This window comes from Roseixanthobacter psychrophilus (assembly GCF_043195195.1).
Lineage (GTDB): Bacteria > Pseudomonadota > Alphaproteobacteria > Rhizobiales > Xanthobacteraceae > NCEH01.
Map to the genome: position 1 here is coordinate 57,412 of NZ_JBAFWT010000005.1, position 57,671 is coordinate 115,082.

47 protein-coding genes (2 of these 47 only partly in view) are annotated in these 57,671 nt (G+C 65.6%); 13 read left to right on the plus strand and 34 right to left on the minus strand.

The window, feature by feature from the left end; all coding sequences use genetic code 11:
* From V5F77_RS07115 to V5F77_RS07225, 23 genes are all read right to left on the minus strand, one after another.
* Nucleotides 1-997, minus strand: the 5' portion of a protein-coding gene (locus V5F77_RS07115; protein ID WP_429004646.1) for a class I SAM-dependent methyltransferase. Its footprint begins 566 nt before the window's first position; only the first 997 of its 1,563 coding nucleotides appear in the window; the start codon lies at nt 995-997; the stop codon falls past the left edge of the window.
* 44 nt (nt 998-1,041) lie between these two features.
* The gene (gene tssG / locus V5F77_RS07120) at nt 1,042-2,136 is read right to left on the minus strand and encodes a type VI secretion system baseplate subunit TssG (RefSeq protein ID WP_429004647.1); all 1,095 of its coding nucleotides are present in this window, start codon (nt 2,134-2,136) and stop codon (nt 1,042-1,044) included.
* Nucleotides 2,100-3,950 carry a type VI secretion system baseplate subunit TssF gene (tssF, locus tag V5F77_RS07125; protein ID WP_429004648.1) on the minus strand — a complete coding sequence of 617 codons (1,851 nt, stop codon included), beginning with the start codon at nt 3,948-3,950 and terminating at the stop codon, nt 2,100-2,102. The genes tssG and tssF overlap by 37 nt, the downstream gene beginning before the upstream one ends.
* Nucleotides 3,943-4,407: a type VI secretion system baseplate subunit TssE gene (gene tssE / locus V5F77_RS07130; RefSeq protein WP_429004649.1), complete on the minus strand. Its 465-nt coding sequence runs from the start codon at nt 4,405-4,407 to the stop codon at nt 3,943-3,945. Before tssE ends, tssF begins: the two co-directional genes overlap by 8 nt.
* Nucleotides 4,404-5,234, minus strand: coding sequence for a type VI secretion system accessory protein TagJ (locus tag V5F77_RS07135; protein ID WP_429004650.1), 831 nt, complete (start codon nt 5,232-5,234; stop codon nt 4,404-4,406). The genes tssE and V5F77_RS07135 overlap by 4 nt, the downstream gene beginning before the upstream one ends.
* Before the next feature lie 22 nt (nt 5,235-5,256).
* The gene (tssC, locus tag V5F77_RS07140) at nt 5,257-6,774 is read right to left on the minus strand and encodes a type VI secretion system contractile sheath large subunit (protein ID WP_429004651.1); all 1,518 of its coding nucleotides are present in this window, start codon (nt 6,772-6,774) and stop codon (nt 5,257-5,259) included.
* A 126-nt stretch (nt 6,775-6,900) separates the two neighbouring features.
* Nucleotides 6,901-8,394 (minus strand): type VI secretion system contractile sheath large subunit, encoded by a 1,494-nt coding sequence (gene tssC / locus V5F77_RS07145; protein ID WP_429004652.1) that lies wholly within the window; start codon nt 8,392-8,394, stop codon nt 6,901-6,903.
* 4 nt (nt 8,395-8,398) lie between these two features.
* A complete protein-coding gene (gene tssB / locus V5F77_RS07150; protein WP_429004653.1) occupies nt 8,399-8,917 on the minus strand; it encodes a type VI secretion system contractile sheath small subunit in 519 nt (172 codons plus the stop codon).
* A 77-nt stretch (nt 8,918-8,994) separates the two neighbouring features.
* A complete protein-coding gene (gene tssA, locus V5F77_RS07155) occupies nt 8,995-10,086 on the minus strand; it encodes a type VI secretion system protein TssA (protein WP_429004654.1) in 1,092 nt (363 codons plus the stop codon).
* 209 nt (nt 10,087-10,295) lie between these two features.
* Complete coding sequence (gene tssM, locus V5F77_RS07160; protein WP_429004655.1) at nt 10,296-13,838, minus strand: type VI secretion system membrane subunit TssM; 3,543 nt, start codon at nt 13,836-13,838, stop codon at nt 10,296-10,298.
* A 33-nt stretch (nt 13,839-13,871) separates the two neighbouring features.
* Nucleotides 13,872-15,383: a type IVB secretion system protein IcmH/DotU gene (icmH, locus tag V5F77_RS07165; RefSeq protein WP_429004656.1), complete on the minus strand. Its 1,512-nt coding sequence runs from the start codon at nt 15,381-15,383 to the stop codon at nt 13,872-13,874.
* Between the two features lie 128 nt (nt 15,384-15,511).
* The gene (gene tssK, locus V5F77_RS07170) at nt 15,512-16,846 is read right to left on the minus strand and encodes a type VI secretion system baseplate subunit TssK (protein ID WP_429004657.1); all 1,335 of its coding nucleotides are present in this window, start codon (nt 16,844-16,846) and stop codon (nt 15,512-15,514) included.
* A complete protein-coding gene (locus tag V5F77_RS07175) occupies nt 16,843-17,898 on the minus strand; it encodes an FHA domain-containing protein (RefSeq protein WP_429004658.1) in 1,056 nt (351 codons plus the stop codon). Before V5F77_RS07175 ends, tssK begins: the two co-directional genes overlap by 4 nt.
* 17 nt (nt 17,899-17,915) lie before the next feature.
* Nucleotides 17,916-18,503, minus strand: a complete 588-nt coding sequence (locus V5F77_RS07180; RefSeq protein WP_429004659.1) for a DUF6931 family protein — start codon at nt 18,501-18,503, stop codon at nt 17,916-17,918.
* A gap of 10 nt (nt 18,504-18,513) precedes the next feature.
* Complete coding sequence (locus V5F77_RS07185; protein ID WP_429004660.1) at nt 18,514-20,580, minus strand: type VI secretion system Vgr family protein; 2,067 nt, start codon at nt 20,578-20,580, stop codon at nt 18,514-18,516.
* Nucleotides 20,581-20,779: 199 nt separating this feature from the next.
* Nucleotides 20,780-21,256, minus strand: a complete 477-nt coding sequence (locus tag V5F77_RS07190) for an Hcp family type VI secretion system effector (RefSeq protein WP_429004661.1) — start codon at nt 21,254-21,256, stop codon at nt 20,780-20,782.
* Nucleotides 21,257-21,337: 81 nt separating this feature from the next.
* Complete coding sequence (locus V5F77_RS07195; protein ID WP_429004662.1) at nt 21,338-23,347, minus strand: hypothetical protein; 2,010 nt, start codon at nt 23,345-23,347, stop codon at nt 21,338-21,340.
* A 92-nt stretch (nt 23,348-23,439) separates the two neighbouring features.
* Nucleotides 23,440-23,916 carry an Hcp family type VI secretion system effector gene (locus tag V5F77_RS07200; protein WP_429004661.1) on the minus strand — a complete coding sequence of 159 codons (477 nt, stop codon included), beginning with the start codon at nt 23,914-23,916 and terminating at the stop codon, nt 23,440-23,442.
* 117 nt (nt 23,917-24,033) lie between these two features.
* Nucleotides 24,034-25,098: a methyltransferase domain-containing protein gene (locus tag V5F77_RS07205; RefSeq protein WP_429004663.1), complete on the minus strand. Its 1,065-nt coding sequence runs from the start codon at nt 25,096-25,098 to the stop codon at nt 24,034-24,036.
* 4 nt (nt 25,099-25,102) lie between these two features.
* Nucleotides 25,103-25,486 (minus strand): PAAR domain-containing protein, encoded by a 384-nt coding sequence (locus V5F77_RS07210; RefSeq protein WP_429004664.1) that lies wholly within the window; start codon nt 25,484-25,486, stop codon nt 25,103-25,105.
* Between the two features lie 36 nt (nt 25,487-25,522).
* On the minus strand, nt 25,523-28,153 hold the full coding sequence (tssH, locus tag V5F77_RS07215; protein WP_429004665.1) for a type VI secretion system ATPase TssH: 2,631 nt from the start codon (nt 28,151-28,153) through the stop codon (nt 25,523-25,525).
* A gap of 313 nt (nt 28,154-28,466) precedes the next feature.
* On the minus strand, nt 28,467-29,093 hold the full coding sequence (locus V5F77_RS07220; RefSeq protein ID WP_429004666.1) for a lysozyme inhibitor LprI family protein: 627 nt from the start codon (nt 29,091-29,093) through the stop codon (nt 28,467-28,469).
* A gap of 24 nt (nt 29,094-29,117) precedes the next feature.
* Complete coding sequence (locus V5F77_RS07225; RefSeq protein WP_429004667.1) at nt 29,118-30,302, minus strand: pyridoxal phosphate-dependent aminotransferase; 1,185 nt, start codon at nt 30,300-30,302, stop codon at nt 29,118-29,120.
* A gap of 143 nt (nt 30,303-30,445) precedes the next feature.
* Here V5F77_RS07225 and V5F77_RS07230 point away from each other — a divergent pair, with 143 nt between their 5' ends.
* Nucleotides 30,446-31,012 (plus strand): type 1 glutamine amidotransferase domain-containing protein, encoded by a 567-nt coding sequence (locus V5F77_RS07230; protein ID WP_429004668.1) that lies wholly within the window; start codon nt 30,446-30,448, stop codon nt 31,010-31,012.
* A 1,098-nt stretch (nt 31,013-32,110) separates the two neighbouring features.
* Here the strand turns inward: V5F77_RS07230 and V5F77_RS07235 are convergent.
* Together V5F77_RS07235 and V5F77_RS07240 are read right to left on the minus strand one after the other, a co-directional pair.
* Nucleotides 32,111-33,130, minus strand: coding sequence for an Ldh family oxidoreductase (locus V5F77_RS07235; protein ID WP_429004669.1), 1,020 nt, complete (start codon nt 33,128-33,130; stop codon nt 32,111-32,113).
* A 2-nt stretch (nt 33,131-33,132) separates the two neighbouring features.
* Entirely contained in the window at nt 33,133-33,942 is an 810-nt protein-coding gene (locus V5F77_RS07240; protein WP_429004670.1) for a creatininase family protein, read from the minus strand.
* A gap of 225 nt (nt 33,943-34,167) precedes the next feature.
* Here V5F77_RS07240 and V5F77_RS07245 point away from each other — a divergent pair, with 225 nt between their 5' ends.
* The 4 genes from V5F77_RS07245 (at nt 34,168) to V5F77_RS07260 (ending at nt 37,539) form a co-directional block, all read left to right on the plus strand.
* Entirely contained in the window at nt 34,168-34,659 is a 492-nt protein-coding gene (locus V5F77_RS07245; protein WP_429004671.1) for a MarR family winged helix-turn-helix transcriptional regulator, read from the plus strand.
* A gap of 208 nt (nt 34,660-34,867) precedes the next feature.
* Nucleotides 34,868-35,620: an SDR family NAD(P)-dependent oxidoreductase gene (locus V5F77_RS07250; RefSeq protein WP_429004672.1), complete on the plus strand. Its 753-nt coding sequence runs from the start codon at nt 34,868-34,870 to the stop codon at nt 35,618-35,620.
* A 35-nt stretch (nt 35,621-35,655) separates the two neighbouring features.
* The gene (locus V5F77_RS07255) at nt 35,656-36,591 is read left to right on the plus strand and encodes a DMT family transporter (protein WP_429004673.1); all 936 of its coding nucleotides are present in this window, start codon (nt 35,656-35,658) and stop codon (nt 36,589-36,591) included.
* Between the two features lie 81 nt (nt 36,592-36,672).
* Complete coding sequence (locus V5F77_RS07260) at nt 36,673-37,539, plus strand: type 1 glutamine amidotransferase (protein WP_429004674.1); 867 nt, start codon at nt 36,673-36,675, stop codon at nt 37,537-37,539.
* Between the two features lie 40 nt (nt 37,540-37,579).
* Here the strand turns inward: V5F77_RS07260 and V5F77_RS07265 are convergent, their stop codons facing one another.
* The 6 genes from V5F77_RS07265 to V5F77_RS07290 form a co-directional block, all read right to left on the minus strand.
* The gene (locus V5F77_RS07265) at nt 37,580-38,482 is read right to left on the minus strand and encodes a hydroxymethylglutaryl-CoA lyase (protein ID WP_429004675.1); all 903 of its coding nucleotides are present in this window, start codon (nt 38,480-38,482) and stop codon (nt 37,580-37,582) included.
* Nucleotides 38,479-40,482, minus strand: coding sequence for an acetyl/propionyl/methylcrotonyl-CoA carboxylase subunit alpha (locus V5F77_RS07270; protein WP_429004676.1), 2,004 nt, complete (start codon nt 40,480-40,482; stop codon nt 38,479-38,481). The genes V5F77_RS07265 and V5F77_RS07270 overlap by 4 nt, the downstream gene beginning before the upstream one ends.
* 2 nt (nt 40,483-40,484) lie before the next feature.
* Nucleotides 40,485-41,255, minus strand: a complete 771-nt coding sequence (locus V5F77_RS07275) for an enoyl-CoA hydratase/isomerase family protein (RefSeq protein ID WP_429004677.1) — start codon at nt 41,253-41,255, stop codon at nt 40,485-40,487.
* A 118-nt stretch (nt 41,256-41,373) separates the two neighbouring features.
* Nucleotides 41,374-42,981 carry a carboxyl transferase domain-containing protein gene (locus tag V5F77_RS07280; RefSeq protein ID WP_429004678.1) on the minus strand — a complete coding sequence of 536 codons (1,608 nt, stop codon included), beginning with the start codon at nt 42,979-42,981 and terminating at the stop codon, nt 41,374-41,376.
* 154 nt (nt 42,982-43,135) lie between these two features.
* The gene (locus V5F77_RS07285) at nt 43,136-43,816 is read right to left on the minus strand and encodes a TetR/AcrR family transcriptional regulator (RefSeq protein ID WP_429004679.1); all 681 of its coding nucleotides are present in this window, start codon (nt 43,814-43,816) and stop codon (nt 43,136-43,138) included.
* Between the two features lie 278 nt (nt 43,817-44,094).
* Nucleotides 44,095-45,720, minus strand: coding sequence for an AMP-binding protein (locus V5F77_RS07290; protein ID WP_429004680.1), 1,626 nt, complete (start codon nt 45,718-45,720; stop codon nt 44,095-44,097).
* Between the two features lie 168 nt (nt 45,721-45,888).
* Here V5F77_RS07290 and V5F77_RS07295 point away from each other — a divergent pair, with 168 nt between their 5' ends.
* The 7 genes from V5F77_RS07295 to V5F77_RS07325 all read left to right on the plus strand — a co-directional run bounded on the left by V5F77_RS07295 (nt 45,889) and on the right by V5F77_RS07325 (nt 54,540).
* A complete protein-coding gene (locus V5F77_RS07295; RefSeq protein WP_429004681.1) occupies nt 45,889-46,737 on the plus strand; it encodes an ABC transporter ATP-binding protein in 849 nt (282 codons plus the stop codon).
* A gap of 13 nt (nt 46,738-46,750) precedes the next feature.
* On the plus strand, nt 46,751-48,703 hold the full coding sequence (locus V5F77_RS07300; protein ID WP_429004827.1) for a long-chain fatty acid--CoA ligase: 1,953 nt from the start codon (nt 46,751-46,753) through the stop codon (nt 48,701-48,703).
* Between the two features lie 43 nt (nt 48,704-48,746).
* Nucleotides 48,747-49,640: a branched-chain amino acid ABC transporter permease gene (locus V5F77_RS07305; RefSeq protein ID WP_429004682.1), complete on the plus strand. Its 894-nt coding sequence runs from the start codon at nt 48,747-48,749 to the stop codon at nt 49,638-49,640.
* Nucleotides 49,641-49,644: 4 nt separating this feature from the next.
* Nucleotides 49,645-50,715, plus strand: coding sequence for a branched-chain amino acid ABC transporter permease (locus tag V5F77_RS07310; RefSeq protein WP_394084453.1), 1,071 nt, complete (start codon nt 49,645-49,647; stop codon nt 50,713-50,715).
* Nucleotides 50,716-50,793: 78 nt separating this feature from the next.
* Nucleotides 50,794-52,074, plus strand: a complete 1,281-nt coding sequence (locus V5F77_RS07315) for an ABC transporter substrate-binding protein (RefSeq protein ID WP_429004683.1) — start codon at nt 50,794-50,796, stop codon at nt 52,072-52,074.
* 140 nt (nt 52,075-52,214) lie between these two features.
* Nucleotides 52,215-53,054: an ABC transporter ATP-binding protein gene (locus V5F77_RS07320; protein WP_429004684.1), complete on the plus strand. Its 840-nt coding sequence runs from the start codon at nt 52,215-52,217 to the stop codon at nt 53,052-53,054.
* A 238-nt stretch (nt 53,055-53,292) separates the two neighbouring features.
* Nucleotides 53,293-54,540 (plus strand): phenylacetate--CoA ligase family protein, encoded by a 1,248-nt coding sequence (locus V5F77_RS07325; RefSeq protein WP_429004685.1) that lies wholly within the window; start codon nt 53,293-53,295, stop codon nt 54,538-54,540.
* Nucleotides 54,541-54,573: 33 nt separating this feature from the next.
* Here V5F77_RS07325 and V5F77_RS07330 read toward each other — a convergent pair whose 3' ends face one another.
* Nucleotides 54,574-55,182 (minus strand): YceI family protein, encoded by a 609-nt coding sequence (locus V5F77_RS07330; RefSeq protein ID WP_429004686.1) that lies wholly within the window; start codon nt 55,180-55,182, stop codon nt 54,574-54,576.
* Nucleotides 55,183-55,486: 304 nt separating this feature from the next.
* On the opposite strand from V5F77_RS07330, the gene V5F77_RS07335 reads away from it, so the two are divergent.
* Nucleotides 55,487-56,569, plus strand: coding sequence for an SbmA/BacA-like family transporter (locus tag V5F77_RS07335; RefSeq protein WP_429004687.1), 1,083 nt, complete (start codon nt 55,487-55,489; stop codon nt 56,567-56,569).
* Here the strand turns inward: V5F77_RS07335 and V5F77_RS07340 are convergent.
* Nucleotides 56,548-56,844 carry a hypothetical protein gene (locus tag V5F77_RS07340; protein ID WP_429004688.1) on the minus strand — a complete coding sequence of 99 codons (297 nt, stop codon included), beginning with the start codon at nt 56,842-56,844 and terminating at the stop codon, nt 56,548-56,550. The genes V5F77_RS07335 and V5F77_RS07340 overlap by 22 nt on opposite strands.
* A gap of 266 nt (nt 56,845-57,110) precedes the next feature.
* A protein-coding gene (gene ispG / locus V5F77_RS07345) for a flavodoxin-dependent (E)-4-hydroxy-3-methylbut-2-enyl-diphosphate synthase (protein ID WP_429004689.1) crosses the window boundary here: on the minus strand, nt 57,111-57,671 show its 3' end. 732 nt of this gene lie beyond the right edge of the window; the window shows 561 of its 1,293 coding nt (coding positions 733-1,293); the start codon falls outside the window, past its right edge — the gene reads right to left on this strand; it ends in the stop codon at nt 57,111-57,113.

A 57,671-nucleotide genomic window follows, 5' to 3' on the forward strand; every position in this document is an offset into this window, starting at 1 on the left:
CCAGCGGCACGCTGAGCGCCAGGCCAAAGTCCCGCAGCCGGGCATCGCGCACCGCATCCGGCATCCGACGGGCGCCGCGCACATAGATGTCGCGGCGGAACGGCCGGTTGACGAGGTAATCCTTCACGCTCTCCCGCAGCGGACCCGCCGGCACGCCCGCCAGAATCTCCCGCTGGGCCGGGTTGAACGCGAGATCGGGGAAATTCTCGGTCAGCGTCGCCGCGCCGACATAGGTCAGCTTGGCTTCTGCGAGCAGCCGCGCGGTGTCCATGTGATAGAGCGGCTGCCAATTGGCATTGAGATATTCATGGGCGAGATAGACCGCTTTCTCATCGCCCGCATGCTTGGCCGAACCGGCGCGCAATTGCTCGATCAGGGTTTGCGAACCCAGCACGCCGGAGCCCGCCTTTTGCAGGCGTTCGGCGAAGTCCAGCGCATGCAGCACCTGGACGTCGCTGCGCTCGGGACTCAGCGCGGCATGTTCCAGCATCAGCCGCTGGAGCGGCAGCAGCGCGGTCCAGCCGGGCATGGCGTTATAGCTGAGCGAGACAATGCCGCCCGGCTTCACCCGCCTTGCGAGGAAGGCCGTAATGGCGGCCCGATGTTCGGCGCTGACCCAGGACCACACGCCGTGCAGCGTCACCATGTCGAACGCCGGCAGATCGGCTTTTTCCGGATCGAGCATTTCCTCGAAGCTCAGTTCGAGGAAATCCACATTCTCAAGCCCCGCCGCCCGCGCGACGCCGCCCGCGCGGGCGATATGGGCGGGGTTGAAGTCCACCGCCACGACCCGTGCCCGAGGATTGGAAGCGGCAATCACATTGGCCGTCACGCCCTGCCCGCATCCCAATTCGCAATAATCGAACGTCTCGCCGAGCAACGGCGGTTCGATGCCATTGATGAGGCAGGCCAGGATCAGATGCCCCGGTGCCTGCTCCACATAGAGGCCGGGAAGATATTCGATGTCGCTGACATAGCCGGAAGCCCAGGAAGTCATGAGAGGTGCGTTTCGCTTCGATCGGGAGGAGATAAACGGCAGGGTCAGGCGAACCCGCCGGCGGGGAAGATGGCGTCCGAGCGGTCGATGGGGCTCGGTGCGGAGAGCACCCAGGCGGTCTGCCCGAGGCGCGCGGCGCCGGGATCGTGCGACCCACCGGCAAGGCGCGCAGGCGGCACCGCCCCGGCCTTGATGATGACGTTGATCTCGAAATCGAATTCCAGCCCGCAATAGAGCCGCACCAGATCGACGATGCGATTGGATTCCGGGCCGCCGGGCAGAAGCTCCTGGAGGCCGGCGCGGTCCACCGGGCCGATCACCACGCGGAAGCAATCCTGCGCCACCCAGGCACGCGACCCCAGCATGGCGCTGGAATCAAGCCGGCAATGCAGGCCCCCGGGTGCGCCGGGGAACGGCAGCCGGGTCTGTTCGGATGGTGCAACGCCAAGCCAGCCGCCCACGAACGACAGGATCGAGACATCATGCGCCAGTTCGTTCACCAGCAGCGCCTCAAGTCCGGACATGGGGCGCGACTGGGCGGCGAACAGGCCCGCATGATGCAAGATCACATCATCGGCCACCGCAAGACAATCGTGCAGCGCCGTCGGGCTGAGGCCCACCAAGGCCCGGAGCGCGGTGGCGAACGGATCGGGCGCCTTGGGGCGGCGCTGTTCGTGGGAGACCGCAAGGCGATATTTGGTCGAGGCGCGATAGAATTGGGTCACCGCCCGGTGCTGGAAAATATCCAGGAAAGCGGCGAAGGCGGGATTCTTCTCGTGCAGGCTCTGAGTGGCAAGATTGGTGTAGCCGTAGGGCATCACGCCGAGCGGCCCGATGAGGCCGAACAAGGCGACCGTGAGCTGCACCGGCCCCTCACCCTCGGGCGCCGTGGCGCGGGTGACGGTGGCGATGGGATATTTGAGGGAGGGTTCCCCGAGGAACCGCACCGCATCGAGCGGCACGTCCCGTTCATCGCCGAAGACCGAGGACCAGGCGCCGCGCTGCTCGTGGCGCGGCTCCTGCCGGACACGCCAGCGCCGCTCCAGCACCCGCACCGCCTGGATCAGATCGAAGCTCTCCGGCTCGGCGAGGAGCTGTTCGATTACAGTAGCGGGCGGTATCCGGCGCGCGCGGGCCATGTGCGAAGGATCCCTGACTGTCCCTTGATCGTGGCGGTCAGCCGCGTGAAGGAATTGATGGAGGCGTAGAGGCCGAAGAATTGATCCAGCACCATGGCGAACAGGAACATGGAGCTGCCGCTGAAATTCGCCGGGTCGAACTCGATGCCGATGTCGATGCCCCGGCAGATGGCGTCGCCCCAGGCGACATCCCCCGGCCGCACCGGCGCGCGCGCCGTGCCGCGCTGCGCGCTCAGCGCCACGATGCCGTCGATCAGGCGATAGCTTTCGGCGGAATCGCGGAAATCATAGAGCCGCAGGATCTCCTTCAGCGCCTCCAGCCCATGCGGCCCGGAGATGGAGAGGTGATTGAGCAGGAGATGGGAGACCAGTTCCCACCGGTGCCTGTTCCCCGCGCCGGCCTGTCTTTGCCCCGCGCCGAGACGCAAGGTGCGGGTCGGCGGGGAGATGCAGGTGATCTCGCCGACGGTGCCGATGCCGTGCACCGGCTTGAGATAGGGATGCCCGCCGCCATAGGGCAGTTTTGAGGGCAGATCGCGGTTGAGGCACAAGGTCTCCAGCGACACCACCCAATCGGTTTCGCCAGCCGTGTCGCGATTGAGATCGACGAAGGAGAGGAACACTTCCGTGCCGGGATCGCGCCCACCGGCCGGCCGGCGGGAGGCGGCCCAATAGGCCGGCGCGTTCACCTCATGCCCGCCCCGGCGGCGGGCATAGAACGGCAGTACCGGCCGCTGCTCGCCCGCGCCATCGGTGCCGACCACGGAGAGAAGCGAATGCACCTCCAGCACATTCTGCCGGCGCGCATCGGGAATGACGCGATGCTCGAACCGGTTCCGCGACACCATCATCGGCTCCGCCCGCTGGGGGAACAGATTGATGATGGGGGTGCACCCGAGCGCGAACAGATCCTTGGAGACCGTGCGCTCCAGCGTCACGTCGGTGCGATCGAAATAGAAGAACACATCCATGGCCGCGCCGGCATCGCGCAGCACCTTGGCCGAGAGGTCGATGTCGAAGAACAGGAACTTCTCGGGGAAGACGAAGAATTCGGTGAGCAGGCGATAGGCGTGCTGCGACTGGGGCGGGTAGGGCAGCATGTTGTCTTCTGCGGCGAACCCCACCGGCGAGACCGCGCTCGGCGGCAGGATCACCGGGTTCGGGTCGCCCGCCCCGTCCGCCAGGGCGATGGACAAGGTATTGTTCAAGATGAATTGCTGCAGGGCGTAGACCTGATGCGGCTGACCGCGCAGATAGACCCGCAGCTTGTCCGGCTGAAGCTGGGTGAAGGTGACCCCCGGCGTGGTGCAGGCGAGCGAGAGGCGTAGCACCGCCGCCGCGCCCTCGGCCGCCGGATTCACCGGCGCCACCAGCGGACGCCCGGTCATGGCGGCATCCGACAGCGCGATCGGCCACAGCGTCACGGGATAGCGGGTGCGGAAGCGGCAGACCTCGCCCTGGACGGCTTCCGATTCCAGCTCGGTGTCGGCCGGGATCAGCTGCGGCCCGGCCATCTCCGCCTTGGGCTGGAACTGCACCGTCGCCATGGAGGGAATGGGCGCGAGATAATGGGGGTAGAGCACCTCCAGCAGCGCATTCACCAGCTCGGGGAATTCGTCATCCAGCTTGCGGCCGATGCGGGCGTTCAGGAAGGCGACGCCCTCCATCAGCCGGGCCACGTGGGGATCGTCGATGGCATCGCCCGACAGGCGCAGATGGCCCGCGATCTTGGGATTGGCGCTGGCGAATTCGCCCGCCATCTGCCGGAGATAGGCCATCTCGCGGTTGTAATAGGACAGCAGATCGTCAGTCACTGCGCGCACTCGTGAGGGACACGGTGTTGCCGAGCGGGTCGATGAGAGTGTCGAACACCATCGGTTCCGGCGAAGGCTCGATCATGATCTCCGCCTCGATGCGCATGCGCAGGGAGCGGTCGCTCGAATCCACATTGGGCACCGCGCTGACCCGCATGTTTTCCAGCCGCGGCTCCCAATGCCGGATGATCTCGCCAATCTCCTCCACCACCTGCGCACGCCGCTGCTCGGTGGAGAGGTTGACCGTGGACAGGCACATGATGCCGAAATTGACCAGAGATGTGTCCAGCTCGGTGAGATCGGCGGCCCAGCCGATCACCCGCCGGTCGGTATTGAGCAATTCCTCAAGATCGCGGCGCAGCCCGTCGCGGAACGCGGCCACGGTGGGCCGCTCCGCGTCGAGGAGACGGTCCACCAGCGACAGGCCGAGCGGGGCAAGGTGCTCGGGGCGCGTCATGCGGCGGGGGCTTCCCGCTGTGCGCTGACCGCCTGGGTGAACTGAAGATCGCGCATGTCGAGCACGGAGACGCTGTCCTCTCCCACCAGGAAGCAGCGCAGCCCCTGGCCGGAGACGAAGCCGCCGGCATCTTCCACCCAATCGGTCTCGCGGCCGAGCCGCAGCGCCTCGCGCAGGGTGCCGGAGAGATGCGGATAGGTGGCGGGGACCACGACCTCACCTTCCGGCCCGCCGCGCACGCTCATCTGCACCGTGCGCCACGCGCTGTCGAGCGGACGGGCGGGCACCGTGAACACCGCCTCCTCCACCTGCTCCAGCGGGATCCAGAAATATTTGCCGGTCACCGTCAGCACTTCGAAAATGCCGGCGGTGAGATCGTCGAGATCGCGGAAATCCTCGAACGCAACGCCGTTATGGGTGCCGCTCACCACTGGTCGGGCCTCCTCGGCGCGGGCAAGGCAGGCGCCCGCCTCGGCGGCGCGGCCGGCGCGCAGATGCATCAGGGCTTCCAGGCGCAAGGTGACATGCTCGGGCGGGGTGCCGGCGAATTCGGGCATGCGGCCCTCGGTCCACACCTGGCGGCGCGCCATGTCGGCACGCACCAGCTGGCGCAGCGCCGCGACGCGCACGGCGGTGGTCGGGTCCTGGGTGGCGATGGCATCGAACTGCCGCTCGGCCCGCTCCAGATCGCCGGAGATGCAGAGGAATTCGGCAAGCTGGCTGCGCCGCTGGATATCCTGCGGGGCGGCCTTCACCTCCTCATTGGCGGCGGCGATGGCATCGGCGAGCCGGCCGGCTTCGAAAATCTTCAGCGCAGAAAGGGTCATGGGGCGTCTCCTGGGCGTCGGTTCAACCGGTGCGCGATGCGGCGAGGGCCACATCGGTGACGAGCTTGAAGGTGGTGAAGATCTGATCGAGCTGGAAATGCGGCCGTAGATGCATAACGCAGGCGAACGTGCCCGGCCGGCTCGGCACCGCGCGCACCTCGACGCGCGCTTCGCGCAGCGGGAAGCGGGCCTTCATGTCGGGGCCGGCATCGTCATTGCCGAGGCAATAGGAATGCAGCCAGGCCTGCAGATCGCGCTCGCAGGCGTCGGCGCTGACATAGGCGCCGATCCGGTCGCGGATCTTCACCTTCACGTAATGGGCAAAGCGCGAGACGCACAAAATGTAGCGCAGCATGGCCGAGAGGCGGGCATTCACATTGGTCGCGGAATATCCGCCCTGGGGCACCTTCTGGATCGACGGGCTGGAATGGAACACCAGATAGGGCGTGTCCTTGCAGACGTTGATGGTCATGAAGCCCATCTGCCAGAGGTCGAACTCGGTCTGGTTGGCAAGGGCAAGCTCGCTGCCGAAACGCTCGACCACCCCCGGCGCGTCGGTTTCCGCGCTTGGCGCCTCGATGCCGGTGACGAGGCCGTGGTCGATCACGTCGCGCTGTGTCCCGCAGATGTCGGCGAACCAGCCGTGCAGGTCGAACGCGCGGATGAGCACCTCGCCGAAGGCATAGACAGCGCTGCCCCAGCACAGGTCATCCTCGGTGAGGCCCCGCAGGTCCTCGCGATAGCGAAAGCTGACACCGCTGACCCCGTCCCGCCCATAGGGCTTGCGCATCAGCACGCGGGGCAGAGCAAGCCCGAGGAAGCGCACATCCTCGGTGGCGCGCAGCCGTTCGAACCGCGCGTATTCGGCCCCGCGATAAAGCCCGCCAAGGCTCGGCAGATGGCTCAGCTCGGAAAAGCTGTCGAGGCCGAGCATGCGTGGGGAAGCGCCAAGGATGGCCGGCGCAAAGGCGGCGGCGGCGACCCCGGCAAGCCCGGCGAGCGCGGCCACATCGTCGGTGGGATGATCGGCCGTGGGGCGGTGCTGCACCTGGTAATCGCACAGCAACACGCCATAGGGCTGGCCGCCGGGCATCCCGAATTCTTCGCTATAGATCTTGCCGAACAATTGGCTCTGGTCGAAATCCGAAGCGCGGTCGAAATCCGCGCAGATCTCGCCCCAGGAGATATTCAGCACCCGCACCACCACCTTCTGGGCCGTCGCGGCGCAGCCGACGAGATAAGCAAGCCCCCGCCAGGAGGCCTCCAGCGCGCGGAACCGATCCTGGTGCAGGACCGCATTGAGCTGGTCGGTGAGCAATTCGTCGAGAAAGGCGATGTCGCGGTCGATCAGGCCCGGAAGCGCGGCTCTGCCGGGCATCTGCGCGAGGTCTTCGCCGAACCAGGCGATGAGGGCGCGCAGCGGATCGGTCTCGGCGAGAAAGGCCGTGAGGCGCGCGTCATCGGTGCGGCCGAGCGCCATATCGATGGCATGGCGCCGCAAGGGCGGCGGCAAGGAAGAGGGTGCGGGCAACGGCGGCATCAAATCGTCATCGGCACGTGGCGGCGCCGACGCACGGCCGGGCCCGGAGGGCGATGCCTCCGGGCCCGGCTGAAGCTGATCCACCAGGGAGTCCAAACGGGTGTCCTCCCGTGGCGCTCAATCGGTTCAGGACGCGGTCGGGATGCGGGCCACCATGCGCAGCGAGGTGGTCAGCTCTTCCATCTGCAGCCACGGACGCAGCCAGGCGACCGCGTTGTAGGAGCCGGGCTTGCCGGGAATCTCGCGCACTTCGACCTTGGCCTCGGCGAGCGGATACTTGGCCTTCATGTCCTGTCCGGCATCGGGATTGCCGTTGACGTAATTGATGATCCAGCGGTTCAGCCACTTCTCGCAATCGCTGGCTTCCATGAAGGAACCCACCTTGTCGCGGCCCATGATCTTGAGATAGTGGGCGAAGCGCGAGGTGGCCATCATGTAGGGCAGGCGCGCCGAGATCGCCGCATTGGCGGTTGCCTCGGGGCGGTCGTACTTCTTGGGCTTCTGCGTGGTCTGCGCGCCGAAGAACACGGCATAATCCGTGCCCTTGTAGTGGCAGAGCGGCAGGAAGCCGAGCTTGGACAATTCGGCCTCGCGGCGATCGGTGATGCCGATCTCGGTGGGGCACTGCTGGTCGCTGTCGCCGTCGTCGGAGACGAACACGTGGCTCGGCAGGTTCTCCACCTTGCCGCCGCCCTCGGCGCCGCGGATGGCGGTGCACCAGCCGTGCTGGGCGAAAGCGTCCGTGAGGCGCACGCCCATCACATAGGCCGAATTCATCCAGGTATAGTCGGAATGGTTCATGGCGCGCGGCACGCCATTGACCACCGGGGCTTCCTCGAAGTCGAACGCTTCCACCGGCTTGGTGTCGGCGCCGTACGGCAGGCGGGCGAGGGTGCGCGGCAGGGTCAGCGTGACGAAGCGGGAATCCTCGCTGTCACGGAACGAGCGCCACTTGGCATATTCGATGGAGTCGAAGATCTTCTCCAGGTCGCGCGGCTTGGACAGCTCGGTGTAATCGTCGAAGCCGAACAGCTTGGGGCTGGCGGCGGCGATGAACGGGGCGAAGGCCGCCGCCGCCACCGACGACATCTGCGTCAGCAGTTCGATGTCTTCGGGATGGTTGGTGAATTCATAGTCGCCGATGAGCGCGCCGTAAGGCTCGCCGCCGGGGCTGCCGAACTCGGTCTCGTAGATCTTCTTGAAGATCGTGCTCTGGTCGAATTCGGAAGACTTGGTGAGGCTCTTGTAGAGCTCTTTCTTGGTGCAGTTCATGACGCGGATCTTCATGCCCGCGCCGGTTTCCGAGTTCATCACCAGATAGTTCAGGCCGCGCCAGGTGCCTTCCAGCTTCTGGAAGTCCGCATGGTGCATGATGGCGTTGAGCTGGGTCGAGATCTTCGCGTCAATGCCCTTGATGGCATTGTTGATGGTCTGCGACAGGTTCTTGGAATAGGTGACCGTGCCGGAGAGCGCTTCGCGGGTGAAGGTGCGCAGCAGTTCGGCGGTGCGGTCGGGATCGGTCTGCTTGGTAGCGGCGATCGCCTGGTCGAGGAAGGACAGGGCACCGGCTTCGGCGACGGCACTTTCCGCTACAGCTTCCTGAGTCTGAGCTTCGGCCATAATCTCAGCCCTCCTTCTTTTCGGTTTCGGTTTCGATCCCGAGCTGGCTGCTCAGCGTCTTCAGGTCGTCTTCCTTGGTCAGGATCTGCTCAAGCAGGCTTTCCAGGTTTTCCGAACGGTCGGCCTTAGAGAGCAGGTCGCGCAGCTGGTCACGCGCTTCCATCAGCTTGCGCAGGGGCTCCACGCGCTGCACCACGGCGGCCGGATCGAAATCGTCCATGGACTTGAAGCCCAGCTCGACGGTCATCTGGCTGCCGTCGTCGGCCAAGGTGTTGTCCACCTTCAGCTTCAGGCCGGGGGTCATGCGCGCCAGGATCTGGTCGAAATTATCCCGGTCGATCTGGATGAACTTGCGATCGTTCAGCGGCTTCAGCGGCTCGGTGGCATCCGCCGAGAAATCGCCGAGCACGCCGACCACGAACGGCAGCTCCTTCTGGACCACCGCACCCTCGGTCTCGACATCATAGGTGATGTGGACGCGCGGCTTGCGCACGCGGTTAAGCTTCTCGTGAATGCTCGGCATCGCGCTTCAACCCCTCGTTTTCGGCTACGCAATCAGGCGGTACGGCTCACGCGTCCGGCCCGTCGGCCGGCGCAGGATCAGTTTTCCGCGTCCGGGGCCTTGAGGCCGGAGGCGATGTAGAAATAGCGGCGGGCATCCGCATCGATGATCAGCTCGTCCAGAAGCTGGCCGAGCGGCATCCGCCCGCGCCGCACGATCTCCTCCAGGGTGTAGGAGATCGGCGAATGGGGTTCGTGCTCGCGGAAATAGGCGGCGATCCGCAGGATCTGGCGCAGCGCGTCTTCCCGGTTGGAGGGGCCGCCGAACGCGGCCGGGGCCGATGATCCAGGAGCCCCGGAGGTCTCCTCGCCCGCCTCGACGTCGGCGCCGGAATCGGCCATCTCGCTGTGCTGCGCCGCCTGCGCGATCTTGTCGGCGGCAAACGTCTTCACCGCATCCAGAATGTTCGTCAGCACGCCGCGAATGGCGCCGGCCGGCGGTGCCTCGCGCCCCACATGGACGGAGAACGCATCGGACAAGGCATTCAGCGCTTCGAGGCTGGCATCCAGCTCGGCGACCAGCTTGCCGTAGAAGGCCGCGGGCGTCGCCTGGACCGCATTGGTGAAGGCTTCCAGCGACAGGCCACCGGCGGCAAGGCGCGCGTCGCGCTTCGCCGTATCGGCGATATGGACGATGTCGGAAGCCTGCTCGAACTGCCAGAAGGCGAAGGGCGTGTCGCCGCCCGTTATGGCCAGCTTGCGCAGCGGCTGGACCAGCGTGCCCTGCCCGTCCACACCGTTGAGGCCGATGAACGGGGCAAGCCGCGCTTCGTTCCCGTCTTCATCGGGCAAGGGATGGACGGTGTCCCAGAAACCGGAGACCAGCCCCTCGGCGACCCTGAGGCCGGTATAAAGACCGGTGAAGCCGTCGATCCGAACCAGTCCCTCGATCATCCAGGCGGCGATTTCGAGATCCTTGCCTTCCTCGGTCAGAATCTCGCCGGACAGTTCGACGACATCGCCCCATTCCTGGTGCGGCGGCGCGCCGTCGCCATCCACATCGTTCGCCCGCTCCACCCGGCGCGCGCTGGCGCGGGCATCCTTGACCCTGAGATAGCGCGAGGAAACCGAAACATCCGCGCGCGGATCGGTGCCGCTCGGCGCCTCCTCCGAGAGGGGCTGGAGCACCATGTCTGGGTCGAAAGTGCCGGTGAGGACCATGGGAGACCGAGCATGCCCTTGCTGCGTTGCGCCCGACCTGCGGAGGGTCCGTCCGAGGCGCCGCAGCGCGGGCCCTCGCACCGTCGGGTGGGTTCGCGCGAAGCTAGGCCGCCGACCAAAACACCTGTGTGACAAGCGTGATCTAGGCCGCGCCAATCGGGCCGCGTGGACCGCGCAAATCAGCCCGGTACCAGAGAGGGAAGGCATTTGAAGGAGGTCAGCGGGTTCTGGCGGAACGGATTGTTCACGCTCGCGGCGTCCAGGGTGAAGCTCGCCGCGCGCGGACCAAGATTGATGTTGAACGCGAACCGGTTCGCCGTGATGCGGGTGAGGCCGCGCGCATTGAGGAAGCGGAACAGCGCCCAAGGTCCGTTGACTGTCAGCGAGGAGGGCTGGCCGCTCTCCTGGGCACCGAATTCCACGCGCATGATGCCGCTTGCACCGGGCCATTTCACCGCCAGCGCCTGCGGCGGGCCGTATTGGTAGATGATCGACTGGCCGTCGATCTCCAGCTTCACCCGCATGGCGCCGGGGTCGAGATTGGTCGGCGTCACGTCGAAGGTGAGCTGCGGGGCGGTGGCTCCGGCGGGAAAGAACATGGTGCGAATGCGGGCCGCCTGCTCGAAATAGGCCAGCGCCGGTGCGGTGATGTCCGGCCGCGCGCCGGCATTGGCCAGCAGCTTCCAGGGCGCCACGCTCGTATCCACGAACGGCTTCAACTGCTTTTCGAAGAATTGGTCGAGCAGCCCGCCGGGGGCGAACATGCGGGTGAAATCGACGAGGGTTGCCTCATTCTGCGAATTTTCGAACGGATAGCGCCCGTTGATCGCCACCTGGCAGAACGGCAGCACCTGCGCCTTCCAGGCCGCATTCATGTCCTCGCGCACCCCGGCATTGGTGATGGCGGAGGTCTGGCGCACCAAGGCGAGGATCGATTCCGCCAGGGCCGGCGGCGCGCTCAGTGTGCTCATGCGCAACTGGCCGAGAATCTGGGAGAACGCCGGGCCGGAGGTCAGCTCGGTGACCTGCGAGGGGCTGGCGTCCCCGGCGCTGGCGGCGGGGCCGATGGCCATGCGCAACTGGGTCAGCGCCTTGACGACGTCGTCGATCGGGCTCGGCGTGCCGGTGACGAACGTATGCAGGCCGGCGAACCGGTCGGTCACCGGCTGGCCGGGCGAGGGACCGCCGCCGAGCAGGCTTGCCAGTTCCGCCTTGGCGGCCGAGGCGTCCGCCACATTGACCGGCTTGGCGGGCGGGGCCAGCGTGGTCTGCTGCGCCACCGCCGTGAGATAGACCTTCAGCGGCGAGGGCGGGCCGATCAGGGCCTGCAGCACCGCCATTTCCTGTTGCAGAGTGGCGAAGGGGGCGATGGTGATATCGCTCAGCAGGGCTTCCCACTGGGCCACATAGTCGCTGGTGTAGAGCGCCAGCATGTCCTTCTTGAGCTGGGACGCGCGCACCGCTGCCGGAGTGTTGGGATTGGCGGGCGTGCGGACCCAATCCTCGCGCACCAGCGCTTCGGCCACCTTGGAGATGGCCGGCAGCACCACGGTGAAGAAGTTCGCCGCCGTATACATGCCGGCGATGCCGTCCGCGAGCGTCTTGCCGGAGCGGCGCACCAGCGCATAGGGCGCGAGCGGCCCTGCGGCATCGGCCACGCTCCAGGGCTGAAGCTCCTTCACCTCGGGCAGATCCTCCAGGATCGAGAGCCCGCGCTCGGCGGCGGGATATTGGTTCAGCACCGCGCGGGCCCGCGCAACCAGACTGGCGTTGAGATCGAGCTTGGGAAAGCGAGCGTCGATCAGGTTCGAAAGCTGGGTCACCAGGGCCGCGCGCAGCGGCGCCTGGGCGGGACCGGGATAAGTCGTGGCCCATTCCCGCCGCATCCAGGCGACCACCAGTTCCTTGTCCATCGGGGCGACGCCGCCGAACATGAGATAGACCATCAGCTCGCCGTACAGCGTGCTGGGCTTGCTCATATTGGCCTCGATCTGGCGTTGCAGGGCGAGGTCGAGCCGGGGCAGGAACAGACTCTGCAGCGCGTCGGTATATTCGGTGCGCGTCGCGGTGGCGAGGCGCGGGGTCTGGCTGAGGCCGGCGGTATGGGCGAGCGGCACGCTTTGGCTGCGGTCGTTCCAGCCGGTGGGCATGGCGGCGAGCGTGGTCAGCGCCGGCACCGCCACGGACAGATCCGCATCGCCGCCCGGCTTCAGCACGGCACTTTCGCCAAGCGGCGCGATCACCTGTCTGGCCCGGTCGGCGGAGCGGTCCACCTGTTCGATCAGGGCGCGGTTGCCAAGGAAGCTCACCGTCCACCACAGGCCGAGCCCCACCGCGATACAGCCGGCGAGCGCGGTGAGGCCCCATTGCAGATGCTTCTGGCGCCGCTTCAGCTCGGAATCGATCCCCACCAGGCCGGCTTCGCCGAAAATCACTTTCTCCAGCGTGTCATGGATGAAGAAGCCGGTGCGCCGACGCTCCACCACCGCCGAGCCGCCCTCCGGGCGCTCCTGCGGGAGCAGGCGATAGGGGCTCTCGTTCCCCACCTCCTCGGCGTCCGCGCTGGTGAGATAGAGCCCGCGCAACAGCAACGGCCGCTCGTATCCGCTCGGTTTGAACATGTCCTCCAGCAGATCGCACACCGCCGGCTTCAGCGCCGCGAGATAGGGCAGGAACATGAAGGTGTCGAAGCGCCGCCCGGCGTCGGCCTCGAGGTTCACCCGATTGAGCACGCGCGGAAGCTGCCATTGCAGCAGGTTGTCATATTCTCGGTTGAGGAAGGCGAACAGGGTTTCGCCCTCCGCGCTCAAGCCGTTTTCGTCGCAGAGCGGAAAGGTGAGGCCGAACACCCGGTTGCGCTCCTCGGCGGTGATCCCGTCGAAGAAGGCGTGGAAGCCGGGCACGCGGTCGGCCTTGGTGAGCACCACATAGACCGGAAACCGCACCTTCAGCCTTGTCTGCAAGCCGACGAGCTGCTGGCGGATGTCGGCGCCATGGGTCAGCCGCTCGGCTTCGCTCCACCCCTCCAAATCCTCCAGATTGATGGCGAGGATGACGCCATTGATCGGCTGGCGCGGCCGGTGCTTCTTCAGCAGGGCGACGAAATTGGTCCAGACCTGACGCTCGCTGCCGGAGGCGATGCCATCGCCGCGAAACGGGCCCTGGGTATCCACCAGCACGGCCGCGTCGCTGAAAAAGAAGGCGCAGGAGGCGCCGGCGGCGATCTGACCACCGGGGCCGTCGCGCCGGTCGGCCACCGGAAAGCGCAGCCCCGAGCGGCGGATCAGCGAGGTCTTCCCCGCCCCGCCCATTCCAGTGACCAGATACCAGGGCAATTGATAGGCGTAGGACCGGCCCCAGCGATGCGACAGGCGCATGCGCCGCAACACCCCCATGGCGCGCTGGAAGCCGTCCGCGAGCGCGGCGGTCTGGGCCTCTACCTGCGCGTCGCGCGCCGGGACCACGCCCGCCGGCAGCAAGGCCTTGTGCTCGGCGGCGGGGCCAGCCGGCTCGGGACGGGTACGCCAGCTCAGCACGATCAGAACGCACAAAAGCAGCAGCACCAGGAGCGCGAGCACGCGCGGCGTCGCGTCCGCCATCGGCGCATCGCCGCCGATGCTCACCAGGGGCGCGAGAAACCAGATGGCGGCGGCCAGGAGGACCGCCACCACGATCAGCACCACCCAGCGCCAGAACGCGCGCGACGTCAGCATTTTCACCATATTTCTCGTCCCCTCGCTGGGCTCTGCGGGGCGCTATTGGGGAGACAGCACGATTTCGACGCGCCGGTTGGCCTGCCGACCCTCGGGCGTCGCATTGGAGGCGATGGGATCGGCGGCGCCGCGCCCGGTGGCGCTGAGGCGCGCCGGGCCGCCCATCTCGGCGGCCAGGAAATCCGCCACCCGCCCGGCGCGCGCCTGGGACAGCGCCTCGTTGTTGGGATAGGTGGCGGTGCGGATCGGCACATTGTCGCTATAGCCGATCACTTCCACAGCCCCGCGGGTCTTCATCAGCGCGGCGGCCACGTGCTTCAACACATCGGTGAAGGGCGCGCGGATGCCCGTGCTCGCGGTGGCGAACACCTCGCCCACGGTGCGGATCACCACCTTGTCCCCTTGCTTCATCACCTGCAGGACGCCGGCCTTCTGCTCGGGCGCCAGGAAGGTGGAGACGATCTGGAACGGATCGGGGGCCGGCGCCACCGGCTTTGGCGGCGCCGCCGGTACGGGGGCGGGCTGGGCCGCCGCAACGGCCGGAGCGGCCGGTTTGGCCGCCGCCGGGGCCACGGCCGGGGGCACAGGCGCCGCGAGCAGCGCCGACACCTTCTCCACCGCCAGCGTGCTCTGCTGGCGCAGCGACGTGGCGAGCGCGATATAGGCGAGGGTCAGCAGAACCGCGAGCACCGCCCCGCCGATCCAGATCGGCAGCACATCGCGCAGCGCATGCTGCTGCACGCTCACGCCGCGCCATTTCGGCGACAGATCGGTTTTCACCGGGCCGTGGGTGCTGCGCAGGAGCTGGAAGATCTCCTCGCACAGATGCGCGAGCTCCCCGGCCCCGTTGGCGGCGAGGCGATATTTGCCCTCGAAGCCGAACTCCAGGCAATAATAGAAGAACTCGATCTCCTTCAGCACCGCCTGCGGCGCCGCCATCATCTGGTTGAGCAGGGCGAAGAAGCGCTCGCCGCCCCACGTCTCGCGGAAGAACATGGAAATCATGCTCTTCGACGACCAGAAGCTGTCCTTCCCCCAACTGGTCTTCAGCACCCCGTCGTCGACCGTGGCGGCGAGCGCGTACAAGGTGATGCGCACCTGCTGGGAGGTGAGGCCGTTGGCCGTCGCCTGGGCCTCGAAATCCTGCAGGCCCTGGACCAGGGTCTGGTGCAGCCATTCGATGTCGGGGGTTTGGGTCGTCGCCTCGATGCTGGCGAGCAGATCGAAGATCGGCGCCGCGAGGCCGAGGCTTGGATTGTCGCGATAGACCTCGAACGCCGCATAGAGCGCATCGGAGCGCTCGATCCCGGCGGATGGCGCCTTGCGCGCGGGAGCCGGCGCTTCTGCCCGCCCGCCCGGGCTTGGCGCGGGCGGGGCTGAAGGCGCGGCGCGCGGGGCCTCGAAGGGCGGCGCGAAAGGGGAAGCTGCGGCAGAGCGGGGGCGGCCCTGAGGCGGCGCGGATTGCGCCCGGACCGGACCCTCGGCGGGGGCCGGGACGACCGAGCCGAGCTGGCGCGCGGCGGCTGCGGGACGAGCGAAAATGGTGTCATCCATATTCCCTTCGCTCGGCCCGTTGCTGTTCATGCGGTCGAAATCCCGTCCGGCGCTGCCGTGTCTGCCCTTCCCTTGTGATGCCTTCCTGTTGCGTGCAGATGACTGTTCGAGACCGGCGTCGCTTAAGGTTAATTGCGGATCGCCCACATCTCCATGTGAACCCCGGGAAAGTCGCCGGCGAGGTGCACGGCGATGCCGCCCGAGACCGCCAATTGCTTCCACAGCGGGCTGGCCGGCTCCAATTCGAAATAGACCGCGCCGGCATTATAGGGAATCTGGCGCGGGGCCAGCGCCAGGGGCCGCACCCGGATGCCGGGAAGCTGCACATTCACGAGTTCGCGGATCTGCTCCACGGGGCCGATCTTGATCAGCGCCGGCAGCGAGCGACGGATGGTTTCGCCGGGCATGTCAGCCTTCACCACCAGCACGAAATTGGCGCCGGAAATCAGGCTGCGATCCTGGATGGTGCCGACGCGGATGCCATATTTGCGATCCAGCAACGGAATCTGCACCGCGCTCTGCTCCAGCACCGCGCTGAGCGAGCGGCGCAATTCCACCATCACCGGCTCGAACGTCTCTTCCAGATTGTCATGGCGATAGACGGCGAAATCACGCGGCCGCTTCTGCACCGCCGTGAACGTGGCCAATTCCCCCGCCAGTTCCAGGAAGGTGGCATAGAGCCGCTCGGGGTGCAGGGCGGAGAGCCGGGCGAGATGGGCAAGGTGCGGCTCGGCGCGGTTGATCACCTGGAGCATGAGGAAATCGGCGATTTCCGCCACCCCGTGGCTGTCGGAGCCGGTAACGCGTGGCGCCAGCGCCTCGCCGCGATGGTGCAGCATCGCGGTCAATTCATTGAGAAAGCCCGACAGCGCGGGCGAGGCCGACGCATCCAGAAACGGCGAGATATAATTGGGATCGAGCCGCACCTTGCGGTCGGCGCCCACTTCCGCAACCCGCGCGAGACCGAGGCAGTGGAAGCCGCTGCGGTCCTGATTGGCTAGCAGCAGCGACAGCCGCAGCTTGGCGGTGCGGATGCGGGCGGTGTTGTTGGAGCCGCTGATCTCGTCCACCACCTCCATCTCTTCCGAGCCGAAGCGGGCGGCGGAATTGCGCATGCCGCCCACTTCCACATCCGCCGCGCCGCGCTGGCGCACCGGAAGGCACAGATAGACCACGCTATCGGTGAGGCTCACCGGCAGGTCGATGGGCTCGGGGTGTTCGTGATCCTCGGGGATGTCGAACGGCGTGCCGTCCTCGAACACGCCCTGGCACCGGTCGAGCGCGAATTTGCCGAGCGCCAGCAGGTCGCGATTGATGGCGAGCGCCCGCAGGCCGAAGGGGAACGGGCACAGCCCCTCCACCCGCTGCCGCACCAGGCGTTCCAGATAGCGGTCCTGCTGCTGAAAGTGCTGGGCGCGCAGGAACATGCCCTCGGACCAGACGACCTTGCCATTGGTGTTCATCGCGTCTCGTCTCCGTCAGGGGGGCGGCGGTACATGGGATCGGGATCGGGCGGCTCCCACGCGTCCGGCGGCACGCTGCCCTGCGCCGGGCCACGCGAGACCTCCCGCTCCGCCCGCAATTGGCCGGCGATCCGCACCGAGAGGCTGACCAGGGAGAGGCCGGCCCATTCCGGATCGAGCGCCGCAAGCCGCGCCAGCGCCTCGTCCGCCGGCCCCGCCAGCAGATCCTCGCCGCCCGGAGCCCCGGCGGCATCGGCCGCCTCGGCGATGCGCGCGAGCGCTTCCACCAGGGCCAGAACGGTGGCGTGCGGCAGAGCCGGCGCGCTTGTCTCAGCGGCCGCCGGCGGCGGTTCGAAAGGGGGAAGGGGGGTGCGCGCGGTCCCGAACGGCGGCATCTGGCGGGGCGCGGGGGCAAAGGCCTCCTCATCCCAGCTCTCGGGGATCTGCTGGTTGACGGGCCGCACCACGCCGAGCGCCTGAAGTTCGGCCGGCACATGGTCGGGCTCGGCTCCAGTCTGCCACGGACTGGTTTCGAACAGCGGCGTCGGCAGCGGGGCGGGCGGATCTTCCGTCCAGGGCAGCAGCGAGGTGGGGGAGTATTGCCGAAAGGCGGTATCACGCCCGACCTGCGGCACATCGGCGAACGGATCGGCGGCCGCCGCCAGCGGCGCGCGCGGGCCGGCCGCGCCGGGCAGGATGGCCAGGAACGGATCGCGCTGGGCGTCGGCATCCTGCAAGCTCGCCTGAAGCGTCACGCTGGCAAGGTGCAGCAGGTCGCCGTCGCTCAAGATCACCGAATTGCCGCGCCCGAGCGGCTGTTGGGCATTGTTGATGAACAGGCCATTGACCGAGGTGTCGATGACCACGAACACCCCGGCCTTCAGATCGATGGTGCAGTGATGTCGCGACATGAGCCGCGCCGGATCCTCGATCACCCAATCATTGTCATCCACCCGGCCGATGCGGAACGGCCCCTGGGTGACGCTGCGCGTGCGCGCATGCAGCGGCAGATTGGCCGGATCGACAATGGTCAGGCGAAGGCTCGGTGCCATGCTCCTCATGCGCTCCTTCAGGCCGCCGTCCGGCCGCTGCCGCCATTGGCGATGTCGGCGCCGATGGTCAGCACCTGCGCATGGCGTTCGCCGATGGTCTTGGCCGGGCCGGGCACGCAGCACAGGAGCAGCGCGGCGCCGATCGCGCTGCCGGTCAAGGCATCGCCCGGCGGCACAACCATCACCGAGTCCGGCGGCGCAAGGCTGCCGCCCGACCAGAAGGTGCCGAGCGCCGCATAGGCGCCGGCGGTCTCGAATTTCAGCGCCTCCGCGGGCGCATAGGCGGCCCGGCGGTTGGCCTCCGTCGGCTCATAGACCCACGCTTCCGCCGCGTTCCAGGCCGCGGTTTCCTTCGCCGGCAATTCAGGCGGCAGCAGGCGCGCACGCACCGCGCACGCCCACCAGACCGCCTCGCGCCGGGGCAGGCCGAGGGCGAGGAACCGCAGCGCCTCGCTATGCAGCTCCGCATCGGCGAGCGCCTGAATGAAGCCGGCGGCCGTGAGGCCCGGGCTCAGCAGCGCCTGCGCCTCCGCGCTCGGTTCGAGCTGCGCGGTGAGGTGCTCCGCGAGGGCGTAGCGCAGCTTGGGGAGAAAACCGAGATCCATCCGCGCTCCCCTAATTGATGGTGACCAGGCCGCCCTGGACCTGGACCGTGCCGCTGCCGTTCACCGTCACCATCGGCCCGCTGACCGCCACCTTGGCGGTGCCGGAAAGGGTGATCTGCGTGCCCGAGAGGGCGATGCCGCTCTGGCTGATGGTGATCGAATTGCCCCCCACCTTCAGCGTGATGGTCTGCGCCGCCTGCAATGTGATGGAGCCGCCGTTGCACTTGAGCGTCGCATTGCCCGAACCGAGCGTGACGGTCTGGTTGCCCTGGCTGATATCGGTGGTCGAATTGCCCTGCGAGACAGTCAGCGCGTGATTGCCCTGCGACACCGTCGTGGTGGCATTGCCCTGCGAGACGGTGAGGGTCTGGTTGCCCTTGGCAACCGTGAGATCCTCGTTGCCGGTGGAGATGGTGACCGCCCGGTTGCCCTTGGAGACCGTCACCGTTTCATTGCCTTCCGAGACCGTCTCGGTGCGGTTGTTGGTGATGGTAATGATCTGGTCGTGCTTGACGTTCAGCGTGTCGTCATTCTCCACGTCGCGCGTCTGGTCCTTCTGCGCGTGCATGTAGATCAGCTCGGCGCCCTTCTTGTCCTCGAAGCGCAGCTCGTTGAAGGTGGTGGCGTCCCCCTGGGCGCTGGAGCGGGTTTTCAGCCCGCTCTGGGTCTTGTTGTCCGGCAAGGTATAGGGCGGCAGATTTGTGCCGTTATAGACGCAGCCGGTAATCAGCGGCCGGTCCGGATCGCCCTCCAGGAAGCTCACCACCACTTCCATGCCGACGCGCGGCGTGAACAGCGCGCCCCAGCTATTGCCGGCCATCATTTGCGCGACGCGGATCCAGCACGAGCTTTTCTCATCATTGGTGCCGAGCCGGTCCCAGTGGAACTGCACCCGCACCCGCCCGTATTTGTCGCAATAAATCTCCTCGCCCGAAGGCCCCACCACGGTGGCGGTGTGGGGGCCTGGAATGAGCGGGCGGCGCGTCACCGGCGGCGGGCGATAGGCGAGCGTCGCGGGCAGGGCGGTGAAGCTGTTGGCATAGCGCACCTCGCCGGACTGGTTACCGATGTGCGAGGGGTCCTGTGCCTGATGGGTGACCGTGGAGAGGACATAGGATTTGCCTTGCTCCGCGCTCACTTCATGCTTGGCCATGGTGAATTTGCCGCCGGCCTGGAAGGAGGGGTAATTGGCCTGCCCCCGCACCACGGCATAGGCCGCCTCCACCGCCTCCATGCGCACCCGCGAGGTCGAGGCGCCGTCCGCCTTCTTGGTGTAATCGCCGGGATAATCATAGATTTCCCAGGACTTGAAGGCGGAGTTGGCGAGCACCGTATTGGTGGTGGAGGTGAGATCGGTGCTTGGCTGCTCGAAATCATAATCGTTCAGCGTGGTCTTGCCGGACTGGAAGTGCGACGCCGATTCCCACGTCTGCACCGCCAGCGTATCGCCGCCCTGCGGCTGGGCGTGCTGCACGTTCTTGTCGGCGCAATCGGAATAGCCGGCGGTGCTGTCGCTGAGGATCAGCGTGTGCTTCCCGTCGGTGTGCTGGAAGCAGAAATAAATGCCCTCTTCCGCGAACAGGCGGGTGAGGAAATCGAAATCGGTCTCGCGATATTGCACGCAATACTCGCGCGCGGGGTGCGAGCCGGAGAGCCCTTGCTTCTGATAATCGGTAATGCCGCCGTCGCCGAGCAAGGTGTCGGCGATCTGGGTGACGCTCTGGTTCTGGAAAATACGGCAATCGGCGGTGCGGGTGAGCAGCCAGAACTTCGGCGCCAGCACCACCTCATACCGGCGCATGCCGTCCACGGTCTTGTCCGCCGCCATGAACGACACGACGATGCCGTTGATGCAGCGCGGATCGGCATCGGGACGCGCGATCTTCACGGTGATCGGCTTGCCGAGCAGGCTGTCGGGCGTGATGGCGGTGTTGCTCGACACCATGGAGAGCGTGAAGCGGAACAATTGCGACAGCCCCTCGGTCCCCGAAAACGCCGTGGCGATGAGCACATCGCCGCCGAGCGGGGTGGTGAGGGTGAGCAGGCGGTCGGTCTGGACCGGCGCTTCGGTACTCATTCAATCGGTCCCGTGGCACGCGGCGCCCGGTCGCGGACCCGCCGTGCGGAAAAAGCGTGAGGCCAAAACCGGCACAGCCGGAATGGGGGCGCGCGCCCCCATCCCGGCCGAAACGAAGGTCGGCGTGAGGCGTCGGCCCCAGCCAAACCCTATGTCCAAGACCCGATCGGGAGGTCTCCCGATCAGGAGGTGTTCCCGATCAGGAGGTCTTGGTGGTGGACATGTCGTACGACACGGTGACCGGGGTGCCGGCCTTGTTGGTGTCGTCATAGGGGGTGAACTTGAACTCAAGCTTGGTGAAGGAGATCGAGACCGATTCAGTCGGGCGGTCGCCGCCGGAGGAGACCGAATAGGACGAGATCAGCGCATTGGTCAGCGTGTAGGTGCAATAGGTGGCGCCAGGGCTGCCGGTGGTGGTGAGGTCGATCTTCACCGTCTTGCCGGTATTGCCGGTGCAGGCTTCCGTGAACAGCTTGGGCGAGGAGGAATCGAACATCTTGACGATGGAGACTTCGCTCACCGACGGCTCGGAGGCTTCCCGATTGTTGGTGGAGCCGGAGACCGTCGAGATGCCGCGGCCGACGCCCCAGGACATCGACAGAACGTCGATCCACTTGGTGTGATCCTGCTGGGTCGCTTCACCGGGAATCCCATCGTAATTCACATAGATGGCCATGGCTTATCTCTCCACCTTTATTAAATTTGATTTTGATCCAGATCGATTTGTCATCAATCTTCTGGCATTTTCCGCCTTAGTTTACTTCTTAAGGACGTTTTTCGCCTCTGCACCATGTAAAAGGCGATTAATCAATGCGATGTATCCGTGCAGAGATTCCTTGGTGCGCTCCCAGCTTTCGGCGCCCGTAAACAGGTTGAAAAGGTTGATGTTCGAGGTCGCCCCCTTGGCGAACAGATACATCATGGCCTTTTCGGAGCTACTGCCGCCCTTGAGCCGGTCATTGTACCATCGGAGCTTCGCTCCCTTGACATTCCAATCAATGTACTTTTGCCCAGACTGGTTTGTCTTCACCTCAGCACCGATCTTGACCATCTTATCCTTGTCGTCGATCCTTTTGTTCCAGGTGCTGTAGATGTTCACATAGCCCCACTTGGGATTGGCAAGCGCGCTCACCGCCTCGAAGGGAATGTCGAAGTCCTTCTCCATTTTCCCCTTGATGCCGGCCTTGAGCACCGAATTGACGATCACGTTGCAGGCCGCGAAGGTAATGACGATTTGTTTAATGTCGTTATTGGGAAAACGGAACAACGCCTTTGTCATGCCCCGGGTCATCGAATCCTTAATGATGCGGACATATTCCGTTGATTCGACCTCAACACCTTTAAGCACCTGGATAAAACGCGTGTCATCGGAGTAGGATTTAAGGGCACGCGTGGTCGCAGCTTTAAACTTACTGCGCCGATCCAGAAAATCGGCCGCGTCGAGATCCTCTGAATTGGGATCAACATCGCGCACGAAGCTCAACGGCATCGACTTTGGACCGATTTGTGGCTTCAAGTCATTGCGCCACACGCTGCCGTCGAGAATTTTATGGGTCTTGGTCTCAAGGAAGAATTGATAGAATGGCTCTGACCCGGATTTGTTTGATTTCATGGAAATATTCATGAAATACGCAATAATAATCAATGCCATATGATCCGCGTCACGGTTTGTGGCGGGATAATAGGCCGGCGAATAAGAGTTATTCGCGCTTAAAACCTGCTTATACTCAACAATTTCTTCTGCGAAAGAACCAACGATACTAGCCGTAATAACTTCTTGGACGACCGCCGCTGCAAGCTGCAAGGCTTCGGACACCTTTGAAATATAGTCCGTTGCGGTCGCGGATGTCTTGCTCAGGCAATTCTCCAGGGCAGTTTCGGCACCCACGAACTTGGAGCTTGTGATCTTGAACTTGAAATTGTCGATCACGGTGTTCTGCGCGACCTGATTCTGGGCCAAGGGGTTCAGGATGCGGCTGAACTGGGACTCCCATTGCGCCTTCTTGACGGGATCGTCCGTGATCCCCTTGAGGGTTTCCTTCCGCTTGTCCTCTCGGTAATCCTGGATAAGCTTGACGATGATCGAGCCCGGCGTGTCTTTGCCGAAATCAATGCCCGCTGAAAGATTGGTCAGCGCGTTTGCCCCGGCGACCTCCCCCCCCATCCTCCAGGACGTGCCGGCCTTGATATTCGAATTGTAGTCCGGATCGTTCTTGAAGTTGCCTCCAAGCTGGCCCGACACCGCCGCGCCGGCACCGGAGAAGAGGCCGTTGATGCCCTTCGTACAGGCGCTCGCAAGGATCGGCCCGACGAACGGGATCGCCGTGACCGCAGTGGCGAGGGCGGCGTCGATGAGCTTGGCGTAGATGGCATCCTGGCTTACGTCCGGAAGCGCCTTCTTCGTGTCTTCGATCGCGCCCGTGATCTTGATCGCGTCGTTCTGCTTGATAAGCTCGATGACGCCGGAAACTCCCGAGGAGCCGACGTAGTTCGCACTGCCGAAAATCTTTCCGGAAAGATTATCCGCAGCGTTACGAAGGGATTCGGTGTTTGCGATCAGGCCCGGCGTCTGTCTCCCGAGCGCATAATTGAGCGCCACCGCCGTGCGGATGGTCGCGGTCTTCGCCATCTTGGCTGTCAGCGGGCCAAGGGAGCGGATCAATGTCGCATCCGGCGTCGATAATACGACCTGAGCGCGCTCCTGGAATTTGGTCTGCGCAGCGATCTGCTCGATCAACTTATCGATTTCTTTGAGAGACATGCCCATAAGGGTACCCCACCGTCACCTTCAGAGTCAGATCGCGCTCAGGCACTGGATCATCGCGAAAGGGCCGGCGCTGGACGCGCCGGCCCTTAGGATCAGGAGGTCTTGGTGGTGGACATGTCGTACGACACGGTGACCGGGGTGCCGGCCTTGTTGGTGTCGTCATAGGGGGTGAACTTGAACTCAAGCTTGGTGAAGGAGATCGAGACCGATTCAGTCGGGCGGTCGCCGCCGGAGGAGACCGAATAGGACGAGATCAGCGCATTGGTCAGCGTGTAGGTGCAATAGGTGGCGCCGGGGCTGCCGGTGGTGGTGAGGTCGATCTTCACCGTCTTGCCGGTATTGCCGGTGCAGGCTTCCGTGAACAGCTTGGGCGAGGAGGAATCGAACATCTTGACGATGGAGACTTCGCTCACCGACGGCTCGGAGGCTTCCCGATTGTTGGTGGAGCCGGAGACCGTCGAGATGCCGCGGCCGACGCCCCAGGACATCGACAGAACGTCGATCCACTTGGTGTGATCCTGCTGGGTCGCTTCACCGGGAATCCCGTCGTAATTCACATAGATGGCCATGGTCGGCCTCCCTGTTTGGACCGGGCAGGCGCGGCTGCGGCGCCGCGGTAACTTGGCTGTAGCAGGGCTTATTGACAGTCGTGCAACCGTCCCTGCCGTCCGGTTGAAAATTGCGTTTCAGTGCAAAATCGCTGTCACCAGATGCACCGCGTAGTGCATCGCCGCCCGGTCGTGCAGGCGCACATGCCAGTCGAGATCGCGCGGCGCGCCGGTCTCGATCAGTTCCCCCGTCCCGGCCGCGCGGGCACTGGCGTTCACCTGCGCGAGCAGCGTTTCGAGCGCCGCCGGCCCGTCGAGCCAGGCGTCCGGGGGCGTGGCATGACTGCCCCAGTCGAACGGGGTCGCGAGCGCTGCCCCGCCGCCCCCGTCCAGGATGCGCGCCATCTCCCAGAGCAGATGGGATGGGCTCGACACGCAGTCGAGCACGTTCATCGCCACGGCAAGATCGAAGGTGCGCGCGCGGAACGGCAGGGCCAGCGCGTCGGCGATCCAGAAATCCACCCGCTCGGCCCCCGCGAACGCCACCGCATGGCGTCGCCGCTCGAACGTGAGGCCGACGCGGCGGTGGGGATAGGACACCAGCCCCCGATCGAGAATCCCGCGCCCGACCGCCAGCAGCGGCCAGTTCACATCGATGCCCAGCACCAGCCCGGAGGTGGCGGCGGCAAGGTCGAAGCTGGTGCGGCCCACGGCGCAGCCGATATCCAGCACCGGGCCGCGGGCTTGCGGCAATTGCGCCAGCGCGGCGGCAAGGCAGCGTCGCACCGCGCCGGGCACCACCGCAGGCGACAGCGGCCCGAAGTGCGGCCCCCCCGCCTCTTCCAGGTCGCCATAATGGTCGTGGGCATAGCTCGCCTGCTGGGTGCGGATCACGTTGAACGCCGCGTCGGGGCCGAGCGCATCGGCGATCAGCCCCTCCACCTGATCCGGCAGTTCGTGGCGCTGAAGCAGCAGATGGCCGTTCGCCGCCAGCCAGGCGGAAAGGTCCGGCACCAGGATCGGCGCGCCCTCGATGATGGGATAGCCGATCCGGCAATCGACCTCGGGACAGCGCAGCACGCCGGAGCCGATGCCGGCGGCATCCTCCTGCGCGCCCGGAGCGAGCTGCAGCGGCGATTCGATGCCGCGCCGCAGGCACGCGGGACACACCGGCCGCAAGGCTTCGAAATGGGCGAGGCGCATGACTTCAGCCGCCGATGATCACGGTGGGGCACCCGGGCGGCAGGATGGTGCCGGAGGGGCTGGGAATGGGCGCGACGCAGCTCGAATGCAGCGAGCTGTCGCCGACCCGCGCGGCGGGCATCTTGCCGATCAGCACGGTCGCCGATCCCTTCATGATCATGCCGGGGCCGGCGGGCACGCAGCCGGCCAGCATGCAGGGCATGGTGGTGTCGGTGATCCGCGCCGCCGGCATCTTGCCGATCAGCACGGTGGGGCACCCCTTCATGATGGCGAGCGGCATGGCCGGGTGCGGCACCGGCGTCGGCACCAGCGCCGGCGGATGGATCGGGGCATGGCAATGGGGTGCGGCCTGAAGCACCTTGTCGCCGAGACGGGCGGCGGGGGGCATCAGGCGCACACCGCCCGGCACAGGCGGGGCATGGGCTCAGTCGACCGCATAGGTGAAATGCCCGTCCGCGCCGAGGCCCACGTGAATGCGCGCGATGGGCGTGCCTTCGGTGAGCTTTTCCAGCACCTGCGCCGACAATTCCGGCAGCAAGGTGCGCGAGAGGATGCTTTCCACATTGCGCGCGCCGGAGGAGCTTTCGGTGCAGCGCGCCGCGATGGTCTCCACCAGCGCCGGGTCATAGGAGAACGTCGCCTTATAGGCATCGGCCACGCGCTTGGCGATGCGGCCGAGCTGGAGGCCGACGATGGTGCGCAAGGTGTCGTCACCGAGCGGCAGATACGGCACCAGGGTCACCCGGCCGAGGAAGGCGGGCTTGAAATATTTCATCAGCTCGGGCCGCAGCGCCTCGGCCAGCACCGCCGGCTCGGGCATGGTCTTGGGGTCGGCGCACAGCTTGCCCAGCAGATCGGAGCAGGCGTTCGAGGTCATGATGATGAGGGTGTTCTTGAAGTCGATGTCGCGGCCTTCGCCGTCCTTCATATTGCCCTTGTCGAACACTTGGTAGAACACGTCCTGCACGCCGGGATGGGCCTTTTCCATCTCGTCCAGCAGCACCACCGAATAGGGCTTGCGGCGCACCGCCTCGGTCAGGATGCCGCCTTCGCCATAGCCGACATAGCCGGGGGGCGAGCCCATGAGCAGGCTCACCTTATGCTCTTCCTTGAACTCGCTCATATTGATGGTGGTGAGGTTCTGCTCCCCGCCATAGAGCAGGTCCGCCAGCGTCAGCGCGGTCTCGGTCTTGCCGGTGCCGGAGAGCCCGACCATCAGGAACACGCCGACCGGCTTGCGCGGATCGGTGAGCTTGGCGCGCGAGGTGCGGATCGCCTGCGCCACCGCCTCGATGGCATGGGACTGGCCGATGATGCGCTGTTCCATCGCCGCCTTGAGCGCGAGCACGGTGCGGATTTCGTTGGATTGCATGCGGCCGGCGGGAATGCCGGTCCAGCTCTGGACGATCTGCGCCACCGCTTGCCCGTCGACGACCGGGAACACCAGGGGCTGCTCGCCCTGCACCGCTTTGAGCCGCGCCACCGCGTCCTGGAGCGCGGCGCGCAGCGCGTCCTTGTCGTCCAGCAAGGCGGGATCCTCGAGCCGCGTGCGCAGCGCCTCGAATTCCTCCACCAGCGCCTTTTCCTCGGCCCAGCGCTGTTCCAGCGCCGCAAGTTCGGTTGCCGCGGCCGCGCGCTCGGCCTCAAGCTCGGCGGCCCGCGCCGCGTGGGCGCCGCCGGAGCGGGTCTCGCGCTCGAGAATGCCAAGCTCGGTGTCGATCAGCGCGATCCGCCGCTGGCGATCCTCGATCGGGGCGGGAAGCGTGCTCTGGCTCACCGCCACGCGGGCGCAGGCGGTATCGAGCAGCGACACCGCCTTGTCGGGCAATTGGCGGGCGGGAATGTAGCGAGCGGAGAGGCGCACCGCGTCCCCCACCGCCTCATCGAGAATGCGCACCTTATGGTACAGCTCCAGCGTCGCCACGAGGCCGCGGATCATGGCCATAGCGGTGGGTTCGCTCGGCTCCTCCACCTTCACCACCTGGAAGCGGCGGGTGAGGGCGGCGTCCTTCTCGAAATATTTCTTGTATTCGGCCCAGGTGGTGGCCGCGATGGTGCGCAATTCGCCGCGCGCCAGCGCCGGCTTCAGGAGGTTCGCCGCATCCCCCTGCCCCGCCGCGCCGCCCGCGCCCACCAGCGTGTGGGCCTCGTCGATGAACAGGATGATCGGGGTGGGGCTCGCCTTGGTCTCGTCGATCACCGAGCGCAGACGATTTTCGAACTCGCCCTTCATGCCGGCGCCGGCCTGGAGCAGGCCGAGGTCGAGGGTGCGCAAGGTCACGTCCTTCAGCGCGGGCGGCACGTCGCCGGCGGCGATGCGCAGGGCGAACCCTTCCACCACCGCCGTCTTGCCCACCCCGGCCTCGCCGGTGAGGATGGGATTGTTCTGCCGGCGGCGCGACAGGATGTCGATGATCTGGCGGATCTCCTCGTCCCGGCCGAGGATCGGGTCGATCTTGCCGGCGCGCGCCTGGGCGGTGAGGTCGATGGTGAATTGGTCGAGCGCGCCCTTGCCGCGCGGCAGGGCCATGTCATTGGCGCCCTCGCCGGCCTGCGCCAGGCGGGCCACGGAATTTGCCTCGCCGGTGGTGATTGTGAGGCCGGAGAGATCGCGCTTCAGCGCATCGGCGGGGATGCGGCGGAATTGGTCGGAAATCTCATAGGTGCGGCGCGCGAGGGCGTCGTCCGCCACCATCGCCCACAGGATATGGCCCGAGCGCACCCGCGACTGGCCCTGATCGAGGGAGGCCAGAAGCCAGGCCTGCTTGGCAAGGTCCACCACATCGGGCGCAAGGCCGGGCGGGCGGGAATTGCCGGTCTTCAATTTGTCCAGCGCACGGGCGAGATCGGCCGCAAGGCGGCCCTGCTCGACGCCGTAATGGTTCAACACGGCGATGAAATCGGCGTCGGCCTCGCCGCTCAGCTTGGCGATCCAGTGCTCAACCTCGACATTGTAATGGGTGCGCATGAGCGCGAAGCCGGCGGCGCTCTCCAGGGTCGCGCGGCACACATCGTCCAAGCGCAGAATCAGTGATTTGAGATCGACCGCCGCCATCGTCATCCCCACGCCGCTGAGCGGGCCGGCGCCCCCGCGCGCCGGCCTTCGGCGGGGGCAAGGCCCCGCGCCGGCGCGAACTTAGGGACGAACGACAAGAGCAATATGTCGGTTTGGCCACGCCGGCCGCCGGGGACCGAGCCCGAGGTCAGGGGGTCGTCGCGCACGCCGAATGCCCCGGAGCCCGGCAGGAGAAAGGTTTCCAGCGCCGCCGCACTTTTGCCGGCATGGAGGCACGCTTCGCCGCCGCCAGACGGGACCGCCGCACCCCGCAAACCGCGTCATTATGGCACAGCTTACGCTGGCCGGCGGATCAGTCCAGCGGGCGCGCCACAGCGGTCAGCCAGGTGGCCGGGCGCGTGCCGATATTCTCCACCGCCACGGCCGGCGCGGGGGCGGCGGGCTTGGGCACCTCGCCGTAGCGGCGGCGCAGATCCTCCGCCCGCCGTTCGTTATTGGCGATCAGGCACAGGGCGCGCTGCTCGAAATTGCCGATGCCGCGCGGCCCCTCGAACGGCGCCACGCTCTGGCAATCGAAATTGCGATACATGCCGTAGCGGATCTGCGCCTCGTCCAGCAGGATGCGCCAGCGATTGCGCTGTGCCGGCAGGAGATCGGCGCGCGCCTCGATCACCGCGAACGCGTTGGCGAGCGCCGCCTCCATCACCTTCTCGGATACCGAGATCGCCTCGTAGAGACAGCGATTATAATCGCGCGCCAGCACTTCGCCGCTGCGGCAGCGGGTGCTGGCGGGCCAGGGCTCCGCCGTTTGGGACTCCGCCGCCTGGGGCTTGGCCGGCGTTTTGGCCGGCTGCGCGCGCGCCGGTCCGGCCAAAACAAGGCTCATGAAGCCAAGCACCAGCAGGCCGCCCAAAGGGCGCGTCACCGGGCGGGCGACCCGGCGGATCACGGGGCGGCGGGCGAAGGCGTTGCGCGTCATTGCCCCTCCGCCCGGCGTTGGAGATCAGGCCGCCTGCCGCTGCGCCAGGAAGGCCGCGATGCGGCCGAGGGCGGCGCGGATGTTCTCGGCCGAATTGGCATAGGACAGGCGCAGATACCCTTCGCCATGAACACCGAAATCCGGCCCGCCGATCACCGCGACGCCGGCCTCCTCCAGCAGCGCCGAGGCCAGCGCCTTGGCCGAGGTCCAGCCGGTGCCGGCCACGTTGGGGAAGGCGTAAAAGGCGCCGCCCGGCGTCGCGCAGGAGACGCCCGGCAACGCGTTCAGCCCTTCAACCACAATATGGCGACGCCGGTCGAACTCGGCCACCATGGAGGTCACCGCGTCCTGCGGGCCCTCAAGGGCGGCGATGCCGGCATATTGGGTCGCCGCGTTGACGCAGCTCCAGGCATTCACCGAAAGCTTGCGCACCTGCTCGTACAGCGCCTTCGGCCAGATCGAATAGCCGAGCCGCCAGCCGGTCATGGCATAGGTCTTGGACCAGCCGTTGAGCAGGATCAGCCGATCGCGGATTTCGGGATAGGCCAGCAGGGTCTGGTGGTTCCCACCGTCGAACACGAAGTGATCGTAAATCTCGTCCGACATGAGGGCGACATGGGGATGAGCGGCAAGGCCCTTCACCAGCTTGTCGATCTCGGCCTTGGGGGTGACGCCGCCGGTGGGGTTGGCGGGGGAATTGATGATCAGCAGGCGGGTCTTCGGCGTGATCAGCGCCAGCGTCTCCTCGGCGGAGAAGGCGAAGGCGTTTTCCTCGCGGATCGGCACCGGGATCGGGGTGGCGCCGGTATGCTCGATCATCGAGCGATAGATCGGGAAGCCGGGATCGGGGTAGAGGATTTCCGCGCCCGGCTCGCCGAACAGGCGGATCGCCGCATACATGGTCACCTTGCCGCCGGGCACGATCATCACCAGGCCGGGGTCCACCTCGACGCCGTAGCGCTTGTGCTGATCGGCGGCCACCGCCTCGCGCAGCGGGGCGATGCCGACCGAGGGCGTATAGCCGTGGTGGCCATCGCGCAGCGCCTGGATGGCGGCCTCGACGATATGCTCCGGGGTGCGGAAATCCGGCTGGCCGATGCCGAGATTGATGATGTCGCGGCCCTGGCTTGCCAGTGTGGTGGCGCGCGCCAGAACGGCGAACGCGTTTTCCTCGCCGATCCGGTCGAAGGCGGCGACGGTTGTCAACATGGGCGTCTCTCCCTCGGTCCCCGGCTCTGCGGGGAACCCCTTGCTGCGTCCTCGGGTTGTTCCCCGGGGCCGGACGGGGCTCGTCCTCTCGCCACAGGGCTTGAGCGCACCGATAGCACCAATGAGCAAAAAGGAGAATTTCCATGGCACACCGTCTCGACGGACGCAGGATCGCGGTCCTGGTGGCCAACGGCTTTGAAAATGTGGAGCTGACCGAACCGGTGAAGGCCCTGCGAGCGGCCGGCGCCGACGTGAAGATCGTCAGCCCCGAGCAGGGCGAAGTGCAGGGCGTCAATCACGACAAGCCTGCCGACAGGATCAAGGTGGACGTGGCCCTCGACCAGGCCGACGCGAAGGGGTTCGACGCCTTGCTGCTTCCCGGCGGGGTGATGAACCCCGATGCCCTGCGCATCAACGAAAAGGCGCTCGCCTTCACCCGCGCCTTCTTCACTGACAAGAAGCCCGTGGCGGCCATCTGCCATGGCCCGCAGGTGCTGATCTCGGCCGGCCTCGTGAAGGGCCGGACCCTGACCGGCTACAAGGCGATCCAGGTGGACCTCGCCAATGCCGGTGCGAAGGTGGAGGACAAGTCTGTGGTGGTCGACCAGGGCCTCGTCACCAGCCGCAACCCCAAGGACATTCCCGATTTCAACGCCAAGATGATCGAGGAATTCGCCGAGGGAAAACACGGCGGCCAGCGCGCCGCGTAAGGCGAGCGGCCTCTCACGACCGCAAGCGGCGCCGGGTGACCGCAAGCGGCGCTGCGACCGCAAGCGGCGCTGGCTTGCCCGGTCCCTGCCGGGGGATTGGGCACCCCCGGTCCGCCAATTTTTTGGCCAGCCCGGCCGGACCGGCCGGGCCGTTTCCAGATGTTCGGGCGGGGCGAAACTTCGTCTCCCCGAACTTCTCCGGAATTCCCTGAACATGCCGCGGAACTTGCCCGAACGTGCACTTCTCCGCGCCGTTCTTCTTCGCCCCGGCCCATGTTTCACGTGAAACATTTCGCGTGGAACCAAGCGTTTCCAACGCCCCGGCCGAACCGGGCGCCACCGGAAACGCTCCGGCGCGGGGGGATTTGTTCTTTCCGAAAAAACAAACCGCCGTTATCCCCGAAAGCGTTATCGAGCGTGGAAGCCGGTTCGCGTGAAGAAACGCGCCAACGAATATGGCCCCGGCCTCGCCGCGTGGATGGCCGGGACACGCCCGGCGACGACGGTTCGGAAAGCTCCGATCGGCACGCACCCCCTCTCCCCACACACATACCCCCTCTCCCCGCCGGGGAGAGGGCCGGGGTGAGGGGCCAAGAGCCCATTCTCCATGCCCGCACCCCCTCACCCGCCCGCTACGCGGTCGACCTCTCCCCGTGGGGGAGAGGTGAGGAAGGGAGAGGCGAGGAAAGGGAAGCTTTCAGGGTCTTGCCTGCTCTCCCCACACACGTACCCCCCTCTCCCCGCCGGGGAGAGGGTTGGGGTGAGGGGCCAAGAGCCCATTCTCGACACCCGCACCCCCTCACCCGCCCGCTACGCGGTCGACCTCTCCCCGGCGGGGAGAGGTGAGGTACGGGAGAGGGCGGAAAGGGAAAACCTCCAGGGCCGTGCTTCTCTCGGGGCCTTGCCGCCCTCCCACACGGATCCCCCTCTCCCCGCCGGGGAGAGGGTCGGGGTGAGGGGGCGGGAGCGGTTTCTCGACGCCCGCCCCCCTCACCCGCCCGCTACGCGGTCGACCTCTCCCCCTGGGGGAGAGGTGAGATACGGGAAAGGGGGGGAACGGTGTCCCTGCATGACGCCGGAGCCCCGCCGGTGCTGCGATCAGACCTGCGGTGCGAAGCCGAGCTTGGCGAGTTCACGCTCCAGGGCTGCGCTCACCAGCACGCCCGCGCTGGCCACCCGCGCCCGCGCCGCGATCCGGCGCGAACCGGGAATGCGGGCGCCGTCCTGCCCCTCGATGGCCTCCACCAGCCGCGCCAGATGGTCGAGATAGCCCGGCCCCGCCATCGGGCCGGGATCGATCGCCACCAAAGTCTGGCCGATGGCCGGAGACGGCCCTTCGCCGTCGAAAAAGGACGGCGCGTCGATGGCGAAGGTCGCGGCATTGATCGCCGCCGAGAGCACCTCCACCATGAAGGCGAGCGCGGTGCCCTTGGCCTCCCCCATGGGCACCATGGTTCCGGCAAGGCCGGCCTTGGCATCGGTGGTGGCTTGGCCGTCCTTATCGAGCGCCCATCCCTCGGGAATGGGCTCGCCCTTTTGCGCCGCCGCCAGGATATGGCCGCGCGCCACCTTGGAGACGGAGAGATCCACCACCACCGGAGGACGATCCAGCAACGGGGTTGCAAACGCGATGGGATTGGTGCCGAACACGGGGCGCCGCCCGCCCCAGGGGGCGATGGAGGCGGGCGCATTGGTGAAGGCGAGCGCGATCAGCCCGTGCTGCGCCATGCGCTCCACCGGATGGCCCGCAACGCCGAAATGGCTGGACCGGCGAATGCCGGCAATGGCGATGCCCATTTCCTTGGCGAGCGGAACGAGCTGTTCCTCGGCAAGGCGCACTGCGGGATAGGCAAAGCCATTGGCCGCATCCACCGCCACCACCGAGGGCGCGGCCTTGCGCACGCTCGGCGTCGCATGGCCATCGATCTTGCCCGACATGGCCTGAAGGCCGTAGCTGGGCAGGCGCGCCAGGCCGTGGCTCGGCAAGCCGTCACTTTCCGCCGCCACCAGGGCCTCGGCCACGACAGCCGCATTGGCCGGGCTGGTATTGAAATGCTCAAGCACGGCGGCGGCATAGGCGCGCGCACCGTCCAGATCGAGCCTGCGGCCCTCGCTCATGATCAATCTTCTCCTTCAGGCCGCGCATCGAACCGGGTGAGGTCGAACGCGGCCACGTCTTCAAGCAGCGCCACAAAGGCGCGGGCGCCGAAATCCGCCGCAGCAGCCCCCTTTTCAGCGGTCGCGGGGCGGGCATCGCCCATGGCTCCAGCGGGGCTGAGATCCTCGCTCATCCAGCCAAAACCGACCGGGTGATTGGCGCGGAGCTGGGCGAACCGGGTCTCCATCTCGATGCTCCAGGGGGCGAAATTGCGCGCCTGGGCGAGGTCGACCAGATCCGGCCGGAACGCCAGCATGAGCGAAGTCTCGATATCCCCGCCATGGATGCCGTGCGCCCGCTCCTGCGGGGCGAACAGCCCCTCGGGATAGCCGAAGCGGTGCATGGAAACGTTGACCGCCAACATCTTGTGGCGCACCCGCAAGGTGCGGGACACCAGATCCATGACCGGCACATTGCCGCCATGGGTATTGAGCAGCACCAGCTTGCGGATGCCGGCCCGCGCCACCGCCTCGCCCAATTCGGTCCAGGCGCGCAGCGCGGTCTCGGGCGACAGGGTCAAGGTGCCGGCGAAGGAGAGGTGCTCGTCGGATTTGCCCACAGCCTGGATCGGCAGGAACAGCGCCGGCAGATCGGCCGGCAGCAAGGGCAGGATGCAGTCGATATAGCCTCGGGAAATAAAGGCGTCGGTCCCGAGCGGAAGGTGCGGGCCGTGCTGCTCCACCGCCGCGATCGGCAAAATGGCGATCGCGGCCGCGCGATCCAGCGCCGCGAGGGCGGGCGACGACAGCTCGGCCCAGAACCGTTTTGTCATGGAAGGAGCCGTGTCTTCATGGAAGGCGCCGTGCGGCAATAAGGGGGTTCGCTTGCGCGCGGACCTTAGAAGCGCGCCCCGGCCGCCGCAAGCGCAGGCGTGCGGGCTGTCTCTCAATCGGCACAAGACCTTCGCAAAATTGTAAGCCGGCGCGTGGATAAGTACGCTGCGCGCGCAAATCGACGGCTTGCGGACGATTTCGCAGGAGCGCACGAGGGGGTTGGGATGAAAGATCCGATCGCAAAGACCATCGGCTACCGCCTGACGCACACCGCAAGGCTGCAAAAGGCTTTGTCGGCGCGGCTGCTGGCCGATCTCGGCCTGTTCCCGGGCCAGGAATCGGTGCTGAAGCTGCTGATCGACGAGGACGGCCGCACCATGGGCGATCTCGCCACCGCCCTGCGCGTGCGGCCGCCGACGGCATCAAAGACCATCGCCCGCCTCACCACCCAGGGTCTGGTCGAGCGCCGGGCCACCGATGGGGACGGCCGCCTGGTGCGGGTGTTCCTCACCGCCGCCGGCCGCGACAAGGGCAGCGCCATCGACCATGTCTGGGAAACCCTGGAAAACGAAATGGTCGCCGGCCTCGAAAGCAAGGAGCGCAAGCGTCTGCGCAAGCTGCTGCGGAAGGTGGAAAAGAACCTCGCCCTGCGCCTCGGCGCCGATGGCGGCGTGGACGACGAGGCCGAGCCGGCGGACGAAGAAGACGATAACTGAGCCGGTTCCGTCTTTCTCGCGCGGCGTGGACACATAAGGGGCGCGTGGCCGGCTTGCGGCCCCGCCTCGACGACCGACCCCGCACCGGGCGCATGGGCGTTTTTTCACCCATGCAAGATTAGGTCTTTGCCGGTTTCGCACGCGCGCGGTATTGCTGAAATTCTAATCGATTAAGAGCCGAAACCCATTTCGGCCGGAAAGGGGAGCCATGTCCAACGCCATAGATCTCAAGGGGCGCTGCGCCGTCGTGACCGGCGGTGCCCAAGGCATCGGCCGCGCGGTGGTGGAGCGCTTCCTCGCCTCCGGCGCCAAGGTCGCCATCTGGGACCGCGACGCCGCGCTCGCAACGAGCCTCGCCGATGCCCTTGGCCGCGATAAGGTGGTGCCGGTGGCGGTGGATGTCACCAGCCTGCCGGAAGTCGAACGCGCCCGTGACGCGACCGTCGCCGCCTTGGGCGCGATCCACATCCTGGTCAATAATGCCGGCGTGGCCGGGCCGAACCACAAGCTCTGGGACTACCCCGTCGACGCCTGGGCGCAGGTGATGGCGATCAATCTCAATGGACCGTTCAATTGCTGCCGCGCCGTGGTGCCGGGCATGATCGCCCAGAATTACGGGCGCATCGTCAACGTGGCCTCCATCGCCGGCAAGGAAGGCAATCCCAACGCCTCGGCCTATTCCGCCTCCAAGGCCGGCGTGATCGCGCTGACCAAATCGCTCGGCAAGGAGCTTGCGGAATACGACATCGCGGTGAATTGCGTCACCCCGGCCGCTGCCAAGACCGCCATTTTCGATCAAATCAGCGAGCAGCACATCGCCTACATGCTGTCGAAGATTCCGCGCAACCGCTTCTTGAAGGTGGATGAAGCGGCCGCGACCATTGCATTTGCTGCCTCCGCGGATTGCTCCTTCACGACCGGGGCCGTATTCGATCTTTCCGGGGGCCGCGCGACCTATTGAGGTCCAGCCGCCGGGCGGCGACCACAGGAGCCCCCATGGACATGGCGCGCCACACCACGAGGAGGCCCCCAGCGGCGCGCCACGACGCGCCGCTTGTGGGAATCGGCCTCATGTGCCTGGCGGTCATGTGCTTCGCGCTCTGCGATGCCACCGCTAAATGGCTGAGCGGCCATATCAACGTGTTCGTGGTGGTATGGGCGCGCTATGTGGTGCAGTTCGTCCTGGCCTTGCTGATATTCAATCCCTGGACCGTACCCGGCCTGATCCGCACCCGCCGGCCGTTGCTGCAATTGTCCCGCTCGGCCCTGCTGTTCGCCTGCACGGCGCTGAACTTCTACGCCTTGCAGTATCTCCAGCTCGACCAGACCGTCTCGATCATGTTCTCGACTCCCTTTTTCATCGCTCTGTTCGCAGGGCCGATGCTGGGAGAATGGGTGGGCCTGCGACGTTGGGTGGCGATCCTGATCGGCTTTGCCGGCATCGTGCTGGTGGCGCGGCCGGGGGTGGGCGGCATCCATCCCGCAGCCCTGCTCTCGCTGGCGGCGGCGCTCTGCTATTCGCTCTACGGCATCACGACACGGATGCTGGCCGCAAGCGACACCTCGCAGACCACCTTGTTCTATTCATCCCTGGTGGGCACGATCGCGGCATCTGTTCCGCTCGCCTGGGTGTGGGAGACACCGCACGACCCCCTGGTCTTCGGCGGCATGCTGGAGCTGGGGCTGATTGCCGGCATCGGCCATTTTTTGCTCATACTGGCCCACGCCCGTGCCCCGGCGGCGACGCTTGCCCCGTTCATCTACACCCAGATCGTGTCCATGATCATTCTCGGCTGGCTGCTGTTCGGCAATCTGCCCAGCGCCTGGACCCTTGCCGGCGCCGCCGTGGTGGTGGGATCGGGCATCTATCTCCTGCTGCAGGAGCGAAAGGACCGCGCCAGCAAGACTCTGGAAGCGACGACACCGGACTAAGGACCGGGGAAAACCCCGCCCTCTCCTCGCTTTCGTCAAATTAGGTCTTATGCTGCAAGGCACTGAACCGGACCGTTCCCCATGCCCGCCCCCCATTTGCTCGTTGTTGAAGGCAATACCGCCGACGCCCGCGCCCGCCAGGTGAAATTCGGCGGCGAAGCGGCCAGCGAAGGCTATGCCCGCCTGCTGCGCGAATTGTGCCCCGGCGCCATCGTCGACATCTGCTATCCCGCCGACCCCGGCGCCAATCTTCCCGATGCGGGCGGCCTGGAGGGCTATGACGGCATCGCCATCACCGGCTCTTCGCTGAACATTTACAATGGCGGGCCGGCGATCGACCAACAGATCGACCTTCTGCGCACCGCCTTTTCCACCGGCACCCCGGTGTTCGGCAGCTGCTGGGGCCTTCAGCTCATCACGGTCTCGGCCGGAGGCGTGGTGCGGCCTAACCCGCGCGGTCGGGAAGTCGGGTTCGGCCGACGCATCCGCATGACCGAGCATGGCGAGCACCATCCGATCTTCATCGGCAAGCCGCGCGTGTTCGAGGCCATGACGGTGCATCTGGACGAGGTCGAGACCTTGCCCGAGGGCGCCCGGCTGCTCGCCACAAACGATCATTCGCAGGTTCAGGCGGCCGAGATTCCCGCCGGTGCCAGCACCGCATGGGCGGTGCAATATCATCCCGAATATCCGTTCCGGGAGATGGCCGCCATCTTCCGCCGCCTGAGCCCCTCGCTCGTGGCGGAGGGCTTCTTCATGGACGAGGATGCCCAGGACAGCTTCATCGCAGACTTGGAGACGCTGGAGCGCGAGCCGGGCAACCAGCCGCTTGTCTGGCGCCACGGGGTCGACGGCGCCGTGATCTCCAAGGACCTGCGCACGGTGGAGATCCGCAATTGGATCCAACAGCTCGTGATTCCCACCCGTGCCAAGCGCGGGCGGGCCTGATCGCTCCGCACGCGCTCAGTCGAGACCGGATCGCGCCCCGCTAAAGCTTCGCCGCCAGCGCCTGCGCCACCTTGGAGGCCGGAACCCGGCCGAGCGCGGCGGTGATGTCCCGTCCCGCCGCCGCCAGCTTGTCCAGGTCGATGCCGGTCTCGATGCCGAGCCCGTTCAGCATATAGACCAGATCCTCGGTGGCGAGATTGCCGGAGGCGCCCTTGGCATAGGGACAGCCGCCGAGCCCCGCCACCGCGCTGTCCACCACGCCGATGCCGAGATCGAGGCACGCCAATACATTGGCGAGCGCCTGCCCGTAGGTGTCGTGGAAATGCACCGCCGTGCGCTCCACCCCGATGGCCTCAACCACCGCGCCCGCCATGGCCTTCGCCTTGTCCGGCGTGCCGATGCCGATGGTGTCGCCGAGAGAGATTTCGTAGCAGCCCATCTCCACCAAGGCGCGCGAGACCTCCACCACGCTCTCCACCGGCACGTCGCCCTGATAGGGACAGCCGAGCACGCAGCTCACATAGCCGCGCACCGCGATGCCGGCGACGCTAGCGGCCGTAATGACGGGGACGAAGCGCTCCAGGCTTTCGGCGATGGAACAATTGATGTTGCGCTGGCTGAAGGCTTCGGAAGCGGCGGCGAACACCGCAATCTCGCTGACACCGCTCTCCAAAGCGGCGTCGAGACCCTTCATGTTGGGCACGAGGACGGGGTAGCGCACGCCGGCACGCGCCGGAATCGCGGTCAGCACCTGGGCGGTATCCGCCATCTGCGGCACCCATTTGGGCGAAACGAAACTGCCCGCCTCGATGGTGGTGACGCCGGCGTCCGCCAAAGCCTCGATCAGCGCCACCTTGGCCGCCACCGGCACGGTGCCCGGCTCGTTCTGCAGGCCGTCCCGCGGGCCTACCTCGACAATGCGCACCCGTGCCGGCCGGCTCACGCCACGTCCTCCAGCACCAGGAGTTCGGCGCCCTCGTCCACGAGATCGCCAACCCCGAACGCGACGCTCTGCACGCGACCATCGCGGGGAGCGGTGACCGTATGCTCCATCTTCATGGCCTCCACCACCACGAGGGCAGCGCCCTTGGCCACCTCATCGCCAGCACTCACCGCGACGCGGATGATGGTGCCCGGCATGGGTGCCACCAGCCGCCCGGCCGTGCCCGTGGCCTCGATGCTGGCGACGCGCGGGTCGACATGATCGAGGCTGCGTTCGGTGCCGGCGGAAAAGATGGTGAGCCGGGCGCCGCTCCTCACCACGCGAGCGCTGGTGCGCACACCGTCCAACCGAGCAACGAGACCGCCCTCGGGCGTGCTCGTGCCTTGCACCGCCATGCGCCCGCCGGGCAAATCGAGTTCGAAGCCGCCATCCGCATAATGGGCGCGCACCGGAATGCGGGCCTCGCGATCCGCGAACGTCAGGTCCACGAAGGCGGAGCGGTTCAGCCGCCAGCCCGGCGCCAAGCCCCACGGCGACCAGGGGTCGGAGGGATCGGCAGCGCCAGCGGAAATCCGTGCCTCGTCCAGCAGCAAGAAAAGCGCGGCGAGCGCCAGGACGCGGTCATCCACAGGCAGTGGCGTCGGCAAAAGCGTCGCGCGGTGGCGCTCGATGAAGCCGGTGTCGAGCTCGGCCGCGGCAAAGGCAGGCTCGGCGACGATGGCCTGGAGGAACATGCGGTTGGTGGGCAGGCCGACCACCTCGGTCGCCGCCAGCGCCGCCGCGAGCCGGCCGAGCGCCTCGGTGCGATCGGCGCCCGAAGCGATGATCTTCGCGATCATCGGGTCGTAATGGACCGACACCGAATCCCCGGCGCGCACGCCGCTGTCGACCCGAAGCCCCGCGAGATCAAACGGCAGGCGCAGATGGTCCAGGCGACCCACCTGGGGCAGGAAGTCCCGCGCCGGATCCTCGGCATACAGACGCACCTCGATGGCATGCCCAACGAGGGGAATATCCGCCTGGGCCAGCGGCAGCGGTTCGCCCCGCGCCACCCGCACTTGCCATTCCACCAGGTCCTGACCGGTGATGGCCTCGGTGACGGGATGTTCCACCTGCAGGCGGGTGTTCATTTCCATGAAGAAGAAGTCGTCCCCCTCGGCGATGAACTCCACCGTTCCGGCGCCGACATAGCCGACCGCCTTAGCGGCATCCACCGCCGCCTTGCCCATGGCGGCGCGGCGCTGCGGGGTGAGGCCCGGCGCCGGCGCCTCCTCCACCACCTTCTGATGGCGGCGCTGAATGGAGCAGTCGCGCTCGTGCAGATAGACCGCATTGCCATGGGTGTCGGCGAACACCTGCACCTCGATATGGCGCGGCTTGGTGAGATATTTCTCGATCAGAACCTTGTCGTCGCCGAAGGCGTTCTTCGCCTCCCGCTTGGCGGAGCCAAGCGCTTCGGCAAACTCCTCAGCCGCGCGCACCACCTTCATGCCCTTGCCGCCACCGCCGGCCGAGGCCTTGATGAGCACGGGATAGCCGATCTCATCCGCCTTGCGGGCCAGCAGCACCTCGTCCTGGTCTTCTCCGTGATAGCCCGGGACCAGCGGCACGCCGGCTTTCTCCATCAGCGCCTTTGCGGCGCTCTTGGAGCCCATGGCACGAATGGCGGAGGCAGGCGGGCCGACGAAGACGATGCCGGCGCGGGCGCACGCATCCGCGAACTCGGCATTCTCTGACAGGAAGCCATAGCCGGGATGGATGGCGTCCGCCCCGCTCATGCGCGCGGCATTCAGGATCGCGTCGATCCTCAGATAGCTTTCGCGCGCCGGGGCGGGGCCGATCGGATAGGCCTCGTCCGCGCCCTCCACATGGAGCGCGCGGGCATCGGCCTGCGAATAGACCGCGACGGTCTTCAGGCCCATGGCTTTCGCGGTGCGCATGATCCGCACCGCGATCTCACCCCGGTTGGCCACCAAAAGGGTGCGAATGGGACGGGTCATGCTCACTCCCATGCGGGTTTGCGTTTTTCGAGAAATGCCGAGACGCCCTCGCGTCCGTCGGCGCTGGCGCGCTGGCGGGCGATCCGCAACGCCGTGTCTTCGATCAGATCGTGGGTCAGGGGACGGTCAACCGCCGCCACCAATTCCTTCGTCGCCCTTAGGGCCGACGGGCTCGCGGCCATCAAAGCCTTCAGATGCGAAGCTATGGTGCCGTCCAGCTCTTCCGCGGGCACCACTTGGTGCACAAGGCCGAGAGCGAGCGCGGTCTGAGCCGGGAAGCGTTCGGCCGTGAGGAAATAGCGGCGCGCTTGCCGCGCGCCCATGGCCCGCACCAGATAGGGGCTGATAACCGCCGGGATCAGGCCGATCCGCACCTCGGTGACGGCGAATTCCGCCTCCGGCACGGCCACGACGATATCGCTGGCGGCCAGCAAGCCGACCGCGCCGGCGAAGGCGGGCCCATGCACGCGCGCGAGTGTGGGCTTGGGGCAGGTGTCTATGACATGGATGAGGTGGGCCAGCGCGCCGGCATCCGCCACATTCTCCTCGTGGGAATAGTCGGCCATCCGGCGCATCCACGTGAGGTCAGCGCCTGCACAGAAGGATTTGCCATTGGCGCGCAGCACAACGGCCCGGATCGCGGAATCGCCGCTGGCATGATGATAAGCGGCGGTCAGGAGCGCGATGAGGCCATCGTCGAAGGCATTGTGCACCTCCGGCCGATCGAGGGTGAGCGTGGCGATACCATCTTCATGGGAAACGATAAGGCTCATGGGGTAACTCTCCACCAGCAAGACGCAAGGCGCGCGATCTTTGGGGAGCGAGTGTGACAGCCGCGATACGTTTCGCGGCCCCCTAAGCTCAAGGTGGACTTGTGCAGTGCAAATTCGCTCACATGCGGAACACGCCAAAGCGTGTCTCCCTGTCCGGAGCGTTGAGGGACGCGGAAAGCGCGAGTGCCAAAACCATGCGGGTATCGGCAGGATCGATCACCCCATCGTCCCAGATGCGGGCGGAGGAATAATAGGGGTGGCCTTGGCGGTCGTATTGGGCCTGGATCGGCGCCTTGAAGGCGGCCTCCTCATCGGCCGGCCATGCGCCGCCCTTGCCCTCGATGCCGTCGCGCTTCACCTGGGCGAGCACGTTCGCCGCCTGCTCGCCGCCCATCACCGAGATGCGGGCATTGGGCCACATCCACAGGAAGCGCGGATCATAGGCGCGCCCGCACATGCCGTAATTGCCGGCGCCGAAGGAATTGCCGATCACCACGGTGAATTTCGGCACGCTGGCGCAGGACACCGCATTCACCAGCTTGGCGCCATCCTTGGCGATGCCGCCGGCCTCATATTTGCGGCCCACCATGAAGCCGGTGATGTTCTGCAGGAACACCAGCGGGATATTGCGCTGGCAGCATAATTCCACGAAATGCGCGCCCTTCAGCGCGCTCTCGGAAAACAAGATGCCGTTATTGGCGATGATGCCCACGGGATAGCCGAAGACGCGGGCAAAGCCCGTCACCAGGCTCTGGCCATAGAGCGGCTTGAACTCGTCGAACTCCGAGCCGTCGACGATGCGGGCAATGATCTGGCGCACGTCGAATGGCTTCTTGGGATCTTCCGAGACGATGCCATAGATCTCTTCCGCGTCGTAGAGCGGCGCCTTGGGCGGGCGAATATCCAGCGCGTGCCGCTTCACCCGATTGAGATCGCCGATGATGGTGCGGGCGATGCCCAACGCATGGGCGTCGTTCTCCGCCATATGGTCGGCGACGCCGGACACGCGGGTATGCACGTCCGCCCCGCCCAATTCCTCGGCGGTCACCACCTCGCCGGTGGCGGCCTTCACCAGAGGCGGCCCGCCGAGGAAGATGGTGGCCTGGTTCTTCACCATGATGGATTGGTCCGCCATGGCCGGCACATAGGCGCCGCCGGCGGTGCAGGAGCCCATGACCACCGCCACCTGGGCGATGCCCTCGGCCGACATATTGGCCTGGTTGAAGAAGATGCGGCCGAAATGCTCGCGGTCGGGAAACACCTCGTCCTGGTTGGGCAAATTGGCGCCGCCGCTGTCCACGAGATAGACGCAGGGCAGGTGATTCTCCCGCGCTATGGCTTGGGCGCGCAGGTGCTTTTTCACCGTCATGGGGAAATAGGTGCCGCCCTTCACCGTCGCATCATTTGCGACGATCATGCATTCGCGTCCTGAAACGCGGCCGATGCCGGTGATGATGCCAGCGGCGGGCACATCGCCGCCATACATGTCATAGGCGGCGAGCTGGGACAGTTCGAGGAACGGCGAGCCGGTATCGAGGAGTGTGCGGATACGGTCGCGGGGCAGCAGCTTGCCGCGCTTGAGATGGCGCTCGCGGGCGACTTCCCCGCCGCCCTGGGAAATGCGCTCGACGGTCCCGCGCAGCTCGCTGACGCTGGCGAACAGCGCCTCACGATTGCGATTATAGGCTTCGGAGCGGCGGTCCACCGCATCCTCGATGATCGCCATGAGCGCCTCACCCCTGAGTGTCGATTGCGGAAGAAGGAACGCCCGAACGCCCCGCCGAAAAGGCGGGCGGAACCTCGACGCGTCGTCCTCCCGTGCCGCTCGTTGTCGGCTTAGAAACGATCGTACGTTTTTTTATGAGAACCGCAAGGGCAAATCAGGCGCGCGCCTTGCGCTTGGCGCGGGCGGGCGGCGCTTCCGCCGCAAGGAACGGCGCTTCCAGAGACGCGGCCAGCGCCTGCGGCGCTCCCGGCGCGACACCCTGGGTGACGAGGTTGCCATAGATCTCCACCAGATCGTCCTGGCTCAGCCGCCCGTCGGGCCGGTACCACATGCAGATCCCGGTGAGCATGGAGATGATGGCGTAGGTGGAGACCTTCGGCTCGCGCACCTGGAACACGCCCTGCGCGGCGCCCTCGCGCAGGATCTGCTCCAGAAGCCCCTCGTAATTGCGCCGCATCTCGACGACGACGGCCCGGTGCTCGTCGTCCAGCGAGCGGATTTCCATGTTGGCGATGAAGACATGGGCGCGCCGTGTCATGTGATAGCGCAGATGAAATCCGGTGAAGGCTCGCAGGCGATCGAAGGGCGTATCCAGCCCGTCGAGAGCCTCCCGCGCCCGGGCGGTCAGGTCTTCCATGTGATCGCGCACAATGTCGAACAGCAGGCTCTGCTTGTTCTCGAAATACTTGTACAGCGAGCCGGACTGGAGCCCCACCTCGGCGGCGAGTTGCCGCAGGCTCATGGCTTCGTAGCCGTGCTTGTAGATCAGCAGCACCCCCGCCTGGCGGATCGCCTGGGCGGTGCGGGCACCATTGGAACCGACTGTACGCGCCATCTTTTTCTCAATTTGCAATCGTGCGTGCGGGCGCACGACCCTCGGGTGTCGGATGAGGCCGCCGACCCTGGCAGCCACCTTAGAGTGAGCGCAGCGCGCCGGGGACGCAAGACGCAAGCGGCCAAAAATGGCCTTGACCGGGAGAGAAAAAGAACGTTCGATTGTTTCCTGAGAACCCGGCAGAATGATCGGGACCGGCGCGCCACGCCACATCAAGACGGCCGCCAATCCGGGAGAGAAAGCATGACCAGGGCACGGATGCGCGCACCAAAGCGGCTTCAATCTTTCTGCATCAATATGGCATGGGATGCCCGGCCGCTGTAGTGGACCCATCCTTCGTCGTCGATGAAGCCGGTATCGCCAAGAATATAATAGTCGCCACCGAACTCAAATCGCGTCTTCGTCCTGGCATCATCCTTGAAATAGGATCGGAACCAGAACAAAGGCGAGCGTTCCACATCGATGGCCAGGATGCCTTCGGCGCCGGCGGGCAATTCGGCGCCGTGCTTGTCGAGCACCGCAAGGGCAAAGCCCGGCATGACGCGGCCCACCGAGGAGCGCCGCGAGGAGGCGGGATCGCTGGGGTCGTATTTCATCCCCACGATCATGCCGGTCTCGCGGTGGCCATACTGGTTGATCAGCGGCACCTCGAGCTTCTGCGTCACCCAGGAAATGACGTCGGGCGGGAGCGGTTCGCCCCCCACCGTGACCATGCGGATGGCGAAGGGGGATGTGGCATCGTTGGGATCGCCGCGCCGCCACGCCTTGATCTGGGACGGGGCGGCCGTGAGGTTGGTGACGCGAAACTTCGACAGCACGCGATAGCCCTGCGAGACATCGTAGGGCCCATCGCAGAACAGGATCGAGCAGCCGATCAGGAGCGGACCGATGAGACCGTAATAAATGCCGTATTCCCAGCCCTGGTCGGCCATGTTCCAATAGACGTCGTCATCGCGGACATCCATGCCGATCCGCATATATTGCTCGATCGCCGCCAGCGCCCGCACCGGGGTGAGAAGACCGAGCCGGGCCTCCACGAAGCTCGGGGCATAGGTCATGATGAAGGGGTCGTTGGCGCCGTAGGTTTCCACCCCTTCAAGCGGCTCGGATGCATAGATGGACGACCAGAACTGGGTCACCTTGCCGTCGATCCGGTTGATCTGATCGCCCTCGATCAAACAGACGAAGGTCTTCTCGGTGATGTAGCGGGAAGCCCGATCGATGAGGAACCGGTTCGCGACCACCGCCTTGACGGCGCCGGCCTTCAGCCGGGCTTCGACGGCGGCGGGCGAATAGGTGGAGAAGAGCGGCATGTAGACCGCCCCGATCCGCCAGATCGCAAGCGCCGTGATGACCAGTTCCATGCCCTTGGGCAAAAGGACGGCGACCCGGTCGCCTTTCCTGATGCCCGCCGCCGCCAAGACACGGGCAAATCGAGATGAATATTCCGCGAGCTTGCCAAAGCTCAATTCAGAGGTCTGGCCCGAGACGGTCTCGTGAATCATCGCGGGATGGGCGCGTTTTACCGCCAGGTGCCTGTCGCACAGTAGATGGGCCAGGGGAATCTTGCTGCCGCTGTATCGGCCCAGATGCGCCGCCGAGCGGGAACCATCCTCCTCGACCGGAAGATGAGGGGCGGCCTGACCTTTGCCCGTCACGAACTTCGAGAAGAACGCGCCGAGGGAATAGCATCTGTCGCGGGCGTCGTAGGCAAGCAGGGTCTCGAAGACCAGCGTCGTCGCCAGGCGGTGGGCGGTGGCCTTCGAGAGCCCGGTGCCCTGGATCAGGTCGGCGAGGCGGACAGGGTGCGGGGCGGCGTTGGCCACCACCCGCAGCACCGAAATGGCCCGCCCGAGGCTTTGTGCGCCCTTCGGCGCGGCCGGATCAAGTTCGTCGTCGCTCATGTCCTACAATGTGAGACAAAAAAATCCACGCCGCAATATTTAGGACGGCCCAATGCGATCTCCCTTGAAAAAAGCAAACGCTCGCTAGATAATCAAACTAATTCATCTCACAATGTGGGATGTGGCCATAGAAGCCACCCGCTCATATGCGGAATCCGGGAGGGGAACATGTCGACAGGCAAGCGTCCTGGCGCATCCATCGCCGATTCGTCGTTGTTGAATGTCGATGGCATTTCGCTGCGCTTTGGCGGACTTAAAGCGCTGAGCAACGTCGGATTTTCAGTCCGCAGCGGCGAATTGTTCTCGGTCATCGGGCCGAACGGCGCGGGGAAGACGTCGTTGCTGAACTGCATTTCCGGGCGTTATTCGCCCCAGGAAGGCAGAGTCGCGTTCGATGGACAGGACATCACGCGCCTGAAGCCGAACAAGCGCGCCGCCGCCGGCATCGGCCGCACGTTCCAGAACCTCGCCCTGTTCCACCACATGAGCGTGCTCGACAACATCATGGTGGGGCGCCACCATCTGCTGAAGAACAATCTGTTCACCGGCGCGATCTATTGGATCGGCGGCGCGCAGAAAGAAGAGCTTGAGCATCGCAAGGCGGTGGAGGACGTCATCGACTTCCTCGAAATCCAGCACGTGCGCAAAGCCACCGCCGGCACGCTCTCCTATGGCCTGCGCAAGCGCGTGGAGCTGGCGCGCGCCGTCGCCCTGCAGCCCAAGCTGATCCTGCTCGACGAGCCCATGGCCGGCATGAACCTCGAAGAAAAAGAGGATATGGCCCGCTATATCGTTGATCTCAATGAAGAATGGGGCATGACCATCATCATGATCGAGCACGACATGGGGGTGGTGATGGATATCTCCCACCGCGTCATGGTGCTCGATTTCGGCCGCAAGATCGCCGAGGGCCTGCCCGCCGAAGTGCTGGCCAACCCCAATGTCCGCAAGGCCTATCTCGGCGAGGAAGACCTTGTCGTCGAGGATGCACCGCTCCTCCAGGCCGTGTCCGCGTGAGGCCGTCATGAGCATGAACACCCCCGCCTCCGCTTTGCCCGACGTAGCGATCTTCGACACGTTTCCCAAGCTGCTCGCGCTCAATGCGCGCCAGCATCCGACCGATACCTGGCTGCGCGAAAAAGACCTCGGCATCTGGAACGCCTATACTTGGCAGCAGGTGAATGCGCGCGTGCAGAACATGGCGCTCGGCCTGCTCGACCTCGGAGTCGCGCGCGGCGACGTGATCTCCCTGCTCGGCGACAACCGCCCGGAATGGCTGATGGGCGAAATCGCCATCCATGCGGTGGGTGGCCAATCGCTCGGCATCTATCGCGATGCGCTGGCCGACGAGGTCGCTTATCTCGTCACCTATGCGGACGTGGCGATCCTGTTCGCGGAGGACGAGGAACAGGTGGATAAGCTCCTCCAATTGGAGGATCGCATCCCCACCGTGCGGCACATCATCTATGCCGACCCGCGCGGGCTGCGCAAATATGAGGATGCCCGCCTCGTGTCCCTGGCGGACCTTGAAGCCCGTGGCGCGGCGCGCGCGGCGGCGGAGCCGGACGCCTACCAGCGGCTTGTGGACCAGGGCTCCGGCGCGGACGTGGCGATCTTGTGCACCACGTCGGGCACCACCTCCCATCCCAAGCTCGCCATGCTCTCGGGCGGCGCCGTGCTGCGCCATTGCGCGGCCTATCTCGCCGCCGACATGCGCGGGCCGGACGATGAATATGTCTCCGTGCTCCAAATGCCCTGGATCATGGAACAGATCTACGCCTTCGGTCAGGCTCTGCTGTCCCGGATGAAGGTGAACTTCGTCGAGGAGCCGGAAACTACAATGGCCGACATGCGGGAGATCGGCCCCACCTTCGTGCTGTTCGCCCCGCGCGTGTGGGAGCAGATCGCCGCCGACGTGCGCGCGCGCATGATGGATGCCTCCACCCTCAAGCGGGCAATGTTCGATCTTGGCATGAAGCTCGGCCTCGCGGCGCTCGATCGCGGGCAGCGCTCCAGGTTCGCGGATTTCATCCTGTTCCGGGCATTGCGCGACCGCCTCGGCTTCTCGCACCTGAAATCGGCGGCCACCGGCGGGGCGGCGCTGGGGCCGGATACGTTCCGCTTCTTCCTCGCGCTCGGCGTGCCCATGCGCCAGCTCTATGGCCAGACGGAATTGCTCGGCGCCTATACCATCCACACCGCGAGCGACGTGGATTTCGACACCGTCGGCGTGCCCATGAACGGGGTGGAAATCCGCATCGACGATCCCGACCCCAATGGCTTGGGCGAGATCGTCACGCGGCACGCCAATACATTCACCGGCTATTACAACAACCCGGAAGAAAGCGCGAAGTCGTTCGTGGACGGCGGCTGGATGCGCACGGGGGATGCCGGCTTCGTCAATCCGCGCGGCCATCTGGTGGTGATCGACCGCGTGCGCGACATGGCGCAGACCGCCCATGGCGACCGCTTCTCGCCGCAATATATCGAGAACAAGCTGAAATTCTCGCCCTATGTGGCGGAAGCGGTGATCCTGGGCGACGGGCGCGAGCATCTCGCCGCCATGATCTGCATCCGCTTCCCCATCGTCTCCAAATGGGCGGAGAAGAACCGCATCTCGTTTACCACCTATACCGACCTCTCGGGCCGGCAGGAGGTGACGGACATGCTGCGCCGCGAGGTGGAGCAGGTGAACAAGACCTTGCCCGAGAAGCAGCGCATCTCGAAATTCCTGCTGCTTTACAAGGAATTGGACGCCGACGACGGCGAGCTGACGCGCACCCGCAAGGTGCGGCGCGGCGTCATCAACGAGCGCTATGGCGACATCATCGACGCCATGTATCGCGGCGATCCCACCATCGACGTCGACACCACCATCGCGTTCCAGGACGGCAGCAAGCAGCGCATCCGCACCACGCTCAAGGTCATCGACCTGAAGCTGGCGTCCCCCGCCGCCGGTTCGAGCAAGAAGAGGGCCGCATGATGCGCCGTTCCAGCTCACACACTCAGCAAGCGGGAGGCGTGAAGTGACCTTTCAGCTCTTCATCCAGCTCTGCATCAACGGCCTCATCATCGGCACGCTCTATGGCGTGGTGGGCATGTGCTTCGTGCTCATCTACAAGGCCTCGCAGGTGGTGAATTTCGCCCAGGGCGAGTTCCTGCTGATCGGCGCCTGGACCTGCTGGTGGCTGCTCACCTATTGGCAGATCCCGTTCGTCTGGGGCTTCCTGATCTCGCTCGCCTTCATGATGCTGTTCGGCCTGGCATTGCAGATGCTGGTGCTGCGACCGCTCATCGGCGAGCCGGTAATCTCGGTGATCATGGTCACCATCGGCCTCTCCATCTTCTTCCAGGCGCTGATGAAATGGATGTTCGGCACGTTCGCGCAGCCGTTCCCGCCGATCTTCGCCGTGAGCAAGGTGGATATATTCGGGCTCCAGGTGCAGAGCGCCTATCTGATGTCCACCGGGGTCAGCGTGCTGATCATGGCGGGCTTCGCCTGGTTCTTCAAATATTCGAAGATCGGCCTTGCCATGCGGGCCACCGCCTTCAACCAGCAGGTGGCGCAATCGCTCGGCATCTCCGTGCGGCAGATGTTTGCCCTATCCTGGGGCATATCGGCGGCGGTCTCGGCGGTGGCGGGCGTGGTGGTCGGCATCGTCAACGGCGTGTCCTCCGCGCTCTCCTTCTTCGGCATCAAGGTGTTCCCGGCGGTGATCCTCGGCGGGCTCGATTCGGTGTTCGGCGCGGTGGTGGGCGGGCTCATCATCGGGCTCTTGGAGAACATCGCGCATTATTTCGACAGCCAGTTCCTGCACTGGGGCAACCTGTATGAAATCGTGCCCTTCTACGTCCTCATCATCATTCTCATGATCAAGCCTTACGGCCTGTTCGGCACCCGCGATATCGAGAGGGTCTAAAGCCATGGCCATCGACACCATGCGCCCGTGCGGCGATTATCGCACCAGCTACCGCGCCGACCAGACCATCTTCGACACGCGCCTGACCTTCGCTTTCATCGTCGGCGGCATCATCCTGCTGGCGTTGGCGCCGCTGGTCCTCAGCAATTATTATCTGAGCCTGATGATCCAGATCGGCTATCTCGGCATCGCCGCGCTGGGGCTGAACATCTTGGTCGGCTTCTCCGGCCAGATCTCCATCGGCCACGCGGTGTTCTTCGGCTTTGGCGGATTTGCCTCGGCATTCCTCGCCGAGCATGGTGTTCCGGTGCCCATCGCCATCGTGCTGGCGGGGCTGTGGACCACGGCGGTCGGCCTGTTGTTCGGCCTGCCGGCGACGCGGGTGAAGGGGCTCTATCTCGCCATCGCGACGCTGGCCGCCCAATTCATCCTGCAGGACTTCTTCGTGCGGGCCGCCTGGTTCACCGGCGGCTCCTCGGGCGCGGTGGCGGCGCCGTTCACCATCCTCGGCTTCGACATGTCCGGCGACACGCGGTATTTCTACGTGGTGCTGGTGTTCGTGGTGGTGATGTATCTGTTCGCCGCCAATCTCATGCGCACCCGCGACGGGCGGGCGCTGATCGCGGTGCGCGACCATTATCTCTCGGCCGAGATGATGGGCGTGAACCTTGCCAAATACCGCACCATGGCGTTCGGCATCTCCTCCTTCTACGCCGGCATCGGCGGCGCGCTCTATGCGCACTACATCGGCTATATGTCGGTGGAAGGATTGGACATCCTGTTCTCCATCCAATTCCTGGCGATGATCATCATCGGCGGGCTCGGCTCCATCATGGGCTCGCTGCTCGGCACCATCTTCATGGTGCTGCTGCCGGAACTCACCGGCGCGCTGGCCGGCATTCTCCAGGGCAGCGCCATCGATCGGTTGCTGCATCTGAAAGACGGCATCACCTACATGCGCGAAATGCTGATCGGTGCCACCATCATCCTGTTCTTGATCTTCGAGCCGGACGGGCTCGCCCACCGCTGGAAGCAGATCAAGGCCTATTGGAAGCTCTACCCCTTCTCCTATTGAGCGGGATCGCGGACCGACGCCAGCAACGAGCGCCGGCCGCACCAGGAAACGCGGACCCACAAACCCAAGGAGACACGCATGAAACGGATCGCCACCACCTTCGCCAGCCTGCTCGCCCTCTCGGCGGCCGTGCCGGCCATGGCCCAGTCCATCAATATCGGCCATCTCGCCGATTATTCCGGCGGCACCTCGGACGTGGGCACGCCCTATGGCCAGGGCGTGCAGGACGCCATCGCCTATATCAACAAGAATGGCGGCGTGAACGGCAAGCCGATCAATTCCGACTTCACCGAATACGGCTACCAGGTGCCGCGCGCGCTGGCCGCTTTCAAGAAATGGGTCGGCAGCGACAAGGTGGTCGCGATCCAAGGCTGGGGCACGGCCGACACCGAGGCGTTGGTCGCCATGGTGACCAAGGAAGAGATTCCCTATTATTCCGGCTCCTATGCCGCGACCCTCACCGACCCCACCGGCAAGGGCGGCCCCAGGAGCGAGCGCGCTGCGCCCTACAATTTCTTCTACGGCCCGTCCTATTCGGACGCCGCTCGTGCCGAGGTGCAATGGGCCGCCGACGATTGGAAGAAGAAGGGCGGCCAGGGTAAGCCCAAATGGGTTCACATGGGCGCCAACCATCCCTTCCCCAATTCGCCCAAGGCGGCGGCGGAAGCCTATGCCAAGGAGCTGGGCTTCGAGGTGCTGGACCCCATCACCTTCGCCCTCACCCCCGGCGACTACACCGCCCAGTGCCTGACGCTGAAGCAGTCCGGCGCCAACTACGCCTATCTCGGCAACACCGCCGGCTCCAACATCTCGGTGCTGAAGGCGTGCGAGACCGCGGGCGTGAAGGTGCAGTTCTTCGGCAATGTGTGGGGCATGGACGAGAATGCCATGAAGGCCGCCGGCAGCGCCGCGAACGGCGTCATCATTCCGGTGCGCACCGCCGTGACCTGGACCGGGGAAGCGCCCGGCATGGCCACCTTCAAGGACATTTCCAAGATGTCCGACCCGAGCGGCAACACCTATCGCCCGGTGCATTACATGGCCGCCATCTGCACCGTCATGTACATGAAGGAAGCCATGGAATGGGCCGACAAGAACGGCGGCGTCAGCGGTCCGAAGATCCGCGACGGCATGTACCAGAAGGCCAATTGGGTCCCCAAGGGCACGGACGGGGTGTGCAATCCCTCCACCTGGACTGCCAGCGATCACCGTCCGACCACGAAGGTTGATCTCTATCGTGCTGTCGTTTCCGGCGCGACCGAAGGCACAGTGGCTGATCTGGTGAAGAGCGGCGCCATCAAGCTGGAGAAGGTCACCACCATCGACCTGCCGCGCAAGACCGAGCTGCTCGGCTGGTGATCTGACCGCCTAAACAACGTGCGCCCTCTCCCGCTTGCGGGGGAGGGTTGGGGAGGGGCCGCGCAGGCCGCCTCCCGGCATTTCCCCCTCCCTGCCCTCCCCCGCAAGCGGGAGAGGGTCTTGCGCCCAGGACCTGACCCATGTCCAACGCCGCTTTGAAGCTCGATCCCCGCCCAGAGGCCGCACCCGCGCCCATGCTGGCGGTGAACAATATCGAGGTGGTCTATAACGACGTCATCCTGGTGCTGCGCGGCTTGTCGCTGAACGTACCGGAAGGCAAGATCGTCGCCTTGCTGGGCTCCAACGGCGCCGGCAAGTCCACCACGCTGAAGGCCATCTCGGGCCTGCTGAAGACCGAGGACGGGGAGATCACGCGCGGCGACGTGACCTTCCTCGGCGAGCGGCTCAACGGCATCGAGCCAGACAGGATCGTGCGGCGCGGCATCTTCCAGGTGATGGAGGGCCGCCGCATCATCTCCGACATGACGGTGCTGGAGAATCTGCGGCTCGGCGCCTTCACCCGCAAGGACAATGGGGTGAAGGACGATATCGAGCGCGTGTACGGCTATTTCCCCCGGCTGAAGGAGCGCACCGGGCTTGCCGGCTATCTCTCCGGCGGCGAGCAACAGATGCTGGCCATCGGCCGGGCCATGATGGCGCGCCCCAAGCTGATCTTGATGGACGAGCCCTCCATGGGCCTCTCGCCGCTGATGGTGAAGGAGGTGTTCTCCATCATCAAGCAGCTCAACCAGGATCTGGGTGTGACCATCCTGCTGGTGGAGCAGAACGCCCGCGTGGCGCTCTCCGTGGCGGATTTCGGCTACATCATGGAGCAAGGCAAGATCGTGCTGGACGGCACGGCCGAGCAGCTCGCGGACAATGAGGACGTGAAGGAATTCTATCTCGGCCAGGGCGGCGGAGAGGAACGCAAATCCTTCAAGAACCTGAAATCGTTCAAGCGCAGGAAGAGGTGGCTCTAGCTAGCCTCGCGTCACTGGCGCGTACGCGTGTCCCGGACCAGCAACGGCGCAGCCGGAGCGCCGAGCCGGGACCCAGCGGGCAATTCCTGCGAAGCAGGCGAAACGCGCTGCGCGCTTCGGAACGGGGCGCAGATGCGCCAGCCCTCGCGCTGGATCCCGGCTCGCAGTCCGCTGACGCTGCCTGCGTCCGGGATGCGAGGAAGTGCTTGTGGCGACGATACGAGATGACGAGGCCCAGATGAACGACCGCAGCCGCCATTACGACGCCGCCGAAACCCGCAATCCCCTGGCGCGCGAAGCCGCTCTCATGCAGGCGCTCGCTGCGCAGGTCTCCACCGCGAAAGCGCGCTCGGCCTATTTCGGCACGCTGCTGAAGGATGTGGACGCCGCAGCCGTCACCAGCCGTGCCGCCCTTGCCCAATTGCCGGTGACGCGGAAATCCGACCTGCTGGAGATCCAGCCCAAAAGCCTGCCGTTCGGCGGGTTGAACGGGGCGGCGCCGGGGCAGATGGCGCGCATCTTCATGTCGCCGGGGCCGATTTATGATCCCGAGGGTCGCCGCCCCGATTATTGGCGTTTTGCCCGCGCGTTGTTCGCCGCCGGCTTCCGGGCTGGCGAGATCGTGCACAATTGCTTTTCCTACCATCTCACGCCCGCCGGCTCGATGGTGGAGAGCGGCGCCCATGCGCTGGGCTGCGCCGTGGTGCCTGGCGGGGTCGGACAGACCGATTTGCAATTGCGCGCCATCGCCGATATCCGCCCACATGGCTATGGCGGCACGCCCTCCTTCCTCAAGATCCTGGTGGACAAGGCGCGCGAGGGGGGCGCCGACATCTCCTCGCTCAAGAAGGCCCTGGTCTCGGGCGAGGCGTTCCTGCCGGCCCAACGGGCGGAGATGAAGGCGGCGGGGATTGCTGCGCTCCAATGCTACGGCACTGCCGATCTCGGTCTCGTCGCCTATGAGAGCGAGGCGCAGGAAGGCCTGATCGCCGACGAGGATCTGATCATCGAAATCCTGCGGCCCGGCACCGGCGACCCGGTTGAGAGCGAGGGCGAGGTGGGCGAAGTGGTGGTGACGCTGCTCGAATGCGATTATCCCCTCATCCGCTTCGCCACCGGCGATCTTTCCGCCGTGCTGCCCGGCCTCAGCCCGTGCGGACGCACCAACACCCGCCTGCGCGGCTGGCTCGGCCGGGCGGACCAGGTGACCAAGATCCGCGGCATGTTCGTGCACCCGGTGCAGGTGAGCGCGGCGGTGAAGAAGCATCCCGCCATCGCGAAAGCCCGCTTGGTGGTGGACCGCGCCGGCGACGGCGACGACATGTTGCTGGAAGTGGAAGTGACCGACGTCGCCGCGCTTTCGCAGGACGCCCTGCTGGATGACCTGCGCGCCTCCACCAAGCTGCGCGGTCGCCTCACCCTGCTCGCGCCGGGCACCCTGCCGGCGGATGCGAAGACGATCGAGGATCGACGGACGGTGGGGTGAGGCGGCCCCTCGCCGAGCCCGCTCGGTGGCGCCTCACTTTGCCTTGAATTCGCTCTCGATCTGCAAGGTCACCTCGTCGCTCACCGCAGGGACATAGGTCGTCATGCCGAAGTCCGACCGCTTGATGACCGCCCTGGCGTCGAAGCCGAGGGAATAAGTCTTGTCGAGCGGATTGGTGCCGGCCTTGTTGAAGGTGACGTCCAGGATCACCGGCTTGGTCACGCCGAGCAAAGTGAGGTCGCAGGTAATCTTCGCGGTCTTTCCGGTGGCGACGACCCCCGTGGCCTTGAACGTCGCCGTAGGGAATTTCTCCACATTGAAGAAATCGGTGCCCTTCAGGTGCTGGTCCAGCGCCGGGTCGAGCGTGCCGACCTTGCCGGTCTGCAGCGTGACTATCAGCGTGCTCTTCTCCGGCGCTGCGGGATCGAGCACCAACGTGCCCTCGGCCGCCGGCAGAAGGCCGGTGTAAGTGGAAAATCCGAGGTGCGTCACGCTCCAGGCGACCCGGCTGTGGCCGGGGTCGAGCAGATAGGTGCCGGCCTTGACCGCACCCGGATCGCTGCTGCCGGCCTCCTGGGCTTGCGCGGGTAGCGCGAGGAGAGCAAGGGCGAAGAAGGTTGCGGGCAGGCGCGCAAGCTGCATGCTTAGATCTTCCCGTTGAGACGCGGCCGGCCGACTGCGCCGGGAAGGTGACGCTACGAAATGCCATTTGGCAACGCAAGCGCGCGGCTGGTGCGGATCTGCAGGTGGACGCGACACCGTAGCGGCTTTCCAAGGCGGCCCTAAACCACACCCCCACTTGCCGCATCGACAGGCTACATTTTGCTTCGCGCGTGCGTCAGATCGCCCGCCGACGCCCGTATCAAATCGACGCGCGGGGCCGATGCGTTATAATTGAACATTATGCTTTCGTTCGCACATGGGGCGCATTTCCCCGCGGGGTCTGATGTCCGTTGATCCTTACCTTGCTCCCGATCAAAAGCGTCTCCTCACTCGCTTCTGGCAAAGCGCTTCGGGCTTCTGGCAAGGCCGTTCTGCTTGGCGCGCATGGTTGCTGGTTGCGGCGATGATTTTTACCATATTGCTGCAGTTGTTGACCCAATACCGCCTGAACTTCTGGAATCGTGATTTCTTTAATGCTCTTGAGCGGGGGAATAGCACAGAGCTTTGGGCGCAGGCGATGCGTTTCCTGATACTTGCCGCTGCCAGCATTACGCTCGTCATTGTCTCTGTGTGGGCGCGGATGACAACGCAGCGCGAATGGCGGGCGTGGCTCAGCAACCACCTGTATGATTTCTGGCTGGAAAAGGGGCATTCCCGCAAGCTGAGGTTCATGGAGGGCGAACACCAGACACCCGAGTATCGAATCGCCGAGGATGCAAAGGTCGCGACCGACCTACCTGTCGATCTTACGCTCGGGTTGTTATCCTCTCTCCTCACCGCCATCATTTTTATTGGCGTGCTCTGGGACGTGGGCGGCGCGCTCAATGTCAGAGCGCTGGGAATGACATTGACCATTCCCGGATATTTGGTGATCTCGGTCGTCGCCTACTCCGTGCTGATTACCGCCGCGATGATGCTCATCGCACGCCACCTGATCAGGGTGATGGCGGACACGAAACGCGCTGAAGCAGAGCTAAGAGCGATGGGTGCGCAATTGCGCGAGCGGGGCGAGGCCACCGCCTTGCCGGATGCGAAAAAAGACGGGCGGCGAGCCATCGGCGCGGCCTTGACGGAAGTTATCGCGCAATGGCGTTTCCTCTGCTGGCAGCTCATGCGGATGACGCTGGTTTCGCAGACCAATTTGCTGCTGGCGCCGATTATCGGACTGCTTCTCTGCGCACCCAAATATCTCGCGGGAATAATGAGCCTCGGCGAAGTCGTTCAGGCTGCGGCGGCATTCGTGATCGTACAGAGCGCATTCAATTGGATCATCGACAGCTATGCCCGGCTTGCCGAGTGGATGTCCTCAGCCAACAGAGTAGCGTCCCTCCTTCTCGCGCTGGATCAGATTGATCGCCCCGAATGATCCGCGGTGCCAGACAACGGAGAACGGGCTCTCAGCAACGGGAGAAAGTCTTCCGCCGCATCATCCGCGACGACGTCTTTGACGCCGAAACGCTTTATCTGCCGGTAACACGCTGCGTCGCATTTTGCCTGCTCAAGGAGCGTGCGGTCGAAGCGCAGCTTCATTTTGAAAATCCACTTGGTGAAAAAGCTCGATGTATTCACGCGCAGAACATCTTCTGCAACGATCCCGTTTCTAAATTTTACCCTTTGAGCGAAGGTGGAGCGCGCGTTCATCACGGCACCTCGAAATGCAATAGAAAGACGACCTGACGTTTTTTGAAACGCAACAGCACGCAACGGTGGAAGCCTCACGCGACATCCCACGCCACCCGGCAGCGGGAGCGTTATCGCACGTCGCCGATCCTCGAACCGGCAGGACACCACGTTAAGCAACAGTCAACAAGTCTAGCGTTGGCCTGACTATGACATGAATCAAAAATGACGTGCCAACGTCCGTGAATAAGACTTCACTGCCGGTCCGCTTTCTCAAAGCAGCAGACCTATTCTGCGGCATTGGTCGCGATCTGGGGGGCAGTGGCGACGCCATAACGGCGCTTCACATAATCCTCCACCATCGCCCGGAATTCGCTCTGGATGTTGGGGCCGCGCAAGGTGGCGACCTTCTTGCCGTCCATGAAGATGGGGGCGGAGGGGGTCTCTCCGGTGCCGGGAAGCGAAATGCCGATGTCGGCATGCTTGCTCTCGCCGGGGCCGTTCACGATGCAGCCCATGACCGCCACATTGAGCGCCTCGACGCCGGGATAGGTCTTCTTCCACTCCGGCATGCGCTCGCGGATCATGTCCTGCACGCTCTGCGCCAATTCCTGGAACACGGTGGAGGTGGTGCGCCCGCAGCCGGGGCATGCGGCGACCAGCGGCACGAAGGTCCGCAGGCCCATGGTCTGCAAGATTTCCTGCGCCACCTGCACTTCGCGGGTGCGGTCGCCGTTCGGCTCCGGGGTGAGCGACACGCGGATGGTATCGCCAATGCCCGCCTGGAGCACCACGCCCATGGCGGCGGTGGAGGCGACGATGCCCTTGGAGCCCATGCCCGCCTCGGT

Excerpts from the sequence above, each read along its gene's own strand:
- tssG (WP_429004647.1), bottom strand. The coding sequence starts at position 2,136 with ATGGCCCGCGCGCGCCGGATACCGCCCGCTACTGTAATCGAACAGCTC.
- tssE (WP_429004649.1), bottom strand. The coding sequence starts at position 4,407 with ATGACGCGCCCCGAGCACCTTGCCCCGCTCGGCCTGTCGCTGGTGGAC.
- V5F77_RS07135 (WP_429004650.1), bottom strand. The coding sequence starts at position 5,234 with ATGACCCTTTCTGCGCTGAAGATTTTCGAAGCCGGCCGGCTCGCCGAT.
- tssC (WP_429004651.1), bottom strand. The coding sequence starts at position 6,774 with ATGCCGCCGTTGCCCGCACCCTCTTCCTTGCCGCCGCCCTTGCGGCGC.
- tssC (WP_429004652.1), bottom strand. The coding sequence starts at position 8,394 with ATGGCCGAAGCTCAGACTCAGGAAGCTGTAGCGGAAAGTGCCGTCGCC.
- tssB (WP_429004653.1), bottom strand. The coding sequence starts at position 8,917 with ATGCCGAGCATTCACGAGAAGCTTAACCGCGTGCGCAAGCCGCGCGTC.
- tssA (WP_429004654.1), bottom strand. The coding sequence starts at position 10,086 with ATGGTGCTCCAGCCCCTCTCGGAGGAGGCGCCGAGCGGCACCGATCCG.
- tssM (WP_429004655.1), bottom strand. The coding sequence starts at position 13,838 with ATGGTGAAAATGCTGACGTCGCGCGCGTTCTGGCGCTGGGTGGTGCTG.
- icmH (WP_429004656.1), bottom strand. The coding sequence starts at position 15,383 with ATGGATGACACCATTTTCGCTCGTCCCGCAGCCGCCGCGCGCCAGCTC.
- tssK (WP_429004657.1), bottom strand. The coding sequence starts at position 16,846 with ATGAACACCAATGGCAAGGTCGTCTGGTCCGAGGGCATGTTCCTGCGC.
- V5F77_RS07175 (WP_429004658.1), bottom strand. The coding sequence starts at position 17,898 with ATGGCACCGAGCCTTCGCCTGACCATTGTCGATCCGGCCAATCTGCCG.
- V5F77_RS07180 (WP_429004659.1), bottom strand. The coding sequence starts at position 18,503 with ATGGATCTCGGTTTTCTCCCCAAGCTGCGCTACGCCCTCGCGGAGCAC.
- V5F77_RS07185 (WP_429004660.1), bottom strand. The coding sequence starts at position 20,580 with ATGAGTACCGAAGCGCCGGTCCAGACCGACCGCCTGCTCACCCTCACC.
- V5F77_RS07190 (WP_429004661.1), bottom strand. The coding sequence starts at position 21,256 with ATGGCCATCTATGTGAATTACGATGGGATTCCCGGTGAAGCGACCCAG.
- V5F77_RS07195 (WP_429004662.1), bottom strand. The coding sequence starts at position 23,347 with ATGGGCATGTCTCTCAAAGAAATCGATAAGTTGATCGAGCAGATCGCT.
- V5F77_RS07200 (WP_429004661.1), bottom strand. The coding sequence starts at position 23,916 with ATGGCCATCTATGTGAATTACGACGGGATTCCCGGTGAAGCGACCCAG.
- V5F77_RS07205 (WP_429004663.1), bottom strand. The coding sequence starts at position 25,098 with ATGCGCCTCGCCCATTTCGAAGCCTTGCGGCCGGTGTGTCCCGCGTGC.
- V5F77_RS07210 (WP_429004664.1), bottom strand. The coding sequence starts at position 25,486 with ATGCCCCCCGCCGCCCGTCTCGGCGACAAGGTGCTTCAGGCCGCACCC.
- tssH (WP_429004665.1), bottom strand. The coding sequence starts at position 28,153 with ATGGCGGCGGTCGATCTCAAATCACTGATTCTGCGCTTGGACGATGTG.
- V5F77_RS07220 (WP_429004666.1), bottom strand. The coding sequence starts at position 29,093 with ATGACGCGCAACGCCTTCGCCCGCCGCCCCGTGATCCGCCGGGTCGCC.
- V5F77_RS07225 (WP_429004667.1), bottom strand. The coding sequence starts at position 30,302 with ATGTTGACAACCGTCGCCGCCTTCGACCGGATCGGCGAGGAAAACGCG.
- V5F77_RS07230 (WP_429004668.1), top strand. The coding sequence starts at position 30,446 with ATGGCACACCGTCTCGACGGACGCAGGATCGCGGTCCTGGTGGCCAAC.
- V5F77_RS07235 (WP_429004669.1), bottom strand. The coding sequence starts at position 33,130 with ATGAGCGAGGGCCGCAGGCTCGATCTGGACGGTGCGCGCGCCTATGCC.
- V5F77_RS07240 (WP_429004670.1), bottom strand. The coding sequence starts at position 33,942 with ATGACAAAACGGTTCTGGGCCGAGCTGTCGTCGCCCGCCCTCGCGGCG.
- V5F77_RS07245 (WP_429004671.1), top strand. The coding sequence starts at position 34,168 with ATGAAAGATCCGATCGCAAAGACCATCGGCTACCGCCTGACGCACACC.
- V5F77_RS07250 (WP_429004672.1), top strand. The coding sequence starts at position 34,868 with ATGTCCAACGCCATAGATCTCAAGGGGCGCTGCGCCGTCGTGACCGGC.
- V5F77_RS07255 (WP_429004673.1), top strand. The coding sequence starts at position 35,656 with ATGGACATGGCGCGCCACACCACGAGGAGGCCCCCAGCGGCGCGCCAC.
- V5F77_RS07260 (WP_429004674.1), top strand. The coding sequence starts at position 36,673 with ATGCCCGCCCCCCATTTGCTCGTTGTTGAAGGCAATACCGCCGACGCC.
- V5F77_RS07270 (WP_429004676.1), bottom strand. The coding sequence starts at position 40,482 with ATGACCCGTCCCATTCGCACCCTTTTGGTGGCCAACCGGGGTGAGATC.
- V5F77_RS07275 (WP_429004677.1), bottom strand. The coding sequence starts at position 41,255 with ATGAGCCTTATCGTTTCCCATGAAGATGGTATCGCCACGCTCACCCTC.
- V5F77_RS07280 (WP_429004678.1), bottom strand. The coding sequence starts at position 42,981 with ATGGCGATCATCGAGGATGCGGTGGACCGCCGCTCCGAAGCCTATAAT.
- V5F77_RS07285 (WP_429004679.1), bottom strand. The coding sequence starts at position 43,816 with ATGGCGCGTACAGTCGGTTCCAATGGTGCCCGCACCGCCCAGGCGATC.
- V5F77_RS07290 (WP_429004680.1), bottom strand. The coding sequence starts at position 45,720 with ATGAGCGACGACGAACTTGATCCGGCCGCGCCGAAGGGCGCACAAAGC.
- V5F77_RS07295 (WP_429004681.1), top strand. The coding sequence starts at position 45,889 with ATGTCGACAGGCAAGCGTCCTGGCGCATCCATCGCCGATTCGTCGTTG.
- V5F77_RS07300 (WP_429004827.1), top strand. The coding sequence starts at position 46,751 with ATGAACACCCCCGCCTCCGCTTTGCCCGACGTAGCGATCTTCGACACG.
- V5F77_RS07310 (WP_394084453.1), top strand. The coding sequence starts at position 49,645 with ATGGCCATCGACACCATGCGCCCGTGCGGCGATTATCGCACCAGCTAC.
- V5F77_RS07315 (WP_429004683.1), top strand. The coding sequence starts at position 50,794 with ATGAAACGGATCGCCACCACCTTCGCCAGCCTGCTCGCCCTCTCGGCG.
- V5F77_RS07320 (WP_429004684.1), top strand. The coding sequence starts at position 52,215 with ATGTCCAACGCCGCTTTGAAGCTCGATCCCCGCCCAGAGGCCGCACCC.
- V5F77_RS07325 (WP_429004685.1), top strand. The coding sequence starts at position 53,293 with ATGAACGACCGCAGCCGCCATTACGACGCCGCCGAAACCCGCAATCCC.
- V5F77_RS07330 (WP_429004686.1), bottom strand. The coding sequence starts at position 55,182 with ATGCAGCTTGCGCGCCTGCCCGCAACCTTCTTCGCCCTTGCTCTCCTC.
- V5F77_RS07335 (WP_429004687.1), top strand. The coding sequence starts at position 55,487 with ATGTCCGTTGATCCTTACCTTGCTCCCGATCAAAAGCGTCTCCTCACT.
- V5F77_RS07340 (WP_429004688.1), bottom strand. The coding sequence starts at position 56,844 with ATGAACGCGCGCTCCACCTTCGCTCAAAGGGTAAAATTTAGAAACGGG.